This is a genomic window from Brevibacterium spongiae (genome assembly GCF_026168515.1).
In the GTDB taxonomy this organism is placed as follows: domain Bacteria; phylum Actinomycetota; class Actinomycetes; order Actinomycetales; family Brevibacteriaceae; genus Brevibacterium; species Brevibacterium spongiae.
In genome coordinates this window covers 2,122,270-2,179,940 of the sequence record NZ_CP093443.1, presented here as the reverse complement: position 1 = coordinate 2,179,940, position 57,671 = coordinate 2,122,270, and the positions used below count along the sequence as shown (strand labels likewise).

General features: G+C 65.8%; 55 protein-coding genes (2 of these 55 only partly in view). 36 read left to right on the top strand and 19 right to left on the bottom strand.

The window, feature by feature from the left end:
- The 9 genes from uvrA to secG form a co-directional block, all read left to right on the top strand.
- On the top strand, positions 1-2,826 hold the 3' portion of the coding sequence (gene uvrA, locus L1F31_RS09935; RefSeq protein ID WP_265420420.1) for an excinuclease ABC subunit UvrA. Its footprint begins 45 nt before the window's first position; only the last 2,826 of its 2,871 coding nucleotides appear in the window; its start codon lies beyond the left edge, outside the window; it ends in the stop codon at positions 2,824-2,826.
- 4 nt (positions 2,827-2,830) lie between these two features.
- Complete coding sequence (gene uvrC, locus L1F31_RS09930) at positions 2,831-4,690, top strand: excinuclease ABC subunit UvrC (RefSeq protein ID WP_265417144.1); 1,860 nt, start codon at positions 2,831-2,833, stop codon at positions 4,688-4,690.
- Between the two features lie 77 nt (positions 4,691-4,767).
- Entirely contained in the window at positions 4,768-5,664 is an 897-nt protein-coding gene (gene rapZ, locus L1F31_RS09925; protein ID WP_265417143.1) for an RNase adapter RapZ, read from the top strand.
- A gap of 1 nt (position 5,665) precedes the next feature.
- On the top strand, positions 5,666-6,661 hold the full coding sequence (locus tag L1F31_RS09920; protein WP_265417142.1) for a gluconeogenesis factor YvcK family protein: 996 nt from the start codon (positions 5,666-5,668) through the stop codon (positions 6,659-6,661).
- Between the two features lie 25 nt (positions 6,662-6,686).
- Entirely contained in the window at positions 6,687-7,670 is a 984-nt protein-coding gene (gene whiA / locus L1F31_RS09915) for a DNA-binding protein WhiA (RefSeq protein WP_265417141.1), read from the top strand.
- Between the two features lie 9 nt (positions 7,671-7,679).
- A complete protein-coding gene (gene gap / locus L1F31_RS09910; protein WP_265417140.1) occupies positions 7,680-8,681 on the top strand; it encodes a type I glyceraldehyde-3-phosphate dehydrogenase in 1,002 nt (333 codons plus the stop codon).
- A complete protein-coding gene (locus tag L1F31_RS09905) occupies positions 8,678-9,913 on the top strand; it encodes a phosphoglycerate kinase (protein ID WP_265417139.1) in 1,236 nt (411 codons plus the stop codon). Before gap ends, L1F31_RS09905 begins: the two co-directional genes overlap by 4 nt.
- A gap of 14 nt (positions 9,914-9,927) precedes the next feature.
- Positions 9,928-10,713 carry a triose-phosphate isomerase gene (gene tpiA, locus L1F31_RS09900; protein ID WP_265417138.1) on the top strand — a complete coding sequence of 262 codons (786 nt, stop codon included), beginning with the start codon at positions 9,928-9,930 and terminating at the stop codon, positions 10,711-10,713.
- Positions 10,714-10,768: 55 nt separating this feature from the next.
- Entirely contained in the window at positions 10,769-11,014 is a 246-nt protein-coding gene (gene secG / locus L1F31_RS09895) for a preprotein translocase subunit SecG (RefSeq protein ID WP_265417137.1), read from the top strand.
- 227 nt (positions 11,015-11,241) lie between these two features.
- Here secG and L1F31_RS09890 read toward each other — a convergent pair whose 3' ends face one another.
- The 3 genes from L1F31_RS09890 to tkt are packed head-to-tail and all read right to left on the bottom strand — an operon-like array spanning position 11,242 to position 16,051.
- Positions 11,242-12,873, bottom strand: a complete 1,632-nt coding sequence (locus L1F31_RS09890; protein ID WP_265417136.1) for a glucose-6-phosphate isomerase — start codon at positions 12,871-12,873, stop codon at positions 11,242-11,244.
- Entirely contained in the window at positions 12,870-13,973 is a 1,104-nt protein-coding gene (gene tal / locus L1F31_RS09885) for a transaldolase (RefSeq protein WP_265417135.1), read from the bottom strand. The genes L1F31_RS09890 and tal overlap by 4 nt, the downstream gene beginning before the upstream one ends.
- On the bottom strand, positions 13,970-16,051 hold the full coding sequence (tkt, locus tag L1F31_RS09880) for a transketolase (protein WP_265417134.1): 2,082 nt from the start codon (positions 16,049-16,051) through the stop codon (positions 13,970-13,972). Before tkt ends, tal begins: the two co-directional genes overlap by 4 nt.
- A gap of 200 nt (positions 16,052-16,251) precedes the next feature.
- Here tkt and L1F31_RS09875 point away from each other — a divergent pair, with 200 nt between their 5' ends.
- Positions 16,252-16,848: a hypothetical protein gene (locus tag L1F31_RS09875; RefSeq protein ID WP_265417133.1), complete on the top strand. Its 597-nt coding sequence runs from the start codon at positions 16,252-16,254 to the stop codon at positions 16,846-16,848.
- 87 nt (positions 16,849-16,935) lie between these two features.
- On the top strand, positions 16,936-17,922 hold the full coding sequence (locus L1F31_RS09870) for a heme o synthase (RefSeq protein WP_265417132.1): 987 nt from the start codon (positions 16,936-16,938) through the stop codon (positions 17,920-17,922).
- A 447-nt stretch (positions 17,923-18,369) separates the two neighbouring features.
- Here L1F31_RS09870 and L1F31_RS09865 read toward each other — a convergent pair whose 3' ends face one another.
- Genes L1F31_RS09865 through L1F31_RS09850 form a run of 4 tightly spaced genes read right to left on the bottom strand, consistent with a single transcriptional unit; the run spans position 18,370 to position 21,353 of the window.
- Positions 18,370-18,834, bottom strand: coding sequence for a VOC family protein (locus L1F31_RS09865; protein ID WP_265417131.1), 465 nt, complete (start codon positions 18,832-18,834; stop codon positions 18,370-18,372).
- Entirely contained in the window at positions 18,797-19,699 is a 903-nt protein-coding gene (locus L1F31_RS09860; RefSeq protein WP_265417130.1) for a COX15/CtaA family protein, read from the bottom strand. The genes L1F31_RS09865 and L1F31_RS09860 overlap by 38 nt, the downstream gene beginning before the upstream one ends.
- A gap of 8 nt (positions 19,700-19,707) precedes the next feature.
- The gene (locus L1F31_RS09855; RefSeq protein ID WP_265417129.1) at positions 19,708-20,439 is read right to left on the bottom strand and encodes an ABC transporter permease; all 732 of its coding nucleotides are present in this window, start codon (positions 20,437-20,439) and stop codon (positions 19,708-19,710) included.
- On the bottom strand, positions 20,436-21,353 hold the full coding sequence (locus tag L1F31_RS09850; RefSeq protein WP_265417128.1) for an ABC transporter ATP-binding protein: 918 nt from the start codon (positions 21,351-21,353) through the stop codon (positions 20,436-20,438). The genes L1F31_RS09855 and L1F31_RS09850 overlap by 4 nt, the downstream gene beginning before the upstream one ends.
- Before the next feature lie 115 nt (positions 21,354-21,468).
- Here L1F31_RS09850 and L1F31_RS09845 point away from each other — a divergent pair, with 115 nt between their 5' ends.
- The 10 genes from L1F31_RS09845 (at position 21,469) to L1F31_RS09800 (ending at position 30,529) form a co-directional block, all read left to right on the top strand.
- Positions 21,469-22,188: a helix-turn-helix transcriptional regulator gene (locus L1F31_RS09845; RefSeq protein ID WP_265417127.1), complete on the top strand. Its 720-nt coding sequence runs from the start codon at positions 21,469-21,471 to the stop codon at positions 22,186-22,188.
- Positions 22,185-23,615 carry a Fe-S cluster assembly protein SufB gene (gene sufB / locus L1F31_RS09840; RefSeq protein WP_265417126.1) on the top strand — a complete coding sequence of 477 codons (1,431 nt, stop codon included), beginning with the start codon at positions 22,185-22,187 and terminating at the stop codon, positions 23,613-23,615. Before L1F31_RS09845 ends, sufB begins: the two co-directional genes overlap by 4 nt.
- A 39-nt stretch (positions 23,616-23,654) precedes the next feature.
- Positions 23,655-24,830 carry a Fe-S cluster assembly protein SufD gene (sufD, locus tag L1F31_RS09835; RefSeq protein ID WP_265417125.1) on the top strand — a complete coding sequence of 392 codons (1,176 nt, stop codon included), beginning with the start codon at positions 23,655-23,657 and terminating at the stop codon, positions 24,828-24,830.
- A complete protein-coding gene (locus L1F31_RS09830) occupies positions 24,827-25,150 on the top strand; it encodes a non-heme iron oxygenase ferredoxin subunit (RefSeq protein ID WP_265417124.1) in 324 nt (107 codons plus the stop codon). The genes sufD and L1F31_RS09830 overlap by 4 nt, the downstream gene beginning before the upstream one ends.
- A 25-nt stretch (positions 25,151-25,175) precedes the next feature.
- Positions 25,176-25,934, top strand: a complete 759-nt coding sequence (sufC, locus tag L1F31_RS09825; protein WP_265417123.1) for a Fe-S cluster assembly ATPase SufC — start codon at positions 25,176-25,178, stop codon at positions 25,932-25,934.
- A complete protein-coding gene (locus L1F31_RS09820) occupies positions 25,934-27,184 on the top strand; it encodes a SufS family cysteine desulfurase (protein WP_265417122.1) in 1,251 nt (416 codons plus the stop codon). Before sufC ends, L1F31_RS09820 begins: the two co-directional genes overlap by 1 nt.
- 16 nt (positions 27,185-27,200) lie before the next feature.
- The gene (sufU, locus tag L1F31_RS09815) at positions 27,201-27,680 is read left to right on the top strand and encodes a Fe-S cluster assembly sulfur transfer protein SufU (RefSeq protein ID WP_265417121.1); all 480 of its coding nucleotides are present in this window, start codon (positions 27,201-27,203) and stop codon (positions 27,678-27,680) included.
- Positions 27,673-28,008 carry a metal-sulfur cluster assembly factor gene (locus L1F31_RS09810; RefSeq protein ID WP_025778421.1) on the top strand — a complete coding sequence of 112 codons (336 nt, stop codon included), beginning with the start codon at positions 27,673-27,675 and terminating at the stop codon, positions 28,006-28,008. Before sufU ends, L1F31_RS09810 begins: the two co-directional genes overlap by 8 nt.
- Positions 28,009-28,205: 197 nt before the next feature.
- Entirely contained in the window at positions 28,206-28,934 is a 729-nt protein-coding gene (locus L1F31_RS09805) for a ribonuclease H family protein (RefSeq protein ID WP_265417120.1), read from the top strand.
- A complete protein-coding gene (locus L1F31_RS09800; protein ID WP_265417119.1) occupies positions 28,931-30,529 on the top strand; it encodes an ABC-F family ATP-binding cassette domain-containing protein in 1,599 nt (532 codons plus the stop codon). Before L1F31_RS09805 ends, L1F31_RS09800 begins: the two co-directional genes overlap by 4 nt.
- A 45-nt stretch (positions 30,530-30,574) precedes the next feature.
- Here L1F31_RS09800 and L1F31_RS09795 read toward each other — a convergent pair whose 3' ends face one another.
- From L1F31_RS09795 to L1F31_RS09785, 3 genes are read right to left on the bottom strand one after another with little or no spacing between them, the layout of a single operon-like run.
- Positions 30,575-31,477: an SURF1 family cytochrome oxidase biogenesis protein gene (locus L1F31_RS09795; protein WP_265417118.1), complete on the bottom strand. Its 903-nt coding sequence runs from the start codon at positions 31,475-31,477 to the stop codon at positions 30,575-30,577.
- Positions 31,474-31,689: a hypothetical protein gene (locus L1F31_RS09790; RefSeq protein WP_265417117.1), complete on the bottom strand. Its 216-nt coding sequence runs from the start codon at positions 31,687-31,689 to the stop codon at positions 31,474-31,476. The genes L1F31_RS09795 and L1F31_RS09790 overlap by 4 nt, the downstream gene beginning before the upstream one ends.
- Entirely contained in the window at positions 31,686-32,261 is a 576-nt protein-coding gene (locus L1F31_RS09785; protein ID WP_265417116.1) for a DUF3099 domain-containing protein, read from the bottom strand. Before L1F31_RS09785 ends, L1F31_RS09790 begins: the two co-directional genes overlap by 4 nt.
- A gap of 100 nt (positions 32,262-32,361) precedes the next feature.
- Between L1F31_RS09785 and L1F31_RS09780 the strand changes: the two genes are divergently transcribed.
- From L1F31_RS09780 to L1F31_RS09770, 3 genes are all read left to right on the top strand, one after another.
- Positions 32,362-33,072, top strand: a complete 711-nt coding sequence (locus L1F31_RS09780) for a beta-ketoacyl-ACP reductase (RefSeq protein WP_265417115.1) — start codon at positions 32,362-32,364, stop codon at positions 33,070-33,072.
- 158 nt (positions 33,073-33,230) lie between these two features.
- The gene (fabI, locus tag L1F31_RS09775; protein ID WP_265417114.1) at positions 33,231-33,989 is read left to right on the top strand and encodes an enoyl-ACP reductase FabI; all 759 of its coding nucleotides are present in this window, start codon (positions 33,231-33,233) and stop codon (positions 33,987-33,989) included.
- 8 nt (positions 33,990-33,997) lie between these two features.
- Positions 33,998-34,504: a SixA phosphatase family protein gene (locus L1F31_RS09770; protein ID WP_265417113.1), complete on the top strand. Its 507-nt coding sequence runs from the start codon at positions 33,998-34,000 to the stop codon at positions 34,502-34,504.
- A gap of 131 nt (positions 34,505-34,635) precedes the next feature.
- Here the strand turns inward: L1F31_RS09770 and serB are convergent, their stop codons facing one another.
- Together serB and L1F31_RS09760 are read right to left on the bottom strand one after the other, a co-directional pair.
- A complete protein-coding gene (gene serB / locus L1F31_RS09765) occupies positions 34,636-35,313 on the bottom strand; it encodes a phosphoserine phosphatase SerB (protein WP_265417112.1) in 678 nt (225 codons plus the stop codon).
- On the bottom strand, positions 35,310-36,044 hold the full coding sequence (locus tag L1F31_RS09760; protein WP_265417111.1) for a hypothetical protein: 735 nt from the start codon (positions 36,042-36,044) through the stop codon (positions 35,310-35,312). The genes serB and L1F31_RS09760 overlap by 4 nt, the downstream gene beginning before the upstream one ends.
- A 44-nt stretch (positions 36,045-36,088) precedes the next feature.
- On the opposite strand from L1F31_RS09760, the gene L1F31_RS09755 reads away from it, so the two are divergent.
- From L1F31_RS09755 to L1F31_RS09740, 4 genes are all read left to right on the top strand, one after another.
- Entirely contained in the window at positions 36,089-36,874 is a 786-nt protein-coding gene (locus L1F31_RS09755; protein ID WP_265417110.1) for an ABC transporter ATP-binding protein, read from the top strand.
- A gap of 2 nt (positions 36,875-36,876) precedes the next feature.
- Complete coding sequence (locus L1F31_RS09750; protein WP_265417109.1) at positions 36,877-37,713, top strand: sulfite exporter TauE/SafE family protein; 837 nt, start codon at positions 36,877-36,879, stop codon at positions 37,711-37,713.
- Positions 37,710-38,603, top strand: coding sequence for a TrmH family RNA methyltransferase (locus tag L1F31_RS09745; RefSeq protein WP_265417108.1), 894 nt, complete (start codon positions 37,710-37,712; stop codon positions 38,601-38,603). Before L1F31_RS09750 ends, L1F31_RS09745 begins: the two co-directional genes overlap by 4 nt.
- A gap of 115 nt (positions 38,604-38,718) precedes the next feature.
- On the top strand, positions 38,719-39,489 hold the full coding sequence (locus tag L1F31_RS09740) for a phosphatase (protein ID WP_265417107.1): 771 nt from the start codon (positions 38,719-38,721) through the stop codon (positions 39,487-39,489).
- A 128-nt stretch (positions 39,490-39,617) separates the two neighbouring features.
- Here the strand turns inward: L1F31_RS09740 and L1F31_RS09735 are convergent, their stop codons facing one another.
- Positions 39,618-40,169 (bottom strand): YbaK/EbsC family protein, encoded by a 552-nt coding sequence (locus tag L1F31_RS09735; protein WP_265417106.1) that lies wholly within the window; start codon positions 40,167-40,169, stop codon positions 39,618-39,620.
- 177 nt (positions 40,170-40,346) lie between these two features.
- On the opposite strand from L1F31_RS09735, the gene L1F31_RS09730 reads away from it, so the two are divergent.
- The gene (locus L1F31_RS09730) at positions 40,347-40,601 is read left to right on the top strand and encodes a type B 50S ribosomal protein L31 (RefSeq protein WP_009375892.1); all 255 of its coding nucleotides are present in this window, start codon (positions 40,347-40,349) and stop codon (positions 40,599-40,601) included.
- A 258-nt stretch (positions 40,602-40,859) separates the two neighbouring features.
- On the opposite strand, the gene L1F31_RS09725 is transcribed toward L1F31_RS09730, so the two are convergent.
- The 4 genes from L1F31_RS09725 to L1F31_RS09710 form a co-directional block, all read right to left on the bottom strand.
- On the bottom strand, positions 40,860-41,684 hold the full coding sequence (locus L1F31_RS09725; protein WP_265417105.1) for a PfkB family carbohydrate kinase: 825 nt from the start codon (positions 41,682-41,684) through the stop codon (positions 40,860-40,862).
- A gap of 45 nt (positions 41,685-41,729) precedes the next feature.
- The gene (locus L1F31_RS09720) at positions 41,730-42,194 is read right to left on the bottom strand and encodes a tRNA (cytidine(34)-2'-O)-methyltransferase (protein ID WP_265417104.1); all 465 of its coding nucleotides are present in this window, start codon (positions 42,192-42,194) and stop codon (positions 41,730-41,732) included.
- Between the two features lie 90 nt (positions 42,195-42,284).
- The gene (locus L1F31_RS09715) at positions 42,285-42,758 is read right to left on the bottom strand and encodes a class I SAM-dependent methyltransferase (protein ID WP_265420419.1); all 474 of its coding nucleotides are present in this window, start codon (positions 42,756-42,758) and stop codon (positions 42,285-42,287) included.
- Positions 42,695-42,961, bottom strand: a complete 267-nt coding sequence (locus L1F31_RS09710) for a hypothetical protein (RefSeq protein ID WP_265417103.1) — start codon at positions 42,959-42,961, stop codon at positions 42,695-42,697. The genes L1F31_RS09715 and L1F31_RS09710 overlap by 64 nt, the downstream gene beginning before the upstream one ends.
- 247 nt (positions 42,962-43,208) lie before the next feature.
- Between L1F31_RS09710 and L1F31_RS09705 the strand changes: the two genes are divergently transcribed.
- From L1F31_RS09705 to metX, 6 genes are all read left to right on the top strand, one after another.
- A complete protein-coding gene (locus L1F31_RS09705; protein WP_265417102.1) occupies positions 43,209-44,864 on the top strand; it encodes an HNH endonuclease signature motif containing protein in 1,656 nt (551 codons plus the stop codon).
- Between the two features lie 39 nt (positions 44,865-44,903).
- Positions 44,904-45,713 (top strand): porin, encoded by an 810-nt coding sequence (locus tag L1F31_RS09700; RefSeq protein WP_265417101.1) that lies wholly within the window; start codon positions 44,904-44,906, stop codon positions 45,711-45,713.
- 1 nt (position 45,714) lies between these two features.
- Positions 45,715-47,403 carry a DNA polymerase Y family protein gene (locus L1F31_RS09695; RefSeq protein ID WP_265417100.1) on the top strand — a complete coding sequence of 563 codons (1,689 nt, stop codon included), beginning with the start codon at positions 45,715-45,717 and terminating at the stop codon, positions 47,401-47,403.
- 83 nt (positions 47,404-47,486) lie between these two features.
- Complete coding sequence (locus tag L1F31_RS09690) at positions 47,487-50,948, top strand: error-prone DNA polymerase (protein WP_265417099.1); 3,462 nt, start codon at positions 47,487-47,489, stop codon at positions 50,946-50,948.
- A gap of 279 nt (positions 50,949-51,227) precedes the next feature.
- On the top strand, positions 51,228-52,550 hold the full coding sequence (locus tag L1F31_RS09685) for an O-acetylhomoserine aminocarboxypropyltransferase/cysteine synthase family protein (RefSeq protein ID WP_265417098.1): 1,323 nt from the start codon (positions 51,228-51,230) through the stop codon (positions 52,548-52,550).
- A 1-nt stretch (position 52,551) separates the two neighbouring features.
- The gene (metX, locus tag L1F31_RS09680; RefSeq protein ID WP_265417097.1) at positions 52,552-53,586 is read left to right on the top strand and encodes a homoserine O-acetyltransferase MetX; all 1,035 of its coding nucleotides are present in this window, start codon (positions 52,552-52,554) and stop codon (positions 53,584-53,586) included.
- 231 nt (positions 53,587-53,817) lie between these two features.
- On the opposite strand, the gene L1F31_RS09675 is transcribed toward metX, so the two are convergent.
- Together L1F31_RS09675 and L1F31_RS09670 are read right to left on the bottom strand one after the other, a co-directional pair.
- Positions 53,818-55,854 (bottom strand): acyl-CoA dehydrogenase family protein, encoded by a 2,037-nt coding sequence (locus tag L1F31_RS09675; protein ID WP_265417096.1) that lies wholly within the window; start codon positions 55,852-55,854, stop codon positions 53,818-53,820.
- On the bottom strand, positions 55,851-56,480 hold the full coding sequence (locus L1F31_RS09670; protein WP_265417095.1) for a TetR/AcrR family transcriptional regulator: 630 nt from the start codon (positions 56,478-56,480) through the stop codon (positions 55,851-55,853). Before L1F31_RS09670 ends, L1F31_RS09675 begins: the two co-directional genes overlap by 4 nt.
- A gap of 58 nt (positions 56,481-56,538) precedes the next feature.
- Between L1F31_RS09670 and L1F31_RS09665 the strand changes: the two genes are divergently transcribed.
- Positions 56,539-57,671, top strand: the 5' portion of a protein-coding gene (locus tag L1F31_RS09665) for an acetyl-CoA C-acetyltransferase (RefSeq protein ID WP_265417094.1). 157 nt of this gene lie beyond the right edge of the window; only the first 1,133 of its 1,290 coding nucleotides appear in the window; its start codon is at positions 56,539-56,541; the stop codon falls past the right edge of the window.

Sequence of the window (57,671 nt, the reverse complement as noted above, 5' to 3'; positions counted from 1 at the left end):
GACACCCTGTGGGTCAAGGGCGCGCGGGCACACAATCTCAAGAACGTCGAGATCGCCCTGCCGCGTGACTCCATGGTCGTCTTCACCGGACTGTCCGGTTCCGGCAAGTCGTCCCTGGCCTTCGACACGATCTTCGCCGAAGGCCAGCGGCGCTACGTCGAATCCCTGTCCTCCTATGCCCGCATGTTCCTCGGGCAGATGGACAAACCCGATGTCGACTTCATCGAAGGGCTGTCCCCGGCAGTGTCGATCGACCAGAAGTCGACATCACGCAATCCGCGTTCGACCGTCGGCACGATCACCGAGGTCTACGACTTCCTGCGTCTGCTGTGGGCGCGCATCGGCATCCCGCACTGCCCGGTCTGCGGTGAGGTGATCACGAAGCAGTCCCCGCAGCAGATCGTCGATCAGCTGCTCGAGCTCGAAGAGCGCACGAAGTTCCTCGTGCTCGCCCCCGTCGTGCGGTCCCGCAAGGGAGAGTTCGTCGACCTCTTCAGTGAGCTTCAGGCCAAGGGCTTCTCCCGTGCCGTCGTCGACGGTGAGCAGATCAGCCTGAGCGAACCTCCGACCCTGGAGAAGCAGTACAAGCACACGATCTCCGTCATCGTCGACCGTCTCGTGGCGAAGCCAGGCATGCGTCAGCGCCTGACGGACTCGGTGGAGACCGCGCTCGGACTCGCCGACGGACGCATCGACATCGACCTCGTCGACGAAGGCACGACCCGCACGTTCTCCGAACACATGTCGTGCCCGAACGAACATCCGCTGACGATCGACGAGATCGAACCGCGCTCCTTCTCCTTCAACTCGCCGTTCGGCGCCTGCCCCACCTGTGACGGCATCGGCACCCGCCTGCAGGTCGATGAGGATCTCGTCATCCCCGATGAGGACCTCAGCCTCGGGGCAGGAGCGATCGCTCCCTGGTCGGGCGGCAAACAGGTCTCGAAGTACTTCAACCGGCTCCTCAAGGGACTCGGCGACGAACTGGGCTTCGATATGAAGACTCCGTGGAAGAAGCTGCCGAAGTCCGCGAAGACTGCGATCCTGACCGGCAAGGACTACAAGGTCCACGTCAAGTACAAGAACCGCTTCGGCCGTGAACGCACCTACTCGACCGGTTTCGAGGGCGTCTACCAGTACATCCAGCGCAAACACGAAGAGACCGAATCCGATTGGTCGCGGGAGCGCTACGAGTCGTATATGCGCGAGATCCCCTGTGCCAGCTGCCAGGGAACACGCCTCAAACCTGAGATCCTGGCGGTCAAGGTGGGCGAGAAGTCGATCGCCGACGTCTCCGAACTCGCCCTCGACGAAGCCGCACAGTTCCTCGGCGGACTCGAACTCAGCGACCGGGATGCTGCCGTGGCCGCCCAGGTGATGAAGGAGATCAACGCCCGTCTCGGATTCCTCCTCGACGTGGGCCTCGACTACCTCAGCCTCAACCGGGCCGCCGGCACCCTGTCCGGCGGCGAAGCTCAGCGCATCCGTCTGGCCACGCAGATCGGCTCGGGGCTCGTCGGCGTGCTCTATGTCCTCGACGAACCGTCGATCGGTCTGCATCAGCGCGACAATCGACGCCTCATCGAAACGCTCAACAAGCTCAAGGACCTGGGCAACACCCTCATCGTCGTCGAACACGACGAGGACACCATCGCAGCCGCCGATTGGGTCGTCGACATCGGCCCCGGCGCCGGCGAACACGGGGGAGAGGTCGTCTACTCAGGACCCGTGCCCGGGCTCAGGGACGCTGCCGGATCGATCACCGGCGACTACCTGTCCGGTCGCCGCGAGATCCAGATCCCGCCGACTCGACGCCCCGTCGACAAGGAGCGCATGGTCACCGTCGAGAAGGCGGTGGAGAACAACCTCCGAGATGTCACGGTGTCGTTCCCGCTCGGCGTGTTCACCGCTGTCACTGGAGTGTCCGGTTCGGGCAAGTCGACCCTGGTCAACGAGATCCTCTACACGCAGATGGCCAATGTCCTCAACGGCGCCTCCCGCGTGCCCGGACGACACAAGCGGGTGACCGGCCTGGACAACCTCGACAAGGTCGTCCACGTCGATCAGTCGCCGATCGGGCGGACCCCGCGCTCGAACCCCGCCACCTACACCGGCGTGTTCGACCACGTGCGCAGGCTCTTCGCCGAAACGGAGTCCGCGAAGATCCGCGGCTACCTGCCGGGACGCTTCTCCTTCAACGTCAAAGGCGGTCGCTGCGAGAACTGCAGCGGCGACGGCACGATCAAGATCGAGATGAACTTCCTGCCCGACGTCTACGTACCCTGCGAGGTCTGCCAGGGAGCCCGGTACAACCGGGAGACCCTCGAAGTCACGTTCAAGGGCAAGAACATCGCCGAGGTCCTCGACATGCCCATCGAAGAGGCCAATGACTTCTTCGCCGCGATTCCCGCGATCTCCCGTCATCTGAAGACCCTCGTCGAGGTGGGACTCGGATACGTCCGCCTCGGCCAGCCGGCGACGACCCTGTCCGGTGGTGAGGCGCAGCGCGTCAAGCTCGCGGCCGAACTGCAGAAGCGTTCGCGCGGACGCACCGTCTACGTGCTCGACGAACCGACGACCGGTCTGCACTTCGAGGACATCTCGAAGCTGCTCATGGTCCTCCAGGGACTCGTCGACAAAGGCAATACCGTCATCGTCATCGAACACAACCTCGACGTCATCGGCAATGCCGACCACATCATCGACCTCGGGCCCGAGGGCGGCCGCGGCGGCGGTCAGATCATCGCCCAAGGCACCCCCGAGGAGGTCGCCGAGGTGACCGCATCCCACACCGGGCGCTACCTCAAGCCGATGCTCGACGCCTGATCCCATGCCCGATCCATCCAGCTACCGCCCGGCCACGGGGTCCATCCCGACCTCGGCCGGGGTGTACAAGTTCCGAGATCCCGACCGCCGGGTGATCTACGTCGGGAAGGCGAAGAACCTCCGCAACCGTCTCAACTCGTACTTCGCGAACCCGGCCGCGCTGCACCCGCGGACATCGACGATGGTCCACACCGCGAACTCAGTGGAATGGACCGTCGTCGACACCGAGGTCGAAGCCCTGCAGCTCGAATGGACGTGGATCAACGAGTTCAATCCGCGGTTCAACGTCATGTTCCGCGACGACAAGTCCTACCCGTACCTCGCGATCACCATGAACGACGAAGTGCCCCGCGCCTTCATCACCCGCGGAAAGCGCCGCAAGGGCGTGAAGTACTTCGGCCCCTTCGCCCAGGTGTGGGCGATCAAGGACACCCTCGACCTGTTGCTCAAGGCCTTCCCGATGCGCACCTGCACCCCTGGGGTCTATCGGCGAGCAGAGCGCAGTGGTCGACCCTGCCTGCTCGGCTACATCGACAAATGCGCAGCACCCTGCGTCGGCCAGATCACCAAGGACGAGCACCGGGAGCTGGCCCGCAGCATCTCCGACTTCATGTCGGGCAACACCGGCCGGTTCATCAGCTACCGGAAGAAGGAGATGGCCAAGGCGGCCGAAGACCTCGACTACGAACGCGCCGCGGGACTGCGGGACGAGATCACCGCACTGCAGAAGGTGCTCGACAAATCCGCCGTGGTGCTCTCCGTCAGCGCCGACTGCGATATCTTCGCCCTCGTCACCGAAGAGCTCGAAGCCTCCGTGCAGGTCTTCCACGTCCGACAGGGGCGGATCCGCGGCCAACGCGGGTGGATCATCGAGCGCTCCGACGACCACACCCCGGCGGAGCTGACCACCGACTATCTGCGGCAGGCCTACACCGGTCTCGATGCCGACGCGATCCCGAAGGAGATCCTCGTCGACACGCTCCCTGCCGATCAGGAGTCTCTCGAATCCTGGCTGAGCCAGCAGCGCGGATCCCGAGTCACCGTCCGCGTGCCCGAACGAGGTGAGAAGCGCGCGGCCCTGGAGACAGTGGACAAGAACGCGAAGGAAGCGCTCATCCAGCACAAACTCAAACGCTCCTCCGATCTCACCACGCGCAGCCAGGCGCTCAAAGAGATCCAAGAGCATCTCGGCCTGCCCGAGGCTCCGCTGCGCATCGAATGCATCGACATCTCCCACACACAGGGATCGAACGTCGTGGCCTCCCTCGTCGTGTTCGAAGACGGAATGGCGAAGAAGCGCGACTACCGGCACTTCGCCATCCACGGCGAAGCCGCCGCCGATGATACGGCGTCGATGTACGACGTCGTCTCCCGCCGGTTCAGCCGCTACTTGGAGCAGGTGGGCGCCGACGAACCCGATGAGCGCTTCGGCTACCGGCCCAGCCTCCTCGTCGTCGACGGTGCCGGCCCGCAGGTCGCCGCCGCGATGAGGGCGCTGACGGATCTCGGAATCGTCGACATCTCCGTGGTCGGTCTGGCCAAACGGCTCGAGGAGATCTGGGTTCCCGACGATCCGTTCCCGGTGATCCTGCCGCGCAACTCCGAGGGGCTGTTCCTCATGCAGCGGCTGCGCGACGAAGCTCACCGCTTCGCCATCACCTACCACCGGTCGAAGCGCGCGAAGGCGATGACCAGCTCGGTCCTCGACGACATCCCCGGGCTCGGCGAATCCAAACGCACCGCACTGCTGCGGCACTTCGGGTCGGTGAAGAAGGTCCGCGCCGCCTCCGCTGAGGAGATCTGCGAGGTCAAGGGAATCGGTCCCTCCCTCGCAGCGAAGATCGTCGCGGCTCTGGCTGAGTGAGCGCGGCGAATCTGCCCTAGAGTAGTGCGGAGAGACCCCGTGACCGGCACCGGCCGGGAGCAGCCAGAGGAGGACGTGTGAGTACGCAGGCCGAACCGAACGGTTCCGACCACCCCATCGAGGTCGTTCTCGTCACCGGAATGTCCGGGGCGGGCCGGACGACGGTGGCCAACGTGCTCGAAGACATGGACTGGTACGTCGTGGACAATCTGCCTCCGCAGATGATGCGTCCGCTGGTCGAACTCGTCGCCCGCGCCGACGGTGCCCTGCCGAAGATCGCCATCGTCATCGATGCCAAGGGCCGGACGAAGTACACGGAGCTGCAGGAGACGATCAGCGACTTCGTCGACCAGGGGCTGTCTCTGCGCATCCTCTACCTCGAAGCCTCCGACGAAGTCCTCGTCCGCCGCTTCGAATCGACCCGGCGTCCCCACCCGCTGCAGGGCGACGGCACTCTCCTCGACGGCATCGAGGCCGAACGCAGCCAGCTCGAAACGCTCAAACACCGTGCCGACATCATCGTCGACACCTCGGACCTCAACGTCCATCAGCTCTCCGCCGAGGTGCGCAAGCGCTTCAGCGATGACGACACTCCGCCGCTGCGGCTGACGGTGATGAGCTTCGGCTTCAAATACGGCCTGCCCAAGGACGCCGATCACATCGCCGATGTGCGCTTCCTGCCGAACCCGTACTGGATCCCGCACCTGCGCGGACACAACGGGCTCGACTCCGACGTCGCATCCTTCGTGCTCGAACAGAACGGGGCCGAGGAGTTCATCGAACGCTATGCTGCGACGCTGTCGACCGTGGCCGAAGGCTACCTCCACGAAGGCCGCGGCTATGCGATGATCGGCATCGGCTGCACCGGCGGCAAACATCGTTCCGTGGCGATCAGCGAACGCGTCGGCAAACTCCTGTCGGCGCAGACGGGAATCCCGGTGACCGTGCGCCACCGCGATCTGGGAAGAGAATGACATGGAGACCGAAGACCTGCCTGTGATCACCGCAGGAGCACAGAACGACGGTCCGAACATCGTCTCCTTCGGCGGCGGACACGGACTCTACGCTGCACTGCGGGCATTCCGACTGCTCACCGAAGACCTCACCGCCGTGGTCACCGTCGCCGACGACGGCGGCTCCTCCGGCCGCCTGCGCGACGAACTCGGCGGACTGCCGCCCGGGGACCTGCGAATGGCGCTGGCCGCGCTGTGTGATGACGGCACCTGGGGGCAGACCTGGCGTGACGTCATCCAGCACCGATTCGAATCCGATGGCGAACTCTCCGGTCACGCCGTGGGCAATCTGCTCATCGCCGCGCTGTGGCAGATCCACGGCGACCATGTCGCCGGCCTCGACTGGATGGCCCGGCTGCTGCGCGCCCACGGCCGAGTGCTGCCGATGTCCTCGGTGCCGCTGACGATCGAGGCCGATGTGAAGTTCCCCGGCTCCTTCCAGGTCGTGCGCGGACAGTCCGTGCTCGCCTCCACTCTCGGTCACGTCGAGACCGTGCGCCTCGACCCGGCCGCACCGCCGGCCCGGTATGAGACCGTCGAAGCCGTACACGAGGCCGATGTGCTCAACCTCGGGCCCGGATCCTGGTACACCTCGGTGATGCCGCACCTGCTCGTGCCCTCGCTGGCAGAGGCGATCGTCGCCTCCACCGCGGTGAAATCCCTCACTCTCAACCTCAGCTCCACCGATGGTGAGACCCGGGATCTGAGCCTCGGCGAACACCTCCTCTCACTGCATCGTCATGCACCTGCGCTGACATTGGACTATGTCCTCGTCGATGAGGCGGCGACCGACCTCGAGCCGGATCTGACGCAGCAGGCCGCAGACCTGTTCGGAGCCCAGCTGTGGCAGCGTCCGCTGCGCTCACGCAGGCAGGGACAGCATGACAGCCTCAAACTTGCAGCGTGCTACCGTGACATGTTGGTAGACGCCGGGATCGGCGTCGCCGAGCAGTGGTAAGACATCAGGGGCAGGAGGACGAGCAATGGCACTGACCGCTCAGGTCAAGGACGAATTGGCGCGTGTGAGGATCACCCGCACCTCCGCCCGCAAGGCCGAGGTGTCATCGATCTTCCGGTTCTCCTCCGCTCTCCACCTCGTCAACGGCTCGATCGTGCTCGAAGCCGAACTCGACACCGCCCAGGCGGCGAAGCGCCTGCGCGCCGAGATCAAGGACCTCTACGGCCAGCACGCCGATATCGTCGTCATCAACGCCGCCGGAATCCGCCGCTCCAACCGCTACCTGCTGCGGGTCACCCGCGACGGGGGAGCCCTGGCCCGCCAGACCGGCCTCGTCGACAATCGGGGACGGCCCGTGCGCGGTCTGCCGTCGGCGATCGTCAACGGTTCCGTCGCCGATGCCGAAGCCGCGTGGCGCGGCGCGTTCCTCGCCCACGGCTCACTGACCGAACCCGGACGCTCCTCCGCACTCGAAGTTACCTGCCCCGGCCCCGAGGCGGCACTCGCACTCGTCGGAGCCGCCCGCCGACTCGGGCTGAGCGCCAAGGCCCGTGAAGTCCGTGGAGTCGACCGCGTCGTCATCCGCGACGGCGACGACATCGCCGCCCTGCTCACCCGGATGGGCTCCCACAGCGCTGTGCTCGTGTGGGAGGAGCGCAGGATGCGCCGTGAGGTCCGCGCCACAGCGAACCGCCTGGCGAACTTCGACGATGCGAACCTGCGTCGCTCGGCCCGCGCGGCCGTTGCCGCCGGGGCGCGCGTCGAACGGGCCCTGGAGATCCTCGGCGACGACGTTCCCGAGCACCTCCGCTATGCCGGCCAGCTGCGAGTGACCCACAAACAGGCCTCCCTGGAGGAACTCGGCCAGCTCGCCGACCCTCCGATGACGAAGGACGCGGTCGCCGGACGCATCCGCCGACTGCTGTCGACGGCGGACAAGCATGCGGAGGAACTGGGAATTCCCGGCACCGAAGCCAGTCTGACCCCGGAAATGCTCGAGGATCGCTAAGATCGAGGCATGAGACGAATTGCCATCAACGGCTTCGGCCGTATCGGTCGTGCCCTGTTCCGTCTGTCCCTCGAACCCGGTGCCGACTTCGAGGTCGTCGCCGTCAATGACCTCACCGACACCGCCACACTGGCCCACCTGCTCACCCATGACTCAGTGTGGCCGCGCTTCGACCATGAGGTCGACGCCGACGACGACTCGCTGACGATCGACGGCCGTGAGGTCGCGGTGCTCAGCGAAGCCGACCCGGGATCCATCGACTGGTCGGCGCACGAGGTCGAACTCGTCGTCGAGTCCACCGGCCGCTTCACCCGACGCGACCAGGCCGAGGCCCACCTCGGCGGGACAGTGTCCACGGTGGTGCTCTCGGCCCCCGGCAAGGACGTCGACGCGACCTTCGTCATGGGCGTCAACGAGGCCGACTTCGATCCGAGCACCCACGCCGTCGTGTCGAACGCCTCCTGCACGACCAACTGCATGGCCACCGTCGTCAAGGCCCTCGACGACGGACTCGGCGTCGAATCCGGGCTGCTCAACACCGTACACGCCTACACCGGCGACCAGATGCTCGTCGACGGACCCCACCGGGATCTGCGCCGCGCCCGCGCCGCGGCCGTGAATATCGTGCCCACCACGACCGGTGCAGCACGCACCGTCGGTCGTGTCATGCCCCATCTGGAGGGCAAGCTCGACGGACTCGCCGTGCGCGTACCCGTGCCCGCCGGGTCGATCATCGACTTCACCTTCACCCCGTCTCGCTCTGCCGACACCGACGAGGTCAACGCGATCCTCGCCGCCGCGGCGGAGAACTCGCCCTACCTCGACTACTCCACCGACGAACTGGTCTCCACCGACATCGTCGGCACCACCGCCTCGGCGATCATCGACTCCAAGCTCACCATGGTGCTGGGAGACCAGATCAAGGTCGTCGCCTGGTACGACAATGAGTGGGGCTACACGAACCGACTCAAAGACATGGTCAGCTACATTCTCAGCGAAAGGGACACATGAGGACATTCGACGATGCGGGCATCTTCGCCGGCCACACGGTGCTCGTCCGCAGCGATCTCAATGTGCCGATGGACAACGGCACGATCACCGACCGCGGTCGCATCGCCGCATCGGCAGGGACGATCCGAACACTCGCCGAGGCGGGAGCCAAGGTCATCGTGATGTCGCACCTGGGACGGCCGAAGGGCGCCCCGGATCCGCAGTACTCGCTGGCCCCGATCGCCCCTGAACTCGCCGAGGCGATCGGCCGTCCCGTGACCTTCGCCGCCGACACCGTCGGCGACGATGCGAAAGCACGAGCCGCCGCGCTCAGCGCCGGCGAAGTCCTGCTGTTGGAGAACCTGCGCTTCAACCCGGGCGAGACGTCGAAGGACGACGCCGAACGCCGTGAGTTCGCCGCACAGCTGGCGGCACTGGCCGATGACTTCGTCTCCGACGGCTTCGGCGTCGTCCACCGCCGACAGGCCTCGGTCTGCGACATCGCCGAGCTGCTGCCGCACTACGCGGGCTCCCTCGTGCGCGCGGAAGTCGAGGTCAGCGACCGTCTGCTCAACGACCCGGCCCGCCCCTTCACCGTCGTCCTCGGCGGCTCGAAGGTCTCCGACAAGCTCGGAGTCATCGACAACCTGCTGGACCGAGCCGACAATCTGCTCATCGGCGGAGGAATGGTCTTCACCTTCCTCGCCGCGCTGGGCCACCCGATCGGATCCAGCCTCGTGGAGACCGACCGCATCGACGACGTCAAGGCCCACCTGAAGCGTTCGGAAGCCGGGGACGGCGCGGCACGGATCGTGCTGCCGACCGATATCGTCATGGCTGAGAAGTTCTCCGCCGACGCCGAACATTGGGTCGCCGAATCCGCCGAACTCGAATCCACTCCGGCCGGTGCCTCGGCGCTGGGGCTCGACATCGGTCCCGACACAGCTCAGACTTACGCTGAGATCATCGCGGGCTCGACGACCGTGTTCTGGAACGGCCCCATGGGCGTGTTCGAATTCGCGGCCTTCTCCGCCGGCACCAAAGCCGTGGCTGCGGCACTGACCGATGAGGGCAGGTCCGCAGATATCGATGCGGCGAAGCGGCTCACCGTCGTCGGCGGCGGTGACTCCGCGGCTGCCGTGCGCAGCCTCGGGTTCGCCGACGACGCCTTCGGCCATATCTCCACCGGCGGCGGCGCCAGCCTCGAATACCTCGAAGGCAAGACCCTGCCCGGACTCGACGCACTCGGATGAGGAAGAGGACAGACATGAATGATCGCACCCTGTTGCTGGCAGGCAATTGGAAGATGAACCACGACCACCTCGAGGCGATCTCCAGCGTCCAGAAACTCGCCTGGGCCCTCGAGGACGCGAAACTCGACGAAAGCCACTGCGAAGTCGTCGTGATTCCGCCCTTCACCGACATCCGCTCCGTGCAGACCCTCGTCCAGGGGGACAAGCTGTGGCTGAAGTACGGAGCGCAGGACGTGTCTCAGCACGCTCCCGGTGCGCACACCGGTGAGATCGCGGCATCGTTCCTCACCCGGCTCGGCTGCAGCTACGTGGTCATCGGTCACAGCGAACGACGCGCCGACAACTATGAGACCGATGACGTCGTGGCCGCGAAGATCAGGGCCGCACTGTCCGCGGAGCTCACTCCGATCCTGTGCGTCGGTGAGTCCCTCGAGGAGCGACAGGGGAGGACCCACGTCGAGTTCACGCTCGGCCAGATCGATGAGTCCCTGGCCGGGTTCGAAGGCGCCGAGCTCGACGGTCTCGTCATCGCCTACGAACCCGTGTGGGCCATCGGCACAGGAGAGACCGCCACGGCCGCGGACGCCGCCGAAATGGCGTCGGCCATCCGAGGGCGCATCGCCGAGAAGTTCGGTGACAGCCTGGCCCAGACGACTCGTGTCCTCTACGGAGGTTCGGTCAAGACCGACAATGTCGCCGAGATCGTCGCCTCCCCGGATGTCGACGGAGCCTTGGTCGGCGGCGCGAGCCTCAGCGGCCCCGACTTCGCCGCTTTGTGCAAGGCTGCGGTCGCGAAGTAGACTGACAGACGCATCACTCGACGACATTCTCGACGAAACATAGGTTGAATCCGACGTGGAAATCCTCAACATCATTCTCATCGCGCTGCTCGTGATCACGAGCATCTTCCTCACCCTGCTGATCCTCATGCACAAGGGCAAGGGCGGTGGCATGTCCGACATGTTCGGCGGCGGAATGTCCTCCTCGCTGGGGTCGTCGGGAGTCGCCGAACGCAACCTCAACCGCTTCACTACGCTCATGGCGATCATCTGGGCCGCGTGCATCATCCTGCTGGGTGTCATCACCCGCTTCAACGCCTGAGGCGCTGCTCCAACCCCTGAGACGCCGCCAGGCGAGCCGTCCCGGCCGAGAGAACTGAGCGCCTCGCGATCGGGCCGAAGACGATGAGAAGGACCCCGACCAACGTGGTCGGGGTCCTTCTCATTCTTCACTCCGGCAACCGTTCGAGCCGGCGCCCGAGGTCTCGGGCCTGCGTCTGAGGCTTCCGGTGCCCGAGGTGCAGACGCCGCTCTGCCGGGCGGCAGGGATCAGTCGACGCCGAAGTGGTGGCGGGGGCTGATCCGTTCGATCGCCTCGCGCAGCTGGGCAAGGCCTCGGGACCGATCAAGCAGATGCACCCGCAGAATCGGACGGCCGATTCCGCGCAGCACGGTTGCATCGCCTGCCGCCTGCGCACGCTGGAGCTGCGCGAACCCGTATGAGCGGCCGGGCACGAGCAGATCGGTGCGAGCCTCTCCGGTGATCTGGAGGAACACTCCGTTGGGGTGTCCGCCCTTGTGATACTGCCCTGTGGAATGGAGATACCGAGGGCCGAATCCGAACGTGGTCTGCACCCCGGCGTGAGTCGAGACCAGCGGACGCAGTGCCGCCGCCTCGGCATCGGCGATGCGATCGAGATAGGCCTGAATGCCGACGTAGCCGTACTCGTCGACCTGAGCGAAGAGCTCTTCCAAGGCACCATCGAGATCCGTGGCTTCGTCGATGACCTCGAGAACATCGATGTCACCGGTGGTGAAGATCGACGGCTCCGAGCGACCGGAGTCCGGTCCGTCGAGGAGATGCCGGGCCTGTTCCTTCGCGGCTTCGACATCCGGCTGGTCGAAGGGATTGACGCCGAGGCTGTACCCGGCGATCGCCGTCGCGTACTCCCAGAACAGGAACTGCTCACCGAGGGTGCCGTCGACGGTGGCCTCGAAGCCCGATGGTGCACCCAGTCCCGAATCGTCGACGGCCGGCCCGAGCAGACACAGCAGCGCATCCGCACGGGCATCGGAGAATCCGATATCGGCGGGTGAATCGACGACGACGGGCAGGATGCCCTGTCCGTCCTTGCCCAGGGATTCCGCGATGAGCTGTTCGACCCAGGCGGCCAGGCCACGCAGGTTCGGTGCGGTCTCGGCGAGCACGAGCTTCTCCGTCGTCCGGGCATGGCCGATGCTCAGCCACGTGCCGAACGCCAACGCAGGATTGTCCGCGTCGTCGGCAGCCAACTCGGCCGCGGCGTCAGCCGCCTCGGTGACGACGGTCCGCACATCCGCCCCGGCCAGCCCGGCGGGGACCAGCCCGAACGCCGAGAGCGCGCTGAACCGGCCCCCGACATTCGGGTCGGCGTGGAAGGTCGCGAGGAACCCCTGCTCAGCTGCCAGCCGATCGAGTTCGGTGCCGGGATCGGTGATGGCGATCATGCGCGAAGCCGGATCGATGCCCACGGACTCGAAGGCCGAAGCGAAGCTGCGACGCACGGAGTCCGTCTCCACCGTGGTCCCCGACTTCGAGGCGACGATGAGGATGGTGTGGTCGAGGTCGGTGCCGATCGCCTCGGCGACCTGGTTCGGATCCGTCGAATCGATGACCTCGAGGCGGACTCCCGCTGCTGCGGTCATCACCTCGGGGGCAAGCGAGGAACCGCCCATTCCGGCGAGGCTGATGGTGCGCAGCCCCTGCTCGACGAGCTCGGCACGCAGGGCCTCGATGCGCGTGAGCAGCTCGTCGGCCCGCTGCGGCAGGTCGACCCAGCCGAGACGCTGCGCGGCATCCTGGGCGCCGGCGAAGTGCGACGCATCCTGTCGGCTCAGGGCCGAAGCCAGGCCGGCGTCGACGAGACGTGTCGCCTCGGCGTCGAACTCCTCCTGGACCGGGACTTCCAGATCGAGTCTCATGACCGGTCCAAGGCCGTACGGATGGTGTCCTGCAGTTCGGACCAGCTGACGTCGAACTTCTCCAGTCCCTGCTCTTCGAGCACGGTCATCACCTCCGCATAGTCGATGCCCAGTCGAGCCAGCGCGTCGAAGACCTCATCGGCGGCCCGGTAGTCCTCGGGTGCGATCTCGGCGTTGACCTCGCCATGGTCGGCGAAGGCCTCCATCGTCGGTTCGGGCATCGTGTTCACGGTGTTCGGTGCGACGAGACCGCTGACGTACATGGTGTCCGAATAGTCGGGATTCTTCACGCCCGTCGAAGCCCACAGCAGACGCTGGGGACGTGCTCCGGCGAGTTCGAGGACCTTGAATCGTTCCGAGGTGAACAGCTGCGAGTGGATCTCGTGAGCGAGCACGCAGTTCGCGATTCCTGCGCGGCCCTTGAGCCCGGCTGCGGTCGGATCGTCGAGCGCATCGAGACGGGAGTCGATCTCCGAATCGACGCGGGAGACGAACACCGAGGCGACCGACCTGATGGTGGAGAGATCGTGGCCGGCAGCGCGCGCCTTCTCCAGACCCTGCAGGTAGGCCTCGACGACGTGACGGTAGCGCGAGAGCGAGAACACGAGGGTGACATTGACGCTGATGCCCGCCGCGATCGTGTCCGAGATCGCGCTCAGGCCTGCCTCGGTGGCGGGGATCTTGATCATCGCATTCGGCTCCCCGACGCGCTCCCACAGAGCCTTCGCCGATTCCACTGTGCCGGCGGCGTCGTGAGCCAGCGGGGGAGCGACCTCGATGGAGACCCGTCCGTCATCTCCGTCGGTGGCGTCGAAGACCGGCCGGAACAGTCGTGCCGCCTCGGCGACATCGGCGGTGGTCAGGGACTCGATGGCCGAATCGACATCGGCTCCCTGCGCACCGAGCTCGGCGACCGCGGCGTCATAGGCCTGCGAGGACGAGATCGCGTTCGCGAAGATCGTCGGGTTCGTCGTCACCCCGGTGACCGATGATGCTTCGATGAGCCGGGCGAGATCCCCGGATTCGAGCCGGGTGCGGGACAGGTCGTCGAGCCAGATCGACACGCCCCGGCGGCTCAGCTGGTGCAGTCGTTCGTTCATGCTTCCGCCTTCGCTGCGCTGATGGATTCCTTCGCGGCATCGACGACGGCCGTCGAGGTGATGCCGAATTTCTCGTACAGGGTCGCGTAGTCCGCCGAAGCGCCGAAATGCTCGATCGACACTGCGCGGCCGGCATCGCCGAGGTACTTGTGCCAGCTCATCGCCGACGCGGCCTCGATGCTCACGCGGGCCCTGAGGCTGCGCGGCAGGACCGTGGACCGGTAGTCCTCGGGCTGCGCGTCGAACCACTCCTGGCAGGGCATGGAGATCACCCGTGCGGCGGTTCCCGATGCCTGCAGCGCCTCGGCGGCTTCGAGGGCGATGGCGACCTCGGAGCCGCTGGCGATGATCGCGACCTCGGGCTGGTCTCCGGTGTCGGTGAGCACATAGCCGCCGCGTGCGGCTTCGGACGCCGGGGCGTACTTCTCACGGTCGAGGACCGGCACTGCCTGACGGGTGAGCACGAGACCGCTGGGCCCGTCGGTGCGGTCGAGGATCTTCCGCCACACCACGGCGGTCTCGTTCGCATCGGCCGGGCGGACGACGTCGAGACCGGGGATGGCGCGCAGAGCTGACAGGTGTTCGATCGGCTGGTGGGTCGGGCCGTCCTCGCCGAGGCCGATCGAATCGTGGGTCCACACGAACAGGTTCGGCAGCTGCTGGAGGGCAGCCAGGCGGACGGCGGGACGCTGATAGTCGCTGAAGACGAGGAAGGTGCCGTTGTACGGGCGGGTCCCACCGTGCAGGGCGATGCCGTTGCCGATGAGACCGGCGGAGAACTCACGGACGCCGAAGTGGATGTTGCGCCCGTATTCGTGTCCGGAGAAGGCGCCGGTGGACCGGTGGGCGGGCAGGAAGCTCGGCTCACCCTTGACCAGGGTGTTGTTCGAACCGGCGAGGTCGGCAGAACCGCCCCACAGCTCGGGCATGACCTCGGCGATCGCGTTGAGCACCTGGCCGGACGCCGCGCGGGTGGCGATGCCCTTCTCGCTGGCTTCGAAGACCGGGAAGGCGGCGTCGAGTCCGGCGGGCAGCTCGCGCTTGGACAGACGGTCGAAGAGTTCGGCGCGCTGCGGGTTGGCGCTGCGCCAGGCGGCGAACGACTCGTCCCATTCCAGGTGAGCTGCGCGGCCGCGCTCAAGTGCCTGACGGGTGTGGGCGAGGACATCATCGGCGACGGCGAAGTCGGCCTCGGGGTCGAAGCCGAGGATCTCCTTGGTCGCGCGGATCTCGTCGGCACCGAGAGCGGCTCCGTGTGAACCGCCGGTGTTCTGGGCGTTCGGGGCCGGCCACGCGATGATCGTCGAGAGGCGGATGAACGAGGGACGGGAATCTGCACGCGCTGCCTCGACGGCCGCGTGGAAGGCCTCCATGTCCTCGGTGTAGTCCCCGCCGGCGGTGAAGTCCACGTGCTGCACGTGCCAGCCGTAGGCGGCATAGCGGGCGGCAGTGTCCTCGCCGAAGGCGATGGCGGTGTCATCTTCGATGGAGATCTTATTGTCGTCCCAGATCACCAGCAGGTTCGACAGCTCCTGCGTGCCGGCCAGGGAGGACGCTTCACCGGAGACGCCCTCTTCGAGGTCGCCGTCGGAGGCGAGGACGACGATCGAATGGTCGAACGGGGAGGATCCGGGCGCCGCTTCGGGGTCGAAGAGTCCGCGTTCGCGGCGGGAGGCCATGGCCATGCCCACTGCCGAGGCGAGTCCTGAGCCGAGCGGACCGGTCGTGATCTCCACGCCGGCTGTGTGCCCGACCTCCGGATGACCCGGTGTCAGCGACCCCCACGTGCGCAGCGCCTTGAGATCGTCGAGTTCGAGGCCGAAACCGGCCAGGTACAGCTGGATGTACTGGGTGAGCGAACTGTGCCCGCATGACAGGACGAAACGATCACGGCCGACCCATGTCGGGTCGGCCGGGTCGTGGGTGAGTCCCTGCTGATAGAGGTAGTGGGCGATGGGAGCCAGGCTCATCGCGGTGCCCGGGTGCCCGTTCCCGGTTTTCTGGACCGCATCGGCGGCGAGGAGGCGGGCAGTATCGACTGCGCGGTTGTCGAGTTCAGTCCAGGACAGAGTTGTCATGTCTTCGAGCGATCCTTCGTTCGGCTGAGAGCGTGCACTCAAACTCTACCGCGCCGGCCCCCGGATATCCCGACCCCGTTCGCACACACGTCCGTGCTCAAGCGATCGCGGACGTTCGTCTCCCATTCGCACAGTCCCGCCTCTGGTGGGAGACATTCTCACTACTGACGGGTAGAGTGTGGTCGCGCGCACAGTTGTGCTTGAGCATTCAACTGTCGCAGGCACGTGACGACGAACAGGCGAAGGAAGAGGGCACGACGGTGAGCGATGGGGCGAAGCCGGTGGTCGATGCTGCAGTGGCAGCCGAGGTCGAAGAGCCGCCCACGTGGGCGCAGAACCGCGGAATCGACCTCGCCGAGGTGGCCGCCGGCACCGTCGGTGCCCGCCGTTTCATCGCGCGCATCGGACTCGCCGTTCCGGTTCTCCTCATCCTCGCCACGGTTGCGGTGGCCTCCGCGCTCGGTCAGCCTCTGCGCGGCGGGGTCGACCTCGGCGAGTTGGGGCTGTGGGCACTCGGGACAGCGCTGCTGCTGACTCCGTTCCTCGCCGCCCTGATCGTCATGCTCAACGCCCGCCGCGGCGGGCTGATCTGGACCACCGCGCTCGTCTATTCGGGACTGAGCGGAATGATCGGACTCTGTGTCGGCATCAAGCTGGTGGGATCCGAGGTCTCGGCAGTGTCGCTCGAACTCATCTCCGTCCTCGTCGTCCAGGTGATCGTCCTCGCCCCGGTGTGCGCGGCGGTGGCCTTCCTCGTCCGCATCGTCCGCAGCTCGACGGGCCATCGAACCTCGTGAGGCAGTGTGCGGAACGGCCCCGGATCGACGTGGCGTCGGGGCCTGTCGCGACTGGCAAAAAATTCGACAGCAGGTAGAATCATGGGCGTGAGCAAACTTCGTCAGAACCGGGAAGAGCAGAGTGAACGACCTCTGCAGAGGGCCATCGACGAGCAGAGCCTCTCCACCCGACCGCGATCGATCATCCGCGCCTATATCGCGCTGACCAAGCCGCGTGTCATCGAGCTGCTCCTCGTCACCACCGCGCCCGTGATGTTTCTCGCCGCTGACGGAATGCCGAACATCTGGCTGGTGATCAACACCCTCATCGGCGGAGCGGCCGCGGCCGCCTCTGCCTCGGTCTTCAACTGCTACGTGGATCGCGACATCGACGCGAAGATGGAGCGGACGAAGGACCGTCCGCTCGTCACCGGAGAGATCAGCCCACGCGCAGCGCTGATCTTCGCATTCGTCCTGGGCCTCGGTTCGATCTTCTGGCTCGGCGGCTTCACCAACTGGGTGGCCGCTGGACTGACCGCCTGCGCGATCCTGCTCTACGCAGTCTTCTACACCCTGGTCCTCAAGCGCCGCACCTCGCAGAACATCGTGTGGGGCGGCGCTGCAGGATGCATGCCGGTGCTCATCGGCTGGTCGTCGGTGACCGGCGGAATCGCCTGGGAGCCGGTGCTCCTGTTCCTCGTCGTCTTCTTCTGGACACCGCCGCACTACTGGCCGCTGGCGATCAAGTACAAGGCCGACTACGACGCCGCTGAAGTCCCGATGCTGCCGTCGAAGGTCCCGCCGACGTCCGTCGGCCGTCAGATGATCCTCTACACGTGGGCGATGATCGCCTGCTCGCTGGCTCTCATCCCCATCGCCCCGATGGGCCCGGTCTACACGATCGTCGCCGTCGGTGCCGGAGCATGGTTCCTGTGGTCGTGCTACTCCCTCGTCTCACGGGCGAAGAAGGGCAAGGACGGAACCTCGCTCAAGGCCATGAAGGTCTTCCACGGTTCGATCACCTATCTCTCTCTGCTGTTCCTCGCCGTGGCCATCGACCCCTTCGTCGACACGCTCATCCCCGGCCTCTGGTGACAGCCGCCGAACACTGACGAAGAAGGCTCGCCACCCACACTGGGTGGCGAGCCTTCTTCGTCAGCTGCTGCTGCGGTGCTCAGCCCCAAGTTCGAAAATGGGACGCTCAGTGTGCTGAGCTGAACAGCGCTGACTGGGCCGTTGTATCGGTACGATACGGCGAATCGGCCCACGTTCCTCTGAACAGCACACAGAGAAACGTGATGATTTCAGAGCCGACAGGGCCGAAGCTACTTTGGCCGCCTGCCCATGCCCTCGAGCCGCGGAAATGACGCGGCGGGAGTGCGAAATGTGCGGGGGATCGGTGGCCGTCAGCGGTGCTCCACTTTTCGTGCTGGAACGGTGCTCCGCAGCCGTGCCACGTGTGCGAAATGAGCTGGAACGGTGCTCCGCAGCCGTGCCACCTCGTGTGCTGCAGCGACCGTCGGCCGGTGCTCGCCCCGTCTGTCAGCCGGCGGCCACGAGGTCTGCGATGACGATCTTCTTCATCTTCATCAGCGCCTGCGTCTGCGCCGGTCCGGTCATCAGCTCTGCGAGGTTCGCCGGCACGATCTGCCAACTGAGACCGTACCTGTCCTTGAGCCACCCGCACTGCTCATGGTCGGGGGAGGCCGAAAGGTTCGTCCAATAGTGATCGATCTCTGCTTGGTCCGCGCATTCGACGGTCAGTGAGATCGCCTCGTTGAACGTGAAGACCGGCCCGCCGTCGAGACAGATGAACTCAGTGCCGTCGAGGACGAACCGGCCGCTGAGGACCTTCCCGCTCATCCCGGCGAAATGCTCGTCGAGGGATTCGTCGGGATAGCGTTCGATGGAGACGATCCGCGAGTTCGGGAAGATGGAGCAGTAGAACTCCATGGCCTCCTCGGCGTGATCAGGAAACCACAGACAGGGAACGATCGGAGTGGGCATCGGTGCTCCTCGGGTATGCGCTGTCCAGGACGGCAACGCTTGCCGCAATCGTAGCGGACAGCCCCACCATGTGTAAGGCGACGAGCACTTCGGGAACGCCGAGGAAGTACTGGACATAGCCGATGATGCCCTGGACGATCTCGACGCCGAGGAGGACGCCCAGCGGAGCGATCATTGCCGGGTACGCCTTCCGCTTCGCCAGGACGAGGCCGACGACGGTGGCGATGACGAGCAGCCAGACGGGGAAGCCGTGGGCGCGGGTGATCCAGATGTTGTCGAGGTTGTTCCGCGTCGACATCGTCGATCCGGAGTGGGGTCCGGCACCGGTGGTGAGCACGCCGAAGATGACGACGATCGCGGTGAGTCCGAGGATGATCCACCCGAGCGTCGGAAGAGGTGATGGTGCACGGGTGTCGAGGCGCACCCCCGTGTCATAGGTGCGGCGGACGAAGTATGCGGCCACGCCGACGGCGACGGCCGAGGGGACGAAGTGTCCGGCGACGACCCAGGGATTGAGCTTCGTCCACACGGTGATGCCGCCGACGACGGCCTGGACGGGCACGATGGCGAGCAGGCCGATGTTGAGCCAGAACAGGTCCGGGCGCTTCTTCCGGTGCTTCCACAGCATGAGCGCGATGCACACGCCGAGGATGGCCAGAGCGACCGCGAGGAGGCGGTTGCCGAATTCGATATAGCTGTGGATGCCCATCTCACGTGTGGCGACCAGCGAATCGGGCGTGCACTTGGGCCAATCGGAACAGCCGAGACCCGATCCGGTGAGACGGACGATGCCGCCGCTCAGGATGATCCCGGCCTGGGCGATGAGCATCGCCCACGCGGCGATGCGGATCTTCTTCGTGACCACTTCACTCCTCATTCGAAACGGAACCACCTGCGCGCTGCAAGCGTTCCCACCAGCCCCCACACGAGGAGCACGATGATTGCCTTGATATCGGTGCCGCCGTCTCCGATGGCTGCGCGCATGGCGTCGCCGAGCGCACCGGAGGGCAGATAGCCCACGACTGTGCCCCATTCTCCCGGATGCGCGACGACGAGGCCACCGACGCCGGCCATGAGAACCCAGATGAGGTTCGTCACCGCCAGGGTCGCCTCGGCGCGCAGGGTGCCGGCCATGAGCAGCCCGAGCGACAGCAGGGATGCGGTGCCGAAGACCGTGCACAGGATGAGCGCGAGGACGTCGACGGGTCCCCGGAAGCCGAGGGCGAACGCCACGGCGAAGACGAGCGCGTATTGGATGACCACGACGACGATGACGGCGCCGAGCTTGCCGAGGATGAGCCCGTTCGTGCCCAGCGGGGTCGTGGCCAGCTGCCTGAGCACCCCGTACCGACGGTCGAAGGCGGTGGCGATGGCCTGTCCCGTGAACGCGCTCGAGGCCAGGCTCAGCGCGAGGGCCCCGGGCACGGCGATCGTCAGCGGATCCGCTGCGGAGTCGATGATGCCAAGTCCGCGCAGCAGGGGAGTCGTCGCGAGGAAGATGAGCAGTCCCAGCGGGAACACCAGCGACAGCAGCAGCTGTTCGCCGTTGCGCAGAACGGACAGGGTCTCGAACTTCGACTGTGAGGCGATGCGCTTGACCCTCATCGCAGCGGTCTCCCCGTGAGCTCGAAGAACACATCGGCCAACGACTGCGCGTGCATGCCGATGTCGGTGATCTGCTCATCCGCCTCGGCGATCGCGGTGCAGATAGCCGCGATCTGCACCGAGTCGGGTGCCCCGTCCACGACGACGCGAGAGCCCTGCACCGAGGCGGGAGCGATGGCCCTGATCCGCTCGAGCAGACGATCCGGAACCGGGCCGGCGATGTCGATGCTCAGCGTGCGGGAACCGGCGGAGGCATTGCGCAGCTCTTCCGGGGCGCCCTGGGCGATGATCCGGCCACGGTCGATGACGACGACTTCGTCGGAGAGCTCCTCGGCTTCGGCGAGATCGTGGGTGGTCAGAACCACCGCAACCCCACGGTCGGCGAGGTCGCGGATGAAGCTGTGGACTACCTCCCTGGCCTGCGGGTCGAGGCCGGCGCAGGGTTCGTCGAGGAAGACCAGACGCGGTCGGCCGATGAGCGCGGCGGCCAGGGCCACTCGCTGCTTCTGACCGCCGGAGAGCCTGCGCATGGTGCGTCCAGCGAAATCGCCCAGGCCCAGGGGTTCGGCCAGCTCCTGCACGGGCACCGGGTCTGCGTAGAGAGAGGCGAGGTGGCGCAGCACCTGCAGAGGCTTCGAGCTCATCGGCAGCCCGCCGTCCTGAAGCATGACGCCTGCCAGCTGCGAAGTCGTGACATGGTCACGGACCGGATCATGGCCGAAGATCTCGACAGTGCCCGCATCGGGCCTGCGTGTGCCCACGGCCAAGGAGATGGTCGTCGATTTGCCCGCGCCGTTGGGCCCGAGGACGCCGAGCACGGAACCGGACTCCGCGGTGAGGTCGATGCCGTCGACGACGCGGTGAGCGCCGTAGGAGTAGTGAAGACCGCGGACGGTCAGGGCCGAAGATGACACCAGACCATTCTACGACGTGTCGAAACCAGTGTCGAAACCGCAGGTGGTTAGGCTCACCTAGTTTTACGAAACAAATTACGCAACAATATTGTTGTGTTAGTCAAGGAGGTGGATTATGGCTGCAAACGACACGGAGGATCGCCGAACCCGGCAGAAGGTCTTCCAGTCGGTGCTCGACGAAGGGCCGATCACCGCTTCATCTTTGGCCAAAGCCCTGGAACTGACCCCGGCGGCGATCCGTCGCCACCTGGACGCGCTGGAGAGCGAGGGCCTCATCGAGGTCCGCGAGCTCGCCGGCAAGCAGGCGGGACGGGGGCGTCCGGCACGACACTACGTGGTCACAACTGCCGGACACGACTCGGTCAGTCATTCCTATGACGAGCTCGCCGTGAATATCCTCCGCTTCATGGAGGATCGCCACGGCAAGCCCGCTGTAGAGGACTTCACCGAGGATCTCGTCGACCGTCTGCGGGACCGTCTCGGCCCCGAACTCGATAAGCGCGGCGGCACTACGGTGGCATCGCGCTCTCGGGCGCTGGCAGCTGCACTGACACGGGAAGGGTACGCCGCCTCGGCGACACCGGTTGCGGCCGGCACCCCTCTCGAGGCGATGCAGCTGTGCCAGGGGCACTGCCCGATCCAGGCCGTGGCCGCGGAGTTCCCCGAGATCTGCGAAGCAGAACTCGCGATGTTCTCCGACTACCTCGGCGTGGACGTCAGACGGCTGTCCTCGCTGGCTCAGGGCGACCATGTGTGCACCACCCACATTCCGACTTCGGAACTGACCAGACCACTCATCCACAGCAATGATCGACCTCAAGGAGGTTCACGATGACTGACACAGGCAATCGGATCATCGATGCGAATCCCGAGCTCAAGGACCTCGGGCAGTACGCATACGGTTGGCACGACGAGAACGACGCCGGCGCGACCGCGGTCCGCGGACTCAGCGAAGACGTCGTGCGAAACATCTCGAAGCTCAAGGACGAACCCGAGTGGATGCTCAAGCGTCGGCTCAAGGCCCTGCGCCTGTTCGACAAGAAGCCGATGCCCAACTGGGGCGCCGACCTCACCGGAATCGACTTCGCCGACATCAAGTACTTCGTGCGCTCCACCGAGGGGCAGGCGACCTCCTGGGAGGACCTGCCCGAGGACATCCGCAACACCTATGACCGGCTCGGCATTCCCGAGGCGGAGAAGCAGCGCCTCGTCGCCGGTGTCGCCGCTCAGTACGAGTCCGAGGTCGTCTACCACCAGATCAACGAGGAGCTCGAGGCTCAGGGTGTCATCTTCATGGACACCGACACGGGTCTGCGCGAGCACCCGGAGATCTTCGAAGAGTACTTCGGCTCGATCATCCCCTCCGGTGACAACAAGTTCGCTGCACTGAACACCGCGGTCTGGTCCGGCGGTTCCTTCGTCTACGTCCCCAAGGGCGTTCACGTCGAGATCCCGTTGCAGGCCTACTTCCGGATCAACACGGAGAACATGGGTCAGTTCGAGCGCACCCTCATCATCGCCGACGAAGGATCCTCGGTCCACTACGTCGAGGGCTGCACCGCGCCGATCTACAAGACCGACTCCCTGCACTCGGCCGTCGTCGAGATCATCGCGAAGAAGGATGCGAAGGTCCGCTACACGACGATCCAGAACTGGTCGAACAACGTGTACAACCTGGTCACCAAGCGCGCCATCGCCGAAGAGGGCGCTTCCATGGAATGGGTCGACGGCAACATCGGCTCGAAGGTGACGATGAAGTACCCGGCCATTTGGCTCACCGGCGAGCATGCTCGCGGTGAGACGCTGTCGGTCGCCTTCGCCGGCGAGGGACAGCACCAGGACACCGGTGCGAAGATGGTCCACGCCGCTCCGCACACCCATTCGTCGATCGTGTCGAAGTCGGTGGCTCGAGGCGGCGGCCGTGCAGGCTACCGCGGACTCGTCCACGTCCACCCGGGCGCTGAGGGCTCGTCGAACAACGTCCTCTGCGACGCCCTGCTCGTCGACAACGTCTCCCGTTCGGACACGTACCCCTACATCGACATCCGCGAGGACGACGTCACGCTCGGCCACGAGGCCACAGTGTCGAAGGTGAGCGAGGACCAGCTCTTCTACCTCATGTCCCGCGGCATGGAGGAGACCGAGGCGATGGCGATGATCGTGCGCGGCTTCGTCGAGCCGATCGCGCGCGAGCTCCCGATGGAGTACGCCCTCGAACTCAACCGCCTCATCGAACTGCAGATGGAAGGCGCAGTGGGCTGAGGCCCTGTCTGCACCCACTGCACCCAAAGGAGTAAATCTGTGACTGATACCACCAATCCGCTTGGCCTCTCGGAGCACTCGCACGGTTCCGACGTCCAGGTGCCCGATTCGAAGCGGGACACCCGCACCCGAAGCTTCGATGTCGCCGACTTCCCGGTGCCCACCGGACGGGAAGAGGAGTGGCGCTTCTCGCCCGTGCGCAAGATCAGCGACTTCTTCGCCGATGCTGCCACCGAGGCGAAGCTGAAGATCGACGCGGACCTGCCCGCCGGAATCTCCGTCGAGGAGATCTCGCTCGAATCCGCCCAGGAACTGGGCATCCTCGAGCCGGAGGACCGTGCTGCCGTCGTCGCTGCCAACCGCGCATCGGCCGTGACGCACTACTCGATCCCTGCCGACACCGAACTCGAGCGGGCCGCGATCATCCATGCCGACGGCACCGGTGACACGCTGGGCCACGGCCATGTGGTCGTGTCCGTCGGGGCGAACTCGAAGGCGACCATCGTCGTCGAACACGAGGGACTCGCTCGGTACTCCGAGCTCGTCTCCCTCGTCGTCGGAGACGGCGCCGACGTCACCTTCGTCTCGCTGCAGCTGTGGGACGACGGCACTCAGCACCTCGCCCAGCACGATGCGATCGTGGGCAAGGACGCGAAGCTCAAGCACATCCACATCACCCTCGGCGGTGACATCGTGCGTCTGAACACGAATGTGCGCTACTCCGCGGCCGGGGGAGACGCCGAGCTGCTCGGACTCTACTTCGCCGATGCCGGTCAGCACCTCGAGCACCGCACGTACATCGACCACAACACGCCGAAGGCCAAGTCGAACGTCCACTACAAGGGCGCACTTCAGGGCAAGGACGCGCGCAGCGTCTGGATCGGCGATGTGCTCATCCGTCCCGAGGCGCTCGACATCGACACGTACGAGCTCAACCGGAACCTCATCCTCACCGATGGGGCCCGCGCGGACTCCGTGCCGAACCTCGAGATCGAGACCGGTGACATCGCCGGAGCCGGCCACGCATCCTCGACCGGCCGCTTCGATGAGGAGCACCTGTTCTACCTCATGAGCCGCGGCATCCCCGAGGAGGTCGCCCGCCGGCTCGTGGTGCGCGGATTCTTCAACGAAGTGATCCAGAAGATCCAGGTGCCCGAGATCGAAGACGTGCTCAACGAACGCATCGAGGAAGAGCTGTCCCGGAGCGTTCTGTGACCATGATCGACGTGGCCGCCACCGATGAGGTGGAGCCCGGCGGGACGATGCGCATCGAGATCGACGAGTTCGAGATCTGCCTCGCTCGCGATTCCGACGGCACGATCCACGCCGTCGACGACCTGTGCACCCACGGCGAGGTCTCACTCGCCGAGGGGGAGGTCGAAGGCTGCACCATCGAGTGCTGGCTGCACGGTTCCCAGTTCGATCTCGCAACGGGCAAGCCGGTGAACCCGCCGGCCTTCGAACCCGTCGCGGTCTATGACTGCAAAGAGATCGCCGGGCGCATCCTCGTCGACCCGAACACCACTCTCAACTGACCCACGAATTCAGAAAAGGATCATTATGTCCACTCTCAAGATCGAAGACCTGCACGTCGGTGTCAACACCGACACCGGACTCAAGCCCATCCTCAACGGCATCAACCTCGTCATCGACTCGAACGAGACGCACGCCATCATGGGCCCCAACGGCTCCGGCAAGTCGACCTTGGCCTACGCCCTGGCCGGCCACCCGAAGTACGAAGTGACCTCCGGTTCGGTCACCCTCGACGGTGAAGACGTGCTCGACATGTCCGTCGACGAGCGCGCCAAGGCCGGTCTGTTCCTGGCCATGCAGTACCCCGTCGAGGTCCCCGGCGTGACAGTGACGAACTTCCTCCGTTCGGCCAAGACCGCCATCGACGGTGAGGCTCCGAAGCTCCGCAACTGGACGAAGGACCTCAAGCAGGCCATGGAGGACCTGCGCGTGGATCCTGCATTCGCCTCGCGCAACGTCAACGAAGGCTTCTCCGGCGGCGAGAAGAAGCGTCACGAGATCCTCCAGCTCGAGATGCTCAAGCCGAAGTTCGCCGTCCTCGACGAGACCGACTCCGGCCTCGACGTCGACGCGCTGCGCATCGTCTCCGAGGGCGTCAACCGCGTCAAGGACGCCACCGACGTCGGCGTCATGCTCATCACCCACTACACCCGCATCCTCAACTACATCAAGCCCGATCACGTCCACGTGATCATCAACGGCAAGGTCGCAGAGGAAGGCGGACCGGAGCTGGCCGAACGCCTCGAGAACGAAGGCTACGACCGCTTCTTCACCGCCGGCGTCTGATGTTCTCACGTCTGAGGGGCGACTTCCCGATCCTCGATGTGAGGGTCGGGGAGTCGCCGCTGTCGTATCTCGACTCGGGGGCGACATCGCAGAAGCCGCAATGCGTCATCGACACCTTCGTGGAGTACTACGGACAGCGCAACGCCGCCGTTCATCGGGGTGCGCACTCCCTGGCCGTCGAAGCCACGGACGTGTTCGAGAACGGACGCATCGCCGTCGCGGACTTCGTCGGCGGGACACCGGAACAGGTGTGCTGGACGAAGAACGCCACCGAGGCACTCAACATCGTCGCCATGGGCTTCGACCGGGCCAGCCGCGGCTTCGGGGGAGAGGACGCGCAGCGCTTCGCCCTCGGACCCGACGACTCGATCGTCATCACGGAGATGGAGCATCACGCGAATCTCGTGCCGTGGCAGCAGCTTGCCGCATCGACCGGAGCACAGCTGCGCTGGCTGCCGGTGACCGACGCCGGTGAGCTCGACCTGTCCGAGCTGGACACGATCGTCGATGAGACGACTAAGGTGCTCGCCTTCACACACGTGTCCAACGTGCTCGGCACGATCAACCCGGTCAACCGCCTCGTCGATCGGGCTCGCGCCGTCGGCGCCTTGGTCGTCCTCGACGCCTGCCAGTCCGTCCCGCACATGCCCGTGGACTTCCCGACCCTCGACGTCGACTTCGCGGCCTTCTCCGCTCATAAGGCGCTCGGTCCCACCGGACTCGGAGTGCTGTGGGGGAAGTCCGAACTGCTGAACACGCTGCCGCCGGTGCTCACCGGAGGGTCCATGATCACCACGGTGACCATGGAGTCCGCGGAGTTCATGCCCGCCCCGCAACGTTTCGAAGCCGGCACCCAGCCGGTCGCCGAGGTCGCGGCGTTCGCGACTGCGATCGGCTACCTCGCCGAGGTGGGGCTGGAGAACGTCTTCGAACATGAGAAGGAGCTCGGTCGGCTCCTGCTCGACGGAGTCGCGACGATCCCCGGCATCCGGGTGCTCGGAGACGCCGCAGAGCGGATCGGAACCGTGGCGTTCGACGTCGACGGCGTCCACGCCCACGACGTCGGACAGTATCTCGACTCCCAAGGCGTGGCCGTGCGCGTGGGCCATCACTGCGCGCAGCCGCTGCACCGCCGTTTCGGAGTCACCGCCTCGACGCGGGCGAGCACGTATCTGTACAACAATGTCGAAGACTGCGAACGCTTCCTGACCGCTTTGGCCGAGGTGCGTCCGTTCTTCGGGGTCGACTGAGAGGGGCAGTGAAGCGATGAGCACAGAGATGCAGCAGCTCTACCAACAGGTCATCCTCGACCAGTCGCGGGCACGCACCGGCAACACAGCGCTGCTCCGCGACGCGGCGACCGGTCGCCACGGCTATTCGCACCAGGTCAATCCGACCTGCGGTGATGAGATCGAACTCGAGACCGAACTGGCAGAGGACGGTCACATCGCGGTGCGGTGGAGCGGTGACGGCTGTTCGATCTCGATGGCCTCGGCATCGGTGCTGTCCGAACTGGCCGCCGACGCCTCGGTGGAGCAGATGCTGGAGATCGAATCGGCGTTCCACGAACTCATGCACTCTCGTGGGACAATGGAAGCGGATGAGGCCATTCTCGGAGACGCCGCGGCGTTCACGGGAGTGTCGAAGTTCCCCGCCAGGATCAAATGCGCTCTCCTGGCGTGGATGGCGTTCAAGGACGCACTCAACCAAGCACAAGCAGCTCGTGAGGAGAAACACCATGCCTGAAGTCATAGACGCTCCGCAGAATGCCAGCGTCGACGAAGTGCGCGAAGCGATGATGGATGTCGTCGACCCCGAGCTCGGTGTCAACATCGTCGACCTCGGCCTCGTCTACGGCCTCTCGGTCGAAGACGACGGCACCGCTGTCATCGAGATGACACTGACCTCGGCGGCCTGCCCGCTGACCGACGTCATCGAGGATCAGACCGCCCAGTCGCTGGAGGGCATCGTGCCCGCCTACCGCATCAACTGGGTCTGGATGCCGCCATGGGGTCCGGAGAAGATCACCGAAGACGGTCGCGAACAGATGCGGGCGCTGGGGTTCAACATCTGAATCCGGCATCGACGATTCGATGAGCGAAGCGTCCCCGCGGGGACGCAGACGAACAGATCGCCGAGGTGGGGTGACCCGAGAAGGTCACTCCCGCCTCGGCGATCTGTCTGTGCCGGGGTCATGGAGATCACCGACCCGCGGACGTCGAGTTCGGGTGCGGCGTGAAAGAATGGAAGCCGACTTTCCAAGGAGAACCATTGACGATCATCGCTGCCGCCGACGGCTCCGCGCTCGGCAACCCCGGCCCGGCCGGGTGGGCCTGGTACATCGACGACGACTGCTGGCACGCCGGCGGGTGGAAGAATGCGACGAACAACCGCGGTGAGCTCATGGCCGTGCTCGACCTCCTCAACTCGACGGCCGATGCCGATGAAGATCTCAAGGTGTTCTGCGATTCCCAATACGTCATCAACGCGCTGACCAAATGGATGCCCGGCTGGAAGCGCAAGGGCTGGAAGAAAGCCGACGGCATGGAGGTCCTCAACAAGGATCTTCTCGAACTCCTCGATGCGGCGCTCAAGGGCCGCGACGTCGAGTTCGAATGGGTCAAGGGCCACAGCAACCATGCAATGAACGAGGCCGCCGACGACCGTGCCCGCGCCGCTGCAACCGCCTACCAGAAGGGCACCGCCGTGCCCGAGGGCCCCGGATACGTCCCCGCGGGGACGCCCGAGGCTCTCGCGCCCGCCGCAGCATCCGGATCCGCTGACGCAGCCGCGTCAGAGGCCGAAGACGCGGGGTCGGCTTCCACCGTGGCTGCCGATGCCGGTTCCAGCAGTGCCGGTGATGGGTCTGCGACGACCGTCGTCTCGACCCGCGTACCCACTCATATCGCAGACGAACTCGTCGCCAGGGCGAAGGCCCGCGGCGTCCACCCGCAAGAATTCCTGGCCGAACTCATCGGCCGCAGTTTGGAGACAGAATGATTCAGGCCTCCGGCCTCGAAGTCGCCGTCGGCGCCCGCACTCTCATGTCCGAGGTGTCCTTCCGCGTGGACAAAGGAGACCGTGTCGGTCTCGTCGGCCGCAACGGTGCAGGCAAAACCACCCTGACAAAGGTCATCATGGGCAGACACCCGGCCGCCGCAGGCTCCGTGTCGGTCTCCGGAACCGTGGGGTACCTGCCGCAGGATCCGCGCAGCGGGGACCTCGAGGCCACCGGCATGGAGCGCATCCTCTCGGCCCGCGAACTCGACGTCCTCGTCAAGCGCCTGCGCAAAGCCGAGCGGCAGATGGCGTCACCGGATGAGAAGGTGGCGACGAAGGCCATCGACCGCTATCCGCGCATCGAAGCCGAGTTCATCGCCGCCGGCGGGTACGCCGCCGAATCCGAGGCCTTCGCGATCGCCGCGAATCTCGGTCTCGACGAAACGCTCATCAACCAGGAGATCGGAACCCTCTCCGGCGGTCAGCGCCGTCGTGTCGAATTGGCCCGAATCCTGTTCTCGGCTCCGGATACGATGATCCTCGATGAGCCGACGAACCACCTCGACGCCGAGTCCGTGCTGTGGCTGCGCGACCACCTCAAGGCGTACTCCGGGGGATTGGTCATCATCAGCCACGACCTCGATCTCATCGACGAAGTCGTCAACAAGGTGTTCTTCCTCGACGCCACCCGACAGACCATCGACATCTATTCGATGGGCTACCGTCTCTACCTCAAACAGCGTGAGGACGATGAGCGTCGCCGCCGCCGCGAACGCGCGAACGCGGAGAAGAAGGCCGCCGCGCTCAACGCTCAGGCGAACAAGATGATGGCCAAGGCGACGAAGACCGTGGCCGCCCAGCAGATGGCCAAGCGTGCCGAACGGATGCTCGCCGGGCTCGAGGACGAACGCGCCACCGAGAAGGTCGCGAATCTGCGCTTCCCGGCCCCGGCTGACTGCGGGCGGGTGCCGCTGACCGCTGAAGGTCTGTCCCGCAGCTTCGGCTCGACCGAGGTGTTCACCGGCGTCGATCTCGCGATCGACAAGGGCACTCGCGTCGTCATCCTCGGCTACAACGGTGCGGGTAAGACGACGCTGCTGCGGCTGCTCGCCGGACTCGACGACCCCGATTCGGGTGAGGTCGTGCCCGGCCATGGGCTCAAGCTCGGCTACTACGCGCAGGAGCACGAGACCCTCGACCTGGACCGGACCGTGCTGGAGAACATGGCCAGCAACTCACCGCACCTGAACGATACGGCCGTGCGCAATGTGCTGGGTTCGTTCCTGTTCTCTGGCGATGATGTGCACAAGCCCGCCGGAGTGCTCTCCGGTGGTGAGAAGACGCGTCTCGCCCTGGCAACACTCGTCGTCTCGAGTGCGAATGTGCTTCTGCTCGATGAGCCGACGAACAACCTCGACCCGGCTTCGCGTGAGGAGATCCTCTCAGCCATCCGCCGCTATGAGGGCGCGATCGTGCTCGTCACCCACGATGAGGGGGCAGTATCCGCGCTCGACCCGGATCGGGTGCTGCTGCTGCCCGACGGCGACGAGGACCTGTGGAACGACTCCTACCTCGACCTCGTGACTCTGGCCTGAGCGTGACTCCGGCCTGAGGCGCCTCACCTCAGGCCGGGGTGCGGTTCACCGGGAGCGGAACCGTTCCTCGAACAGCGCGTCCTCATCGGCTTCGGCCTGTCCGTGGACCCCGGGGGAAGCGAACCGGTTGCGGCCGTACCGGCTTCCCGGCTGACTGATCTTCGCACCGGCGTCGAGCGCGGCCTTGTCGATGACGACGAATTCGTTCTCCTGACCTCCGCGCGCCGCCGCCTCGGCGGCTGCCTTGCGTTCTCTGCGGGCGGAGATCCACACGGCGATGATGATCATGATCCCGAACGCGAACCACTGGAGCATATAGGACAGATGGTTGCCGGGATCGAGTTCGGGCATCGGCAGCGGCGTCAGCCTGTCCTCGATGGCGCCCTCTGAGCCGACAGATGAGGCCTCGGCATAGACGTGGGAGTAGGCGTCATCCATTCCGGGTATCCGGGCCGGGTCGATGGCTCTGATCATGCCCTGCGGGTTGTCATCTTCGGACCCGTCCTGAGCCGGCCGCAGATGTGCGACGACGGTCTGCTCCCCGCTCGGGGCCGCCGGCACTTCGTCTTTTTCGGAGGTGAAGCCCCTGACCACGGCGATCTTCGTTCCGTCGGCGAGTTCGAGCGGAGTCACGACGTAGAAGCCCGGGGTGTCGTTGACAGTGCGGTTGCGGGCGAGCACCGTGTCACCGTCGGCGAACGTCCCGCGCATCTCCACCTGCGTCCACTCCTCGGTGGTCGCCAGCGTCGCATCAGGGTTCGTGAGCACCGAATCGAGGGCCACGGGGTCGGCCGAATAGTTCGCGGTGATCGTGGCGATCTCCTGCTCGCGCTGATCGCGGCGGTCCTTCTGCCAGAGGGCGAGGAACACGCAGGCGATGACGACGATGATCGCCATGGCGATGTACTTGAGCCAGCGTGCGGTGAAGAGGAAGGAATAGCGGCTCAACCGGCGTCCTCCGGGATGTCGTCGATGGATACGTCACTGAGATAGAAGTCGCGCAGTGTGAGGAAGTCGCGCAGGTAGTCGAGATGCTCGGCGCAGGCCAACCAGGTCTTCTTCCGGTCGGGAGCGTGCACCCGCGGATTGTTCCACAGGATCGCTCGGGTCGCCGTGGCGCGGCAGCCCTTGGCCGAACACTGCAGCTGTTCGTCGCTCATGCGTTCTCACCCCTGTCCTCGTGGTCATCGATCGTCTCTCCGGCCACGGTCTCGTGGTCGTCGATCGTCTCTCCGGCGATGGTTTCGCCGGCTGCGGTTCCGTGGTCCTCGGCTGCGGTCGCGTGGTCCTCGGCCGCGGCGTGTTCGTCGGTCGTCCCTTCGTGATCGGTCGCCGCTTCCGGGTCTGGGTCGTCGACGGTCTCACCGGCGACGGTGTCGGTGACCGTGCCGTCCTCACCGATCGTCTCGCCCCGTGCGGGAGGCAGCTGCGCCAACGGAGCCTGGTCGAGCAGGGTCGACGGTTCATCGGTGGTGCGTTCGCGACCGGCGTTGGCGAAGATGACAGCAGGGTACGGCAGAATCACGGCGCCGGCCACGCAGATCCACATGAGGATGTGGCGGTCGGCGGCGAAAGCGAAATAGGCGGCCACGAAGCAGGCCGTCCTGATGCCCATGGTGATCGAATACTTGATGATCCGAGACCTCATATCATCATCAAGGGCGGTGTCTGCCGTAGTGATCTGCTGAGAGTGCTTGACCATATCCTTCTTCGATCGATGACTGCCAAACATGATACTCGTCCTTTGTGAAAGTCATATCCATCGGCCAAAGGACAGGATAGGTTTGTCCACGATAGGTTTGCAGAAGACAGTCGATCAACAGGAGTCACACGTGTCAGAACCACGCACCGTCCTCGTCACCGGCGGCAATCGCGGCATCGGCCGCACCATCGCCGAGGAGTTCATCGCTCAGGGTGATCGAGTGGCCGTCACCTCCCGCAACGGTGAGGCACCCGAAGGGGCGCTGGCCGTGTCCGCCGACGTCACCGACACCGAATCCGTCGACCGCGCGTTCTCCGAGATCGAGGAGAAGCTCGGGCCCGTCGAGGTCGTCATCGCCAATGCGGGTATCACCGCCGACAACCTGCTTATGCGGATGAAGGACGAGGAATTCGAGTCCGTCCTCGACACCAACCTCACCGGCTCGTTCCGCACCGTCAAGCGCGCCATCACCGGAATGATCCGTGCTAAGTCCGGCCGCATCGTCTTCATCTCCTCGGTCTCCGGCCTCTACGGCGTGCCCGGGCAGGCGAACTACTCGGCGTCGAAGGCCGGCCTCGTCGGCCTCGCCCGCTCCATCACCCGTGAGCTCGGCTCCCGCGGCATCACCGCCAACGTCGTCGCGCCCGGTTTCATCCGCACGGACATGACCGACGAACTCAGCGAGAAGCAGCAGAACGAGTACCTGTCGACGATCCCGGCCAAGCGCTTCGCCGAACCCGCCGAAGTCGCCAAGGTCGTCCGCTGGGTGGCCTCCGATGAAGCCGCCTACATCTCCGGTGCCGTCATCCCCGTCGACGGCGGCCTCGGGATGGGTCACTGAGACCAGGTCCCGGCCGGGCCACTGAATCCAGGTCCTGACCGGGCCCGGAACCCGTTCGATGCGGCCTCGCCGCGTCACAGCCCGTAGACTTCAGAACAGAGACCCCGCCCTCAGCGGTGTCAGCCACACGCAATCACCCCTTCTTCGAAAGGATCACCATGGGAATTCTTGACGGAAAGCGCATTCTCGTCACCGGCGTGCTCACCGAGGCCTCGATCGCCTTCGCCGCCGCCCGCATCGCGCAGGAGCAGGGAGCCGAGGTCATCCTCTCCAGCTTCGGTCGGCAGATGAAGATCACCCAGGTCATCGCCGAACGCCTGCCCGAGACCCCGAACGTCATCGAACTCGACGCCACCAATGAAGAGGACCTCGCGGCTCTGCCCGAGCGCCTCGGCGGCAACATCGACGGCATCGTCCACGCCATCGCCTTCGCCCCGAAGGACGCCCTCGGCGGCGTCTTCCTCGACACTCCCTGGGAGTCGGTGTCCGCAGCCCTCCAGGTCTCCGCCTACTCGCTCAAGGCGATCACCGTGGCCGCCAAGCCCGTGCTCAACAAGGGTGCCGGCGTCGTCGGCCTCACCTTCGATGCGACCATCTCCTGGCCCGTCTACGACTGGATGGGTGTGGCCAAGGCCGCCTTCGAGTCGACCGCCCGCTACCTCGCCAAGTACGTCGGCGAGGACGGAGTGCGCGTCAACCTCGTCTCGGCCGGACCGCTGAAGACCACCGCTGCCACTTCCATCCCCGGCTTCGGCACCCTGGAAGACATGTGGGGCGACCGCGCACCGCTGGGTTGGGATCAGAAGGACACCACGCCGGCAGGCAAGGCCATCGTCGCCCTGCTCTCAGACTGGTTCCCCGCCACGACCGGCGAGATGGTCCACGTCGACGGCGGCTTCCACTCCACCGGCGCCTGAGACCGCACATGCCAGTGCTCATCCTCGCCCGCCATGCGAAGGCGGAAGCGCACGGTCCCACCGACTTCGAACGGTCCCTCGATCCCAAAGGGCTGGCCCAAGCGGTCGAGGCCGGGGCGGAGATCGCCGAGCGATGGTCACCGGATGTGGCCATCGCCTCGGCGGCTCGGCGCACCGTGCAGACCGGCCAGGCCGTCGTCGAAGCAGTCAACCGGGCACACGGCGGATCGCTCGACGAACCCGGCGTGCTGAGCCTGCGTGAGGACGAGTCCCTCTACGCCGGTGAGGTCGCCGATTGGATCGATGCGATCAATTCGATCCCCGCGGACGCCCAGTGCGCCTATATCGTCGGCCACCAGCCCACCGTCGCCGAGGTGGTCGGCCACCTCAACCCGGAAGGCGGGGTTCCCGATCCGTTCCGTCCCTCCTCGATCGCTGTCTTCGACCTCGAGAGCTGGGACGTGGAGCCGGGAGCATACCCGGCACCGCAGATCCGGGTCTTCCACGGCGTGTGAGTCTTCCGCGGCGTGTGAACCAGCCTGCACTGCGCAGGCGTGACTGATACCGTCGCGACTGATGGCTGTGGCCCTCCGAATCGTTTCGGAGGGCCACAGTCATATCTGCAGGTCAGGGGCGCAGGTGCGGTTCAGACGCCTGTGCGGCTGGTGACGATGGTGATGACTTCGCGCAGGTCTCTTGTCGACACGGCGGCATCGGCGGCCGCGACGAGGGCCGGCTTCGCACAGAAGGCGATGCCGAGACCGGCGGCTTCGATCATCCCGATGTCATTGGCGCCGTCGCCGATCGCCACACTCTCAGCACGATCGCACCCTCCGGCGGCGAGCAGGTCCTCGAAGATCTCTGCCTTCGCTCCGGGATCGATGACGCGACCGCTCGTGCGTCCGGTCAGATGGCCGTCGGTGACCTCGAGCCCGTTGGCGAAGACGTCGGTGATGCCGAGCTCGGCGGCCACGGGAGCGATGATCGCGGTGAATCCGCCGGAGACGAGCGCAACCCGGCCCCCTGCGGAATGGACCGCTGCGACGAGCTCGCGGGCCCCCTCGGTGAGCGTGATCTGCTCCCGCACCTCATCGAGCACGGTCTCGGGCAGGCCGGCCAACAGTTCGACGCGTTCGGCCAAGGACGCGGCGAAGTCGAGTTCACCGGCCATAGCACGTTCGGTGATATCGGCGACCTGGTCGCCGACTCCGGCGTGAGCGGCGATGAGGTCGATGACCTCCTCGTTGATGAACGTCGAATCGACGTCCATGACGAGCAGTCGGACGGGGAAATCGGCGGGCGGGGCCTCTGCGGTCTCATTCACCCCTTCATCGTAGCCACAGCCATGATGTAGTCCGCGGCCGCGGGGTGCAGCTGAGACAGCAGTGCCCCGAACTCCGGCGGTGCCACGGTAGCCGGAGCCAGCACCGTCCGCAGTCGGTGATGGATGTCGAGCGCTGCGTAGATCGCGCGGGAATCGGCCTCGGTGGGGATGAGCCGGGAGATCGGGTGCGTCGTCGACAGCTCCTCCTGCCAGTCCCGCCACGGACCCTGCCGCCATTCCTCGGGGACGACGAGGGTCTCGATGAGGCCCAGACCCTCCATCACCAGCAGACGCAGCCGCCGCAGCGCCTCGGCGGAGGTGCCGACGGTGACAGGACGGAACAGGGTGGGGCGGCAGGCGATGACCTCGACGTTCGCCTCGGCGCCGATGAGGGCGATCGCGGCCTGCTCGTCACCGCGATGGAGGATCACGGGGGCGGTGTGCCGGCCGACCTTCGTCCGGGCGTCCTTTTCGACCGGGGGAGTGGTATGCGGCAGGGACGGATGGTGCAGCGCCAAGCGCGCATGCGTGATTCCGGCGGCGGCCGCCTCGGCGATGAATAGCAGAAGACCGGTGGGAACGGACGTGTCGAAGACCTCATCGGCGACGATGAGAGGAACATCACGATCATCGTCGAGGAACGCGGAGGTGACCTCGTCAGGGGCGAGGGTCGAGCGCAGGCGATGATTGATCGCCAGAGTCAGCAGCAGTGAGTCGGTCGTGAGGTCCATGTCGAACCAGAATAGACGGCTCGCCTGCGATAGAGTCTGAGGATATGAGTGATGTCCTGAATTTGGATTCCGTGTCCGTGCGCCGGGGGTCGAATTTCCTCCTCGACGATTTCTCGCTGACCGTCGCCGAGGGCGAGCACTGGGCTGTGCTCGGACCCAACGGCGCCGGCAAGACGACCCTGCTCGAACTCGCCGCCGGACGCATGCATCCGACGACGGGCACCGTCGGCATCCTCGAGGAGCAGCTGGGGCGAGTCGACGTGTTCGAGCTGCGTCCGCGCATCGGCTATGCCTCGAACGCGCTGGCCAGTCGCATCCCTCGCTCCGAGGCGGTCCTCGACACTGTGCTCACCGCTGCCTACGGCGTCACCGGTCGCTGGGTCGAGGAGTACGAGCAGGCCGATATCGATCGGGCCTATGACCTGCTCGCGGCCTTCCACATCACTGACTTCGCCGACCGCAGCTTCGGCACCCTGTCCGAGGGCGAGCGCAAACGCGTGCAGATCGCTCGCGCGCTCATGACCGATCCTGAGCTTCTGCTGCTCGACGAACCTGCCTCGGGACTCGATTTCGGCGGTCGTGAGGAGCTCCTCGACGCATTGTCGGAGATCCTGGCCTCGAAGTGGGCCCCGGCCACGATCATGGTCACTCACCACGTCGAGGAGATTCCGGCGGGCATCACCCACGTGCTGCTGCTGTCGGAGGGCACCGATCTGGCCGCCGGTCCGATCGAAGAGACGCTGACGGCTGAGAACCTCGCCGCAACCTTCGGCATCGACGTCAAGCTCAGCCGCGACGGTCAGCGCTACCACGCGCGCTCCGCCCGCTGAGCATGGAGTTTCTCTCGAGTCTCAGCCTCGAACCGTGGCAGATCGCACTGATCGTCCTGGCCGGAATCGGTGCCGGCGGCATCAACGCCGTCGTCGGCTCCGGCACGCTCATCACGTTTCCGGCTCTCGTGGCCTTCGGCGTTCCGCCGGTGGTGTCGACGATGAGCAACGCGGTCGGGCTCATCCCCGGCAACATTGCGTCGTCCTTCGGCTACCGTGAGGAGCTGCGCGGCCAGTGGAAGCGGATCCTCGGATTCGTTCCCGCCTCACTCCTGGGGTCTCTGACCGGGGCGTATCTGCTTCTGCATCTGCCCGAGGACGCGTTCGAGACGATCGTGCCGGTCCTCCTCGTCGTGGCGCTCATCATGGTCGTCGGGCAGCCGTATCTGTCCCGGTACTTGAAGAACCGCTCGCTGCGTCGCGCCGAAGCCGCCGGGATCGAACACAAGACCGCCTCGGTGGGGGACCGACTCTCCACCGGCCGGTACCTGGCTGTCCTCCTCGTCGTCTTCCTCACCGCGATCTACGGCGGGTACTTCGCCGCAGCCCAGGGCATCATCCTCATCGCCCTGCTGGGTCTGCTGCTGCCCGATGATCTGCAGCGTCTCAACGGACTGAAGAACGTCCTCGTCCTCGTCGTCAACACGGTTTCGGCGAGCACGTACATCATCGTCGGCCACGACCGGATCAACTGGATCGCCGTCATCTGCATCGCGGTGGGATCACTCATCGGCGGGTACTTCGGTGCGCGGATCGGTCGTCGCTTCTCTCCGGTGCTGCTGCGCACGATCATCGTCATCCTCGGCCTCGTCGCGATCTGGAGGATCGTCACGCTGTGAACACCCCGGCAAAGGCTCCGCTGACGAGGCAGCAGGTCATCGACCGTGCGGCCGAGCTCGGGATCGACGCCGAGCGTCTGCGCTTCTTCGATGAAGCGGATCTGGCCGGCGGCGGTCTGGCCGAGATGCACGATTACACGCAGCTGACCGATGTGGCGCTGCGCAGCGTCCGCGAACCGGCCGAGGGCCTCTTCATCGCCGAGTCCTCGAAGATCATCCGCCGTGCGCACGCTGCGGGGATGGCGCCGCGGTCGTATCTGACCAGCCCGAAGTGGCTGTTCGACCTCGCCGATGTCATCGCGACCAACGATGTGCCGATCTTCATCGGCACGGATTCAGCCGTCGAATCGCTCACCGGATTCCACCTCCACCGAGGCGCTCTGGCCGCTATGGGCCGACCGGCACTTCCCGATCCCGCTGCCCTGGTCGCTGACGCCCGCCGCATCGTCGTCATCGAAGACATCGTCGACCACACGAACGTGGGCGCGATCTTCCGCTCCGCCGCCGCGTTCGGCGTCGACGCCGTGCTCGTGACCCCGCGCTGTGCCGACCCGCTCTACCGCCGGTCGATCCGTGTGTCCATGGGCACGGTGTTCCAGGTGCCGTGGACGCGCATCGACCCGTGGCCTGCCGGGATCTCTGCCCTGCACGACGCGGGCTTCCATGTGGCCGCACTCGCCCTGGACGACGATTCGGTGGGGCTGCGCAACTTCGCTGCCTCGGCACCGGAACGCACCGCTGTCGTCTTCGGCACCGAAGGCGAGGGACTCAAACGATCGACGATCGCCGCCTGCGATTCGACGGTGATGATCCCCATGAGCGGGGGAGTGGACTCCCTCAACGTCGCAGCCGCCTCGGCGGTGACCTGCTTCGCCCTGCAGGAAGAGTGACGGTCGCCGGTGGCGTGTTCCTCCGAGTTCACCTCAGGTGGATAGACGTTCACCTCGGGTGGATAGAGTTGAGTCGAGCCGAACCCGGCTCCGAAAGCCCCGAATGAGGAGATCAGTGGACCGCAGCACCTTAGCCCATGCCCTTGAAGCCGGACGCATCACCGGAGAGGTCGCGACACCGCGGGAGAACAACCTCTCCCACATCCATCGGTTCCTCAACCAGGAACGGCAGTTCGACTTCGGAGTCGACCTCACCCGCGACTGGGACTATGACTCGGTGTTCGCCCTGATGGTCGACCGTGCCGGTCTGCGGCCCGATCCTGAGTTCGTCGAAGGTGTGGACACGATCTCCACCGACAGGTGCATAGAAGCCCTGGACAAGCTCGCCGAGGCGGTCGGCCAGGTCTCCCGCGCAGGCGGTCGGATCCTCTTCGCCACCGGACACCCGGCAGGACTGCTGCCCGTGCACATGGCCATCGCCGCTGCCGCGAAGGCCGCTGGCGCTGTCATCGACGTCCGCGACCACTTCATCCCGGTACCCGAGATCGGCGGCGACGTCCGCCAGATCCACAATGTGTGGACCTGGCACCAGCACGGCGGCAGCCCGCACACCCACCTGGCCGAACCGATGCATGCGCTGCTCAACGACTTCGCTGCCCGAGGAGGGTCGGCGCCGGAACTCGTCGTCGCCGACCACGGGTGGGCCGGCGCCGCCTCGAGTCGGGGCCTGCGGACTATCGGCTATGCCGACTGCAACGATCCGGCGCTCTTCGTCGCCGAGGCGCAAGGGCAGATCGAGGCCACCATTCCCTTGGACGATGATGTGGTGCCCAACCTCTACGCCCCGCTCATCGACTACGTCATCGGTCGCGCGGGACTTCGCTGAGGTCGTACGGGACTTCGCTGAGGTCGTACGGGACTTCGCGAAGGTGGCACACTTCGCCGAGACGGCGCCTGACCGCGCGAAGGTGGCGCACTGCGCCGTGCTGGCGGGGATCTGACCCGAGTCAGGACTCAGTCGATGTCGTTGGCCAAGCCTTCGACCACCTCGGCGCCGGGCAGGGACGCAAGCGCGGCCCCGGTCAGGAGCAGCTTCGACCCGCGGATCCCGGATCCGATGATGAGCTCTTCTGCCTCGGCGACCCGGGAATCGATGAGCACCCGATAGTTCTCCGGCAGCCCGATCGGGCCGATGCCGCCGTACTCCATCCCGGACTCGCTGACGGCCCGTTCCAAGGGCAGGAATGACGCCTTGCGCACGTCGAGGAGCTTCTTCACCCGCTTGTTGACGTCGGCGCGGGTGTTCGCCAGCACCATGCACGCCGCGATGCGCTCTTCGCCGGATCGAGATCCGGCGACGAGGACGCAGTTCGCCGAGGTCGCCGGGGGCAGATCAGTGGCGTCGAGGAGTGCTGCGGTGTCCGCGATCTGCGGATCGATGGCGAAGACCTCGACGTCGCCGGAGATCGTCGGCAGCGCCTCGGCGGTGGATTCGGCCATGAGCTCGGGCGCGGTCGATGCGGGTTGGAGGGTGAACTGCGTGGAGAGTCGTTCCTTGGTGGTCATGGCCACAGTGTAGGAGATGAGTGTCGAATCGCTTTGTTCTCGCCCATCGGTTAGACTGGGCTGTCGCTTCGTGTCCGGTTCCTACGGTTCGAAGCGTGTCCAGCAGACGAATTCGGGCACTGGCAGATGGGTCGGACCCATATCAGGCGCCTGAAAGAATTCAGCAGAGGTAAGAATATGAAGAAGGACATCCACCCGGAATACGCGCCGATCGTGTTCAACGATCTGGCTTCCGGCACCAAGTTCCTCACCCGCTCCACCGCCAAGAGCGATAAGACCATCGAGTGGGAAGACGGCAACACCTACCCCGTGATCGACGTCGAGATCTCGTCCGCTTCGCACCCGTTCTACACGGGCAAGCAGCGCATCCTCGACTCCGCCGGCCGCGTGGAGAAGTTCAAGGACCGCTACAAGGGCTTCGGCAAGCGCTGAGCCTGCGCGTCCCGCACAGTTTCACTCAGACTGCCCCGCACACCATTTCGGTGTGCGGGGCAGTCTGCTGTGTCTGCAGTCCTGTCTTCTGGTGCCCTGCCGCCGGCAGGACATCTGCGTGTCGTGTGACGTCCCCGCGGGGACGCACGCATCAGGTCGCGCTTATGTCCCCGCGGGGACGTGACCATATGCGCTGATGCCCCTGCGCGAAGGAAATGGGTTGCGTCACCGCGGGGACGCAACCCATCCAGAACAGGATCAGTCGACAGTGACCGAGACCTCGGGGGAGGGGCTCACCCGGGCTGCCGGGTGGTAGAGCGATGCGACGCCTGTGGCGTTGTCGAGGCAGTTCGCGATGCCGTGCGCGACCTTCTCCTTGGCAGAGACGACGGCGTCCTTGATGTCGAGTCCGGTCGCGAGACCCGCCGCGATCGAGGATGCGAAGGAACAGCCGGCGCCGTTGACGAGTTTGTCATTGACCTTGCGCGAACGCAGAGTCGTCACCGTCGCACCGTCGAAGAGGATATCGATCGCATCGTCGCCTGCCAGACGGGCACCGCCCTTGACGACGACGTACTTCGCGCCCTGGCCATGGATGATCTTCGCGGCCTCGACCATGCCCTCGACGGAATCGATGGGGTCGATCCCGGCCAAGGTGGCGGCTTCCTCGAGGTTCGGGGTCACGACCGTGGCCAGAGGCACGAGGTTCTCGACGAAGAGATCCTTGAGATCGACCATGGTGCCTGCACCCTTGCACACGAGCACGGGGTCGAAGACGTAGGGCAGCTCATTGGACTTGAGCTCCTCGGCGAGGACCAGAGCCGATTCGACGGAGCCGAGCATGCCGGACTTGATGGCAGTGAACTCGTGGACCGCCAGAGTCGACTCGAGCTGCCTGTTGACGACCTCGGGCTCGATGAACTCCAAGACGTGTGCGAACCCGTCATCGGGGTCGAACGTGACGATGCAGGTGACGACGGCAGTGCCGAAGGCGCCGTACTCGTCGAACATCTTGAGATCGGCTTCCAGCCCTGCTCCTCCGGAAACGTCGGAGCCTGCGACGGTGAGCACTTTTGCAGTCATGATGGTCCTTTCAGGTAAAGCGTTCGCGAAGAAGTCTACGCGGGTTCAGGCCCCTGCGTATCCCTGCTGCCGCCAGGCCTCGTAGATGGCGATCGAAGCCGAGTTGGCCAGGTTGAGAGAGCGCCGGGCCGGCAGCATCGGGATGCGCACGGACATGTCCACGTGCTCGTCGTCGACGACCGAGTCCGGCAGGCCCGTCGACTCGCGACCGAACAGGAGGACATCGCCGTCCTGGTAGTCCACCTCGGCGAAGGAATTCTCCGTATGCGTGGTGAACGCGATCACCCGACGGTCGCCGAGGCGGTCCCACAGATCCGCCAGTGAGGAATGGACGCTGACGTGGGCGAGGTCGTGGTAGTCGAGCCCTGCCCTGCGCAGCTTCGCATCGGAGAGGTCGAATCCGAGGGGTTCGACGAGGTGGAGGTGGGCACCCGTGACAGCGGCGAGCCTGATGGCATTGCCGGTGTTGCCGGGGATCTCTGGAGTGTGGAAGACGATGTCGATGTTCATATCCCTCTCATCTTCTCACCCCGCGGCCCGCTGGTCAGACACCGCGATGGCACTTTCGCGGCGGCTGCTCCTCCGGTGCGGTGACCATGATCACCGGCCCTCACTGCGCACGAGCAGATATCCCTGCCGGCTCGCCTCCGGAAAGCGTCCGATCCGGTCGGGTTCGCGTTCGAGGCGCGTGGCCGGAGCGAAGCCGTGCGGTTCGAGAGCGGAGAGGACCGCCTCGATCGAGCGACGGTGGAAATCGAGATCGACCGGGAGTCCGGCGAGATCGGAGACATGATCGACTCGGTCGCCGAGCTGGAATGCCAGCTGGAACCAACCGCCCGGACGGAGGACACGGGCCGCCTCGGCGAAGGTGAGAGACAGTGCATCATCGGGGACGTGGATGGTCGAATACCACGCGACGAGACCGGCGAACGAGTCATCGGCATAGGGCAGGGCGGTCATCGTCCCGACGTCGAAGCCGAGTTTCGGATAGAGGCCCTGGGCGAGACCGATCATGGCAGGTGAGAGGTCGAGACCGCGTGGGATGAGTCCGAGAGCGGCGAGGAATGACGTGATGCGTCCGGGACCGCAGCCGATGTCGAGGACCTCGGCCGATCCGGTGCCGAGAACGAGTTCGGAGAAAGCCCCGAGGACGGCCCGGTATGCGGTTTCGCAGTGAGCTCATCGGCGATCCAGTCCGTGTAGGGCTGCGAGATCGCATCATAGGAATCACGTGTGGACGCCTCACGCACAGGCATCTCGTCGCTGCCATCGGTCATGGCTTTCACCTTACCCGTCGGTGCTGACACGACCGGATCGAGGAATCCGACGTTCCGCCGGGCCGGCGTGGTTCGGCGCGGTCACCTGCATAAACGAAACTCAATCGAATCCAGATCACGTTCTGGATTCACAGAGCTTCGTCGATGGAGTTCTCGTGTCAGTGCCGACGCCTAGAGTGATGGCACGGTTGGTGGTCATGGGGATCGCCGGACCGGAGGGCCTGAGAGGTCTCGGAAGGGCGGAGCTATGAGAGACGACAAGCCGATTGATACGAAGTCCGCAGAATTCGACGGGCTGAGCGTCGACCCGAAGGACTATGGAGGTGCCGAGGTCGATGTGGACCTCAGCACTCTCACCTGTGCGCAGATCGTGACCGCTATCCAGCGCAACATCTCGTGCATCTCCTTCTGTCATGCGCGTGTCATCGCCCTCATCGATGAGGTCGAACGGCGGGGGCTGTGGGCGGAATGGGTCGGAGTGAAGACTCTGACCGAATGGGTGATGCATGTGGCGTCGGTGACCATGCACACGGCACGCGAATACGTCCGCGTGACGGCGGCGCTGCGAGAGATGCCGAAGGTGAAGAAGGGCCTGGCAGACGGTGACATCAGCTTCTCGAAGGTGCGGGAAGTGACCCGGCTGGGGGAGCGGATCGGCGATGATGAGGCGCTGCGTCTGGCGACTCTTGCCACCGGTAGCCAGATCAGCCGGATTTCCCAGAACTACCAGCAGCTGGCTGGCAAGATCGACAACGGACCGTTCCCGCTGTTTCTGGCTCAGGACAGCGTGAGCATGCGTCAGGTGGGGCCGGGGCGGACTCGCATCACGATCGAACTTGAGGAGGACGAGGCGGCGGAGATCGCCACGATGATCGACGCCGCCCGTCAGGTTCTCGAACGTCCCGTAAGTGAGGCGGCAGAAGTCGACGCAGGGGATGGAGCCGAAAATGGTGTCGAGGGCAAGACCGGCGGCACTGAGGAAGCGCCGTATGAGCCGGTCTCTCAAGCGATGTGTCTGATGGAGATCATCCGTGCCTTCCCTCGTGCCGCACCTGCCGGTTCGGTCGATGCCGACCGTGCCCGCCTGCTCGTCCATGCTTCCGCCGAGGTGATCACCCGCAGCGGCGCCACCGTGGAAGCCGCCCCGGCTTTTGAACCCCCGATGGTGAGCATCCCCGCGAGACCCGCGACCGAAACCGGCGTCCCCGCGGGGACGGAAACCGGAACCGGCGTTCCCGCGGGGGCAGCGACCGTGGTCGAGGAAGACGTCCCCGCAGGGACGCCGGAAGGGCGGGCGGACACGACCTGCCGGATCGAAGGATTCGGCGGCATCACCGCGGCGACGGCAGAGCGCCTGAGCTGCGAGGCGCTCATCAGCGGGGTGATCAAGGACTCCGGAGGCGACGTCCTGATGCTCGGGCGATCGAAGCGCCTGGTGAGCAGGCGGCAGCGACTGGCCCTGAGTGTGCGCGATGTCTGCTGCCAGTTCCCCGGCTGCCGCACCCGCAGGCGATGCGATGCCCACCATATTCGTCCCTGGTCGCAGGGCGGGGCGACCGATATGGACAATCTCATCCTGCTCTGCCGCCGGCATCACACCGTGGTGCACAAGTATCAGCTGCGCATCGAACGCACCGACGCCGACTTCGCCGGAGCGATGCGCGGGGCTGCCGCTTTCACCTTCCACCTGCCCGACGGCGCTCAGCTGCTGCCGCTGGAGAGCCGAGTGGCCGGTCGCAGGATGTTCAACACCGCGATCGAGGTCGCCGAGATCAAGAAGGCCACGGCCGATGCTGATCCGGGCACCACCGGCGGTGGCTACGGCTTTCACCTGGGGCTCTGCATCGACTGGATGTTCGAAGCCGAACGGCAACACGCCCGGGAGAAGAATGCAGCTGCCTGAATCTTGCCAATTTAGAACACCAGTTCGATAATGGATGTCATGTCAGCAGCACCAGTCGTCGAACAGCTCAGCCGGGAGATGGGGATCTCCACGGCCACGGCTCTGTTCGACCGGATCGCACCTCATCCGGTCGATCCGGTGCTCTCTCCGCTGTTCCGCCATGGTGGGCTGCCGCGGGGTGAGCTCGTCACCGTCACCGGTGAGCTGTCTCTGAGCTGTGCCCTGGCGACGACCGCTGCGGCAACGCGCGAACAGAAATGGTGTGCCGGCATCGGGCTCGGCGAACCTGCGGTGTCCTCGATCGCCGACCTCGGTGTCGACCTCGACCATTTCGTCAACCTGGCCACTCCCGGCGAGGACTGGCTGCGTGTGGTCTCGATCCTCATCGAATCCTTCGACATCATCCTCGTCGATCCCGGATTCGCTCCCAGCGCCTCGGAGCGGGCTCGACTCCTGGCCAAGGTCAGAGAACGGCGAATGAGCCTCATCAGCCTCCGGCCCCTGTCCGGCAGCACGGAGCAGATCGAGATCACAGACACACAGTGGTCCGGTGCCGATCGCGGTCGCGGTCGCCTGCAGTCCTGCCTTGTTCGGGCTCGCTCACAGACAGGCATCCACCGCTTCCTGCTGCCGGGGCCGAGCGGCACCCCCGCCGCAGCTCCCGCTCTCACCGGCGTCCCCGCGGGGACGCAGGCCGCACCTGCGCCGGCTCCCGAGCCGGCGGCGAGCGCAGAGCCGACGAATACGGGGCCGAAGAACGCAGAGTCGACGAAAACGGAGTCGGTCGAGGACGATCCTCGTTGGAAGACGATCACACATCTGCGGCAGGTGATCAGCCATGCCGGCTGAGGTGAGGACACCAGATGAGGCGAGGGCACCGGCTGAGGTTCGGCGCACTCTCGTCCTCACCGTCCCCGACTGGCCTGCGGTAGCCGCTGCAGCCGAACACCAAATCGGCCCGGGTCGCCCGGTCGCCGTCCTCCACGGAGGCAAGGTCATCGCCGCCAACGCCCCGGCCCGCTCGGCCGGAGTCGCCGTGGGAAACAACAAGCGAGCCGTCGGGTTCCGCTGCCCGGAAGCTCGGGTCGTGGTCTGGGACGAAGACGTGGACAATCGCCACTTCAGCGCCGGAGTCGGAGCTCTCGAGGACCTCGTCGCCCGGTTCACCCTGCTCAGCCCGGGCACACTGGCGATCCCGCTCGATTCGCTCAAGCACGGCTACCGTGACGAAGCCGCAGCTGTCGAAGCCTTGGTCTCCGCGCTTGTGGCCGAGACCGGGTGGGAGTTCTTCCCCGGCATCGCCGACACGGTGTTCGCCGCGGTCCTCGCCGCCGGACAGACTCGCAGAGTCGCTCCCGGTGAGACCGTCGACTTCCTGGCCGCCCAACCGATCACCACCTTGGAATACGCCGGACCCGAGGCGACCGGGCTGATCGAGGTCTTCTGGCAGCTGGGGCTGCACAGCCTCGGTGACCTGGCTCGACTCGAGGCCAAGGACGTGAACGCACGCTTCGGGACCTTCGGACGGCATGTGCATGATCTGGCCTCCGGCAAGGAAGGCACACTGCCGGCCGATCATGTCCGCGGAGAGGAGCCCGCGGTCGAGCTCGGCCTGGACACCCCGACGACCCGCAGCGACACCCTCGGGTTCCTGGCACGCCAGCTCGGTGCCGAACTGCTGGCCAAGGTGCGCAGGCAGGGGCTGATCTGCACTCAGATCACGATCGAACTCGACGCCGCAGGCGGAAAGTCCTCGACCCGGACCTGGCGGATCGAAGACATGCAGGAGAATACGATCGCGGATCGACTGCGCTGGCAGGCAGAAGGCTGGTTGGCCGGTTCCGGTCGGTCGGCAGCGTCTTCGCCCCGCAGTGGTGCCTCGGTCCGGGGACGACACCGGAACGACGGTGAGTCTGCAGGCGCCGACGATCCGCAGAGCCTCGATGCCATCGATGACCCGGCCCCCGACGTCGAGGACTTCTCCGAGGACGGCATCATCGCGCTGCGCCTCATCGCAGCGGAGCTGACCACTCCGATCGGTGCCACACGGAGCCTGTTCGAAGAGAACACCGGCCAGATCAGCCATACGCTCGAACGTCTGCAGGGACTGTTCGGCCCCGACTCCGTCCTGGTTCCCGGGATCCAGGGCGGTTGGGATCCTGCCGAGACGAATCTGTGGACCCCGTGGCAGCAGAAGGCTGTGCCCGAACGCAGCCCCACCGCGCCCTGGCCGGGTGCCCTGCATGCTCCCAGGCCGACGACCGTCGAGCATTCGGCCGTCGACGTGCTCGCCGCCGACGGGACCCCGGTGGAAGCACGACCCTCGGGGCTGGGAGCGGCACCGACGACGATCAGGTTCCCCACCGGACGGACCGAGACCATCACCGACTACTCCGGCTCCTGGCCCATCGAATCCGGATGGTGGGACCCCGAACGCGCGGTCTACCGGACCCGGCTGCAGGTGGTCACCGATACCGGTCGTGCCCTGCTGCTGAGCAAGGAGCACGGCCAGTGGTATCTCACCGGACGCTACCGCTGACCATTGATCACTGCTGCCCACCGGCTACCGCTGACCACTGACCGCAGCTGACCACCGACCGCACCTGAGAGGAGGAGAACCTGATGGGATTCTCGAACCCGCGCACACCCTGGTCGAAGCTCGCCCGCCGGCTCGAAGGCAAAGGCGAGGTCGACAGACCGGCTGTCGACAAACATGCCGACGGCTCCGACGCGCCGGCGTTCTCCCGCCCCGACCGCTACCAGGTCTCCGTCGGACCCGGCGGCTCGGACGGACCAGGCCGCTATCAGGCCCCCGCGACCGACGGAATCGGACAGGAACCGGGTCACGGACCGACGCTGCTGCGGACGACCGTGGAGTGGGCGGAGCTGCATGTGCATTCCCAATTCAGCTTCCTCGACGGGGCGTCCGAACCCGAAGAGCTCGTGACCGCCGGTGCCGCAGCCGGACTGACCTCTCTGGCGCTGACCGACCACAACGGTCTCTACGGTGCGGTCCGCTTCGCCCATGCCGCCGCCGAGGCGGGACTTCCCACCGTGTTCGGCTCCGAACTGTCCATCGGGTTGGCTGAGAAGATCCCCGGCCAGACCGATCCCGATGCCACACACCTGCTCGTCCTCGCCCGCAGCGTCGACGGCTACCACGAACTCTCCCAAGCCATCACCGAGGCGAACCTGCGCGGGGAGAAGAACCGCCCCGTCTTCGACATCGCAGAGCTGGCGGCGATGGACGGGGACTGGATGATCCTCACCGGCTGCCGCAAGGGACCGCTGCGACGAGCCCTGGGCGATGATGACGGAGGGCTCGGTGCGCTGCGCGAACTCATCGCGCTCTTCGGCACCGACCGAGTCGCCGTCGAACTCAGCCGGGACGGAACCCCGGATGATGACGAGAGGCTGCGCCACCTCGGCGATCTGGCGAAGCGTACGCATCTGCCGATCGTGGCCAGCAACGCCGTCCACTTCGCCACCCGCGCCGGATGGAAGTCCGCGCAGGTGAGAGCCTCGGTGCGTGCTCGGCTCTCCCTCGACGAGCTGACCGGATGGCTGCCGGCGACGGCGAGCGCCCGCATCCACACCGGCGAGGAGATGGCCGCAAGGTTCCCGCGTGAGGCCTTGGAGAACGCGGTGCGGATCGGGAGGGAATGCTCCTTCGTCCTGTCCTCGGCCCGCCCCGATCTGCCGAAGGCGCCGATGCCCGATGACAGCGATGGGGAGGCCTATCTGCGCGGTCTCGTCGCCGAACGCGGCCGGCACCGCTACGGGACCAGAGCCGAGAACCCGAGAGCGTGGGAGCAGCTGGATCGGGAGATGGACATGATCGCGCAGCTGGGCTTCTGCGGATACTTCCTCATCGTCTTCGACATCACCGAGTTCTGCCGTCATATGGGGATCTTCTGCCAGGGGCGGGGCTCGGCGGCGAACTCCGCAGTCTGCTTCGTGCTCGGCATCACCGCCGTCGATGCGGTCAAACACGGGCTGCTCTTCGACCGGTTCCTGTCCCCGGACCGCAAGGGGTACCCGGATATCGACATCGACATCGAATCGGGCCGCCGCGAAGAGGTCATCCAATACGTCTACGACCATTTCGGCCGGGACCGGGCCGCCCAGGTCGCCAATGTCATCACCTACCGGGCGAAATCGGCGATCCGGGATGCGGCCTTCAGCCTAGGCTACGCGCCCGGACAGCAGGATGCGTTCTCGAAGGCGAGCAACCGGTGGTCGAGCCTGCCCGATGCCGCCGATTCGCCGGTGCCCGCCCCGGTGCTCCGGATCGCCGGGGATCTGCTCGGCTCACCCCGGCACTTGGGCATCCACTCCGGCGGCATGATCCTAGCCGACCGCGCCATCGGCGAAGTGGTGCCGATCGAGAAGGCCACAATGGGCCACCGCACCGTGGTGCAGTGGGACAAAGACGACTGCGCGGCGATGGAACTGGTGAAGTTCGACCTGCTCGGCCTCGGCATGCTCACCGCCCTGCACGAGATGGTCGGTCTCGTCCACCGCCACACCGGTGTCCTCATCGACCGGGCAGAGATCGACGACACGGATGAAGCCGTCTACGAGATGCTCTGCCGCGCCGATGCCGTCGGAGTCTTCCAGGTCGAATCCCGCGCTCAGCTGGCGACCCTGCCCCGCCTGCGACCCGAGACGTTCTACGACCTGGCCGTGCAGGTCGCACTCATCCGGCCGGGACCGATCCAGGGCGGATCCGTCCACCCCTACATCCGCAGAAGGCAGGGCCTCGATACTGTCGAATACCTCCACCCGCTGCTCGAGAAGTCCTTGTCGAAGACCTGCGGGGTGCCGCTGTTCCAAGAGCAGCTGATGCAGATGGCCATCGACGTCGGCGGGTTCACCGGAGCCGATGCCGACCGTCTGCGACAGGCCATGGGCTCACGCCGATCGGAGAAGCGGATGGCCGAACTGGCAGAGAAGTTCCGTGCAGGTGCCCGTGAGCGCGGAGTCGACGACGATACCGCCGAGGCGATCTTCGCGACCATCGCCGCATTCGCGAACTACGGGTTCCCCGAATCGCACGCCATCAGCTTCGCGAACCTCGTCTATCAGTCCGCCTGGTTCAAATACCACCACCACGCGGCCTTCACCGCGGGACTGCTGCGCAGCCAGCCGATGGGCTTCTACTCCCCGCAGTCGCTCATCGCCGATGCCCGCCGGCACGGGGTGAAGATCCTGCCCGTCGACATCCGCTATTCGCAGGCCGCGACCGACCTCGAACGGGTCGGAGCCGAGGAAACGACCACCTCGGCGGGGGACGGCGGGGAAGGTGCAACCACCTCGGCGGGGGATGGGGAGGGAACGACCGCCTCGGTGGGGGACGGGGAAGCGACGACCGCCTCGGCGGGGGAGCTGGGGATCCGTCTGGGACTGGACACGGTCGCGCATGTCGGCACCTTCGCCGAGGTGATCGTGAGCGAACGCGAATCCGCGGCCTTCACCTCGGTGGCGGATCTGGCCGAACGCACGGGAATCGGCAAACAGGCCTTGGAATCCCTGGCCACGGCCGGGGCTCTGGCCGGATTCGACCTCGACCGGCGGCAGGCCCTGTGGCTGGCCGGGGGAGTCGCCGGAGCCCATCCGGGGCTGCTGCCGGGGACGGCGAGCGTGGACTCGGCGCCGACCCTGCCGGCCATGGACGCCTTCGACGTCACCCTGGCCGAGCTCTTCTCCACCGGGATCACCGTCGACGGCTACCCCACGCAGATGATGCGCGAGCAGCTGACCGCACGCGGATACTCCTCGACCGCGGACGCGGCGCGCGCTGCGGACGGGACCCGGATGACGGTGGCCGCGATCGTCACCCACCGGCAGCGCCCGGCCACCGCCTCGGGGATCACCTTCATCAACCTCGAGGACGAATTCGGGATGCTCAATGTCGTCGCCACGGCCGGGCTGATGAAGCGCTTCCGCACGGTCGCGACCTCCCGCAACGCCCTCGTCGTCACCGGGCTCATCCAGCGCGGGGGAGACGTCGTGAGCCTCTACGCGCACAAACTCATCCCGCTCGAGGTGCAGCTGCCGACGAAGGCGCGCAACTTCCGCTGACCCTGCACGCCGACTCTGCACCTCCGACAGACGACAGACGACTGACTGCACGTCAGTATGCGACCGACCGGGCCGTGTGACGATCTGCCACGTTCGTCGGTGACGGATCGCCGCGTGAGCATATGACGGTCCGTCACGTCCGGGTGTGACGAAAGATGACACACGATGACACCAACATGACACACAGGCGGGCGGACGGCGGCGAAGTCGATGACAGTAGACACATCACATCGACCTCAACCAGCGACACCACCGACGCACTCACAGAGGAGAGACACCATGACCCAGGCATTCGAAACCCGCCAGATCCATGCGGGACAGGTTCCCGATCCGAACACCGGATCGCGCGCCCTGCCCATCCACCAGACCACCTCGTTCGTGTTCAACGACGTCGATCACGCTGCGGCGCGCTTCGCTCTCACCGACGTCGGCCCCGTCTACAGCCGTCTGACCAACCCGACGAACGAGGTCGTCGAGAACCGCATCGCCGACCTCGAAGGCGGCGTCCACGCCGTCCTCACCGCCTCGGGCCAGTCTGCGGCCTTCCTCGCGATCACGAACGTCGCCGGAGCCGGCGACCACATCGTGGCAAGCTCCAGCCTCTACGGCGGAACCGTCAACCTCTTCGACGTCACCCTGCGCAAGCTCGGCATCGAAACCACCTTCGTCGATGTCGATGACCACGAAGCGTGGAAGAACGCGATCCAGGACAACACCAAGCTCCTCTTCGGTGAGGTCGTGTCGAACCCGCGCTCGGACATCCTCGACATCACAGCGATCGCTGACATCGCCCACGGAGCCGGCGTCCCGCTGTTCGTCGACAACACGCTGGCCAGCCCGTACCTCGTGCGTCCCATCGAATTCGGCGCCGACGTCGTCCTCCACTCGGCCACGAAGTACCTCGGCGGACACGGCAACTCCGTCGCCGGCGTCCTCGTCGACAGCGGCAACTTCGACTATGGCGCACAGCCGGAGAAGTTCCCCGGCTTCAACGAACCCGATGCCTCCTACAACGGACTCGTCTATGCTCGTGACCTCGGTGCCGACGGACCCTTCGGCGCGAACGTGTCCTTCGGACTCAAGGCCCGTGTCCAGGGTCTGCGCGACCTCGGGCCTTCGCTCAGCCCGACGAACGCATTCCTGCTGGCCCAGGGCATCGAGACCCTGAGCCTGCGCATCGAACGTCACGTGGAGAACGCGAACAAGGTCGCCGACTACCTCGAGGCTCATGACCAGGTGGACTCTGTCGCCTACGCCGGACTCGAGTCGAGCCCATGGAACCATCTGGCCAAGAAGTACCTGCCCAATGGTGTGGGTTCGGTGCTCGCCTTCGACATCGCCGGCGGATACGACGCGGCCGTGGCCTTCGTCGACGCCCTCGAGCTGCACTCGCTGGTGGCGAACATCGGCGACGTCCGCTCACTCGTCATCCACCCCGCCTCGACGACGCACGCGCAGCTCGACGAAGCCGCTCAGAAGGCGGCCGGAGTCAACCCCGCACTCGTGCGCCTGTCCGTGGGCATCGAAGGCATCGACGACATCATCGGCGACCTCGACAAGGGCTTCGCGGCTGCAGCGGCGAAGGCAGCGACCGCGGCCTGAGATGACCACCCAGAGCACCTCCGTCGAGCGGATCCTGGGCTTCGGCACGGATTCGGGGCACACGTTCGGAACAGTCGAGATCGCCTATGAGACCTTCGGCTCCCTCAACGCCGACCGGTCCAATGCGATTCTCATCGAACATGCCCTGACCGGCGACACCCGCGTCACCGAATGGTGGGAGGGTGTCGTCGGTCCCGGCGAGGCCGTGGACACCGACGAATACTTCGTGGTGTGCGCGAATTCGCTCGGCGGGTGTTCGGGAACGACCGGTCCCCAGTCGATCTACGACGACGGACTGGCCTACGGGTCCCGGTTCCCCCAGGTCTCGATCCGAGACATGGCCCGGCTGGAACACAATCTCGCCCAGATCCTCGGCATCGACTCCTGGGCCGCCGTCATCGGCGGCTCGATGGGCGGTGCACGGGCACTCGAGTTCGCTCTGCTGGACAATCGGAAGGTGCGCAAATGTGCCATCATCGCCGCACCGGCATTCTGCGAAGCCGACCAGATCGCGTGGGCGATGATGCAGGAGCGGGCGATCGAGCTCGATCCCGACTACTATTCCGGGGACTATTCGGCCGTCGGACGCTTTCCGCAGCAGGGTCTGAGCCTGGCCCGGCAGATCGCGCACCTGACCTACCGCAACGATGCCGATCTCAACGAGCGCTTCTCCCGCCGCCTGCGGTCGGAGAACTACTACGAAGTCAGCTCCTACCTCGATCACCAGGCGAAGAAGCTCACCGCCCGGTTCGATCCGCAGAGTTACCTCGTGCTCACCCGCGCCCTGCGCGACCACGATGTGCGCCACGGCCGATCCCGTGACCTTGCGACAGCACTGGCCGACGCCTGCACGGACAACCTCGTCATCTCCGTGTCCTCGGACCGACTGTTCCCGCCCGAACAGGTGAGCATCCTCGCCGAGGCGCTGCCGGGCAAGGTCAGCCACGAGGTCATCGGCTCCGCCGTCGGCCACGACGGCTTCCTCACCGAGACCGAGAAGATCTCAGCGGCACTCGCGAACTTCCTCGCAGCCTGACACGACCACAGACACCAGCAGAGCCCCTGCAGACCGTTCGCTGCGGGGGCTCTGCTGTATCCGTTTGCTGTACTTCTTCCGCTGGGCCAGTCCGACCCTGCCCGGCTGAGCCTGCCCGGCTGAGCCTGCCCGGCTGAGCCTGCCCGGCTGAGCCTGCCCGGCTGAGCCTGCCCGGCTGAGCCGGAGTGACCCGGCCGCCCGGACAGTCCGGCTGAGACTCGGTGTCAGTGACTACTTCGCGGCCTGCTTGGCCTTCTTCGCGGCCTTGCGCAGCTGCTTCTCGTCGACGGGGAAGTCCTCACGAGCCCGGGCCCGGCGGTAGTAGTCAGCGGCCTCGGCCTGACGCTCCGCCTCCACCCCGGAGGCGATCGTCGCACGACGGTGGATGTCGTCGTAGCCGAACGCTTCGACGAGGTCGAGGGCATTGGCTGCGAGCTTCTGGCACAGGCGGCCCATCGTCTCGTTGATCTGGCGGGCACGGGACATCGGCAGCCGACCGTACATGAGATGCCAGGCCATGTGCTTTTCGATGAGTCCCAGACCGTAGGTGTCGCGCAGACGGCGGAAGACCTTCGCCTGAGCGGGATCGGACTGCTCCTTCAGCTTCTCGTCCAGGGCCTTCCACTTCTCGAGCTCGACATAGGCGCGCGCCATCTCGATGAGCTCGTGCTGGTGGACGTTGAACAGTGCGGCAGCCTTGTCGGCAGGCATCTTCGTCGCCGGGCGCAGGGCCTGCGCGACACCGGCGACCATGACCTCGAGGCGGGTCTCGAGCAGGGTGCGCTGCAGTCGACCCGAACGGATCCGCTTATCCCCGAGGTTCGGTGTGAACGCATCGGAGATCGCGCGACCCGCATTGGCCAGTCCCGTCCGGTAGAGCGTGTGTTCGGCGGCCTGAGTGCCGATGAAGCGGGCCGCACCGCCGACGTCGAGGTTCGCGAATTCCTTCGCATAGTCGCCGAGGAGGCGCTTGGCCACCAGCTGCAGCAGCACAGTGTTATCGCCTTCGAAGGTGACGTAGACGTCGAGGTCGGCACGCAGCCCCACGAGGCGGTTCTCGGCCATGAAGCCGGCACCGCCGCAGGCCTCGCGCGATTCCTGGATGACGTCGAGGGCCATCCATGTCGAGTCCGCCTTGAACGCGGCGGCCCGGGTCTCGAGCAGAGCACGGTTCTCCTCGGAGTCATCGGCTCCGGAGAAGACCTCTTCGAACGAGGTGAGCAGCTTCTCATGGGCGAACGACGAAGCGTAGACGGCGGCCAGGGCCGGCATCAGCCGACGCTGGTGCTGTCCGTAGTCCAGCAGCGTCGTCTCGACGAAGTCATCGCCGGCGGTGAACTGCTTGCGTTCGAGGCCGTAGCGCACAGCGATGTCGAGCGCGATCTTGGATGCGACGATCGAAGCACCGTCGAGGGACACACGGCCCTGGACGAGGGTGCCGAGCATTGTGAAGAAGCGACGTCCCGGCGACTCGATGGGGGAGGAGTAGACACCCTCGGCAGTCACATCGCCGTAGCGGTTGAGCAGGTTCTTCCGTGGGATCCGCACCGAGTCGAAGACGATGCGGCCGTTGTCGACTCCCTTGAGTCCGCCCTTGTAGCCGTCGTCCTCGATTGAGATGCCCGGCAGCGGCTGCCCGGCGTCGTCGCGGACGGGGACGAAGAAGGCGTGCACTCCGTGATTGACGCCCTGCGTGACGAGCTGAGCGAAGACGACTGCGGCACGCGCGTCACGGGCGGCATTGCCGATGAATTCCTTCGTCGCGGCCCGGAACGGAGTGTGGACGACGAACTCTTCGGTCGCAGCATCGTAGGTGGCGGTCGTGGCGACATTGGCGACATCGGAGCCGTGGCCGATCTCGGTCATCGCGAAGGAACCCAGCAGCTTGCCGGCCTGCGCATCGAGGAGCCACTTCTCATGCTGTTGGGCATCACCGAGGTGGAGGATCGCTCCGCCGAAGAGTCCGAACTGGACACCGGCCTTGATCTGCAGGCTGGGGTTTGCCGTGACCGTCTCCTCGAAACCGGCGACATTGGTGGCGTGCTCGTTCTTTCCGCCCATCTCCGGGGGCAGTCCCGTCATCGGCAGCCCGGTCTCGGCCATCTTGGCGACACCCTCGAGCGTCTTCGACCGTGCGGTCTCGAGATCGTCGGCCGGATCATCGTGGGTCGTCTGATCCTCTGCCAGGGTGCGACCGCGGCGGCGGGCCTCGGCCCACTGCCCGTCGAGCACGTCGTTGATGGCCTTCGGGTCAAGAGACAGCTTCATAGTTCTTCTCCTCGTTGTTCGGGCAGGGATGCCCAGAGCCAATCCGTGATGGTGGTGGTGAATTCTTCGGGACTGTCCGGGTTCGACAGCCAGGTTTCCGTCGCTGCGCGGACGAAGCCGATCGCGCCGGCCGACCACAGCCGGGCCCGTTCTCCGTCGATGCCGAGCCGTTCGGCCAAGAGTGTGGCGATCGAATTGAAGAAGCCGCCGGTCTCCTCAGGGGCGAATCGGTTCACCGCGGTGTCGCAGAACCGATAGATGTTCGGCGATTCGCCGGCGAGGTTGACGAAGGCCCGGATCATCGCGGCCAACGCCTCGTGACCGGTCGGCGAGTCGTCATCCCGCACCGAACCGTCCTCGCGCACCGAGGCGGCTGCCGCGTCATCGAGAGAGCGGACGATGAGGCCCATCGCCCATTCGCCCATCGCAGCCTGCAGACCCGCCCGGTCGGTGAAGTATCGGTAGAGCACGGATTTCGTGGTCCCCGAATATTCCGAGATCTGGTCCATCGAGAGTTCGTCGCCGTGTTCGTCGACGACGAGTCGGACCGCTCGCAGCAGTTCGCGACGACGTTCATCGCGGTGCTTCTGCCACCGCGTGGAACGACCGTCTGTGATCGATTTCATGGAACAGACGGTATCAGGTACTGTCGGTAACAGCTAAATCAACCATTCGGAGGTGCACATGTCCGCTCCCACCCAACGCGCCGTCATCCTCGGCGGCAACCGCATTCCCTTCGCGCGCTCGAACAAGCAGTACGCGAAGGCCACCAATCTCGATATGCTCACATCGGCCATCGACGGGCTCGTCGCCCGTTTCGGGCTGGCCGGCGAGAACATCGGAGAGGTCGCCGGTGGCGCCGTCCTCAAACATTCGAAGGACTTCAACCTCACCCGTGAGGCAGTTCTCGGATCCGCGCTGTCCCCGACGACCCCGGCCTTCGATCTCGGCCAGGCCTGCGCCACCGGGCTGGAGGCCGTGGTCAGCCTCAACAACAAGATCAACGCCGGCCAGATCGAATCGGGCATCGCCTCGGGCGTCGACTCGGCCTCGGACGCCCCGATCGTCGTCAACGATTCGATGCGCGAGATCCTGCTCGAACTCACCCGAGCGAAGACGATGGTGCAGAAGGCCAAGATCGCCTCGCAGATCCGTCCCGCCTACCTCGCCCCGCAGGCCCCGAGCACCGGTGAGCCGCGCACGGGTCTGAGCATGGGCGAACACCAGGCGATCACCACTGCGGAATGGGCCATCACCCGCCAGGCTCAGGACGAACTCGCCGTGGCCTCGCACCGCAACCTCGCCGCGGCCTGGGAGTCCGGATTCTTCGACGACCTCACCACCCCGTACCTGGGAGTCAGCCGCGACACGAACATGCGTGCCGACTCGTCGATGGAATCCCTGGCGAAGCTCAACCCGGTCTTCGGCAAGAAGCTGTCTGCCGAGGCGACGATGACTGCCGGCAACTCGACGCCGCTGACCGACGGAGCCTCTTCGGTGCTGCTGGGCAGCGAAGACTGGGCTGCCGAGCACGGCTTCACTCCGCTGGCGCGTCTCGTCGACGCCGAAGCCGCGGCGGTGGACTTCGTCGACGGAGCCGAGGGTCTGCTCATGGCTCCGGCCTATGCTGTGCCGCGTCTGCTGGCCCGCAATGGACTGACGTTCGATGACTTCGACGTCTTCGAGATCCACGAGGCCTTCGCCTCCACCGTGCTCTCCCACATGGCAGCCTGGGAGTCCGAGGAGTTCTGCAAGGAGAAGGCCGGACTCGACAAGGCACTGGGCACCATCGATCGGGACAAGCTCAACCCGCTGGG

Excerpts from the sequence above, each read along its gene's own strand:
- L1F31_RS09920 (WP_265417142.1), top strand. The coding sequence starts at position 5,666 with ATGGAGACCGAAGACCTGCCTGTGATCACCGCAGGAGCACAGAACGAC.
- L1F31_RS09720 (WP_265417104.1), bottom strand. The coding sequence starts at position 42,194 with ATGAACATCGACATCGTCTTCCACACTCCAGAGATCCCCGGCAACACC.
- uvrC (WP_265417144.1), top strand. The coding sequence starts at position 2,831 with ATGCCCGATCCATCCAGCTACCGCCCGGCCACGGGGTCCATCCCGACC.
- gap (WP_265417140.1), top strand. The coding sequence starts at position 7,680 with ATGAGACGAATTGCCATCAACGGCTTCGGCCGTATCGGTCGTGCCCTG.
- L1F31_RS09785 (WP_265417116.1), bottom strand. The coding sequence starts at position 32,261 with ATGTTTGGCAGTCATCGATCGAAGAAGGATATGGTCAAGCACTCTCAG.
- L1F31_RS09670 (WP_265417095.1), bottom strand. The coding sequence starts at position 56,480 with ATGAAATCGATCACAGACGGTCGTTCCACGCGGTGGCAGAAGCACCGC.
- L1F31_RS09770 (WP_265417113.1), top strand. The coding sequence starts at position 33,998 with ATGCCAGTGCTCATCCTCGCCCGCCATGCGAAGGCGGAAGCGCACGGT.
- L1F31_RS09710 (WP_265417103.1), bottom strand. The coding sequence starts at position 42,961 with ATGACCGATGGCAGCGACGAGATGCCTGTGCGTGAGGCGTCCACACGT.
- L1F31_RS09820 (WP_265417122.1), top strand. The coding sequence starts at position 25,934 with ATGTTCTCACGTCTGAGGGGCGACTTCCCGATCCTCGATGTGAGGGTC.
- tpiA (WP_265417138.1), top strand. The coding sequence starts at position 9,928 with ATGAATGATCGCACCCTGTTGCTGGCAGGCAATTGGAAGATGAACCAC.
- L1F31_RS09675 (WP_265417096.1), bottom strand. The coding sequence starts at position 55,854 with ATGAAGCTGTCTCTTGACCCGAAGGCCATCAACGACGTGCTCGACGGG.
- sufC (WP_265417123.1), top strand. The coding sequence starts at position 25,176 with ATGTCCACTCTCAAGATCGAAGACCTGCACGTCGGTGTCAACACCGAC.
- L1F31_RS09750 (WP_265417109.1), top strand. The coding sequence starts at position 36,877 with ATGGAGTTTCTCTCGAGTCTCAGCCTCGAACCGTGGCAGATCGCACTG.
- L1F31_RS09735 (WP_265417106.1), bottom strand. The coding sequence starts at position 40,169 with ATGACCACCAAGGAACGACTCTCCACGCAGTTCACCCTCCAACCCGCA.
- L1F31_RS09790 (WP_265417117.1), bottom strand. The coding sequence starts at position 31,689 with ATGAGCGACGAACAGCTGCAGTGTTCGGCCAAGGGCTGCCGCGCCACG.
- L1F31_RS09685 (WP_265417098.1), top strand. The coding sequence starts at position 51,228 with ATGACCCAGGCATTCGAAACCCGCCAGATCCATGCGGGACAGGTTCCC.
- L1F31_RS09690 (WP_265417099.1), top strand. The coding sequence starts at position 47,487 with ATGGGATTCTCGAACCCGCGCACACCCTGGTCGAAGCTCGCCCGCCGG.
- sufB (WP_265417126.1), top strand. The coding sequence starts at position 22,185 with ATGACTGACACAGGCAATCGGATCATCGATGCGAATCCCGAGCTCAAG.
- L1F31_RS09810 (WP_025778421.1), top strand. The coding sequence starts at position 27,673 with ATGCCTGAAGTCATAGACGCTCCGCAGAATGCCAGCGTCGACGAAGTG.
- L1F31_RS09705 (WP_265417102.1), top strand. The coding sequence starts at position 43,209 with ATGAGAGACGACAAGCCGATTGATACGAAGTCCGCAGAATTCGACGGG.
- L1F31_RS09760 (WP_265417111.1), bottom strand. The coding sequence starts at position 36,044 with ATGGACCTCACGACCGACTCACTGCTGCTGACTCTGGCGATCAATCAT.
- L1F31_RS09865 (WP_265417131.1), bottom strand. The coding sequence starts at position 18,834 with ATGCCCACTCCGATCGTTCCCTGTCTGTGGTTTCCTGATCACGCCGAG.
- metX (WP_265417097.1), top strand. The coding sequence starts at position 52,552 with ATGACCACCCAGAGCACCTCCGTCGAGCGGATCCTGGGCTTCGGCACG.
- L1F31_RS09845 (WP_265417127.1), top strand. The coding sequence starts at position 21,469 with ATGGCTGCAAACGACACGGAGGATCGCCGAACCCGGCAGAAGGTCTTC.
- fabI (WP_265417114.1), top strand. The coding sequence starts at position 33,231 with ATGGGAATTCTTGACGGAAAGCGCATTCTCGTCACCGGCGTGCTCACC.
- L1F31_RS09905 (WP_265417139.1), top strand. The coding sequence starts at position 8,678 with ATGAGGACATTCGACGATGCGGGCATCTTCGCCGGCCACACGGTGCTC.
- L1F31_RS09730 (WP_009375892.1), top strand. The coding sequence starts at position 40,347 with ATGAAGAAGGACATCCACCCGGAATACGCGCCGATCGTGTTCAACGAT.
- L1F31_RS09890 (WP_265417136.1), bottom strand. The coding sequence starts at position 12,873 with ATGAGACTCGATCTGGAAGTCCCGGTCCAGGAGGAGTTCGACGCCGAG.
- sufU (WP_265417121.1), top strand. The coding sequence starts at position 27,201 with ATGAGCACAGAGATGCAGCAGCTCTACCAACAGGTCATCCTCGACCAG.
- L1F31_RS09755 (WP_265417110.1), top strand. The coding sequence starts at position 36,089 with ATGAGTGATGTCCTGAATTTGGATTCCGTGTCCGTGCGCCGGGGGTCG.
- L1F31_RS09700 (WP_265417101.1), top strand. The coding sequence starts at position 44,904 with ATGTCAGCAGCACCAGTCGTCGAACAGCTCAGCCGGGAGATGGGGATC.
- L1F31_RS09855 (WP_265417129.1), bottom strand. The coding sequence starts at position 20,439 with ATGAGGGTCAAGCGCATCGCCTCACAGTCGAAGTTCGAGACCCTGTCC.
- tkt (WP_265417134.1), bottom strand. The coding sequence starts at position 16,051 with ATGACAACTCTGTCCTGGACTGAACTCGACAACCGCGCAGTCGATACT.
- L1F31_RS09725 (WP_265417105.1), bottom strand. The coding sequence starts at position 41,684 with ATGACTGCAAAAGTGCTCACCGTCGCAGGCTCCGACGTTTCCGGAGGA.
- L1F31_RS09800 (WP_265417119.1), top strand. The coding sequence starts at position 28,931 with ATGATTCAGGCCTCCGGCCTCGAAGTCGCCGTCGGCGCCCGCACTCTC.
- tal (WP_265417135.1), bottom strand. The coding sequence starts at position 13,973 with ATGAACGAACGACTGCACCAGCTGAGCCGCCGGGGCGTGTCGATCTGG.
- whiA (WP_265417141.1), top strand. The coding sequence starts at position 6,687 with ATGGCACTGACCGCTCAGGTCAAGGACGAATTGGCGCGTGTGAGGATC.